Raw genomic sequence first — 44,249 nt, 5'->3', positions numbered from 1 at the left:
GGCGTGACTTTGGCGGGGTGGGCCGCTGGTTGCCTCGCCATAGGCGTGACTTTGGCAAGGCGGGAGCCACGGCGCGTCGCCTCTGCCCCCTGAGGACGGCCAGGCAGCGCGCGGTGCGTTGGCAGAGGGCGTGTGGCGAAAAGGGGTCGCTATGTCGGACAAAGTCGCCACGGGCGCCGGCGGGTGGAGCCGGAGGCGGCGGCTGGGCGGCTGGTGAGGGCTGAGTGGGCTAGAGGATGTAGCGGGTCTCCGTCTCGCGGAGGTCGGCGCACTCCGCCAGTGGGGCCCAGGCCTCGTAGACGCCACGGTCGACGCACTGGGCACCCAGGTTGGGGATCGTCTGGGCGTCGGGGCGGCACAGGCGTACGCGCAGCCAATCGCCCTCGGCGCGGACGACCGTGCACGCGGTGCCGCGCCAGACGGTCCGGCTGGTGCGGCGGGCGAGGGTTTCCATGCGGAAGTGGGGTGCGCGGCCGCGGGCCAGGACCCGGAACTCGTGCGGCGGGTCGGCCACGGCGTCGTAGAGCTCGCCCTGGTAACGGCCGACCAGGCGGGTGGTGGGGGCGGCCGGGTCCGTGGCCGTCGCGACGTACTCCTGGTCGGGTTGGACGCCGGGGATGCCGGCGAGCAGGCCGCGCCACTGCGGCCCGAACAGGCGCAGCCAGGCGCGCTGCTCGGGCAGGTAGGAGTAGAGAGGCACCTCGGTGCCCTCGGCGGTGTGCGCCACGATGGTGGCGTTCGCGGGCAGCGGCAGGTCGGCGAGGTCGGCGGTGACGAACTCGGGAACCAGGTGGTGGCGGCTCGGCGCGAAGCCGGTGCCCAGCACGGGCGGGCCGACGCGCTCGTGCGGCGGGATGGCGGCGAGACCCGGGTAGGCCGCGAGGTCGTCGACCGGCGTCGTGAACGGGATGTGGTAGTCGATCGGGTCGGTGGCGCGCCAGCGCAGCACGAAGACCACGTCGGTGGTGGTGCCGGGGGCCGGCTGGGTGCCGGTGAGCACGGTCAGCTCGGCGGCCGTACGCAGGTCGGCCAGGTCGGCCGACCGGTAGCAGAAGCCGGAGATGAGCCGTCCGGCGAGGTAGCCGGGCAGCTGCGCCGCCATGAAGATCTTTTTCATCCGGGTGCCGCGCTGCACCGCGGCCGTGCGGCGGACGCTGGTGATGAGGCGGTGGTCGGGATCGCCTCCGGCGACGTGGCGGGGCGCCTGGCTCAGCTCGTGGATGCGGTCCCAGCTCAGTTGACGGGTGACCGGCGCGAGGAGGGGCAGGTCCTCGGTGTTCTCGATGAGGTGCGCCATGCTGCCGTGCGGGGCTGCGGTGTCGCGCATCGTGACCACCATGGCAACGTACCGTCGGTTCGTGACGGCGCGGTTAACCGTTCGTGACGTGCGCGCCACTTCGCGCAACCGGTGGCGAGACCCCCATAAAAGCCACTCGGGGGGCCCGCCCGCGGCGCTCGGGCGAACCCCCCGACCCCTCGGAGGATGGTCTGTGGCTGCTTGCTGGCCAAAGTCTGGGAGCGTTCCCATGGAAGCGCTCCCAGACACGGTAGCACTAAGGAGGCATTGCGTAAACCGTCATCGACCTGCATAGACGCGAATGGTCGGTCCGGCGATGTAGGTTGCGTTGATGGTCCCCGAGTTCCCTGCCCTGGCCACTCGCATCGTGGACGAGGTCCTGGCCTACGACCCCGCGCTTGCCCACGAGGCCGGCGACCACCGGGTGGACGGCGAGTTGCCCGACTGGGGCGCTGAGGCGGTCGCGGCGCGGGTCGGCATGCTGCGCGACGCGGCCGACGCGCTCAGCTCGCTCGACGTCGACGCGCTCGATCTGCCTGAGCAGGTCGACCACGCGCAGCTCACCAACCTGATCGACCGCACCCTCTACGACCTGACCGAGGTGTGCGACCACGAGTGGGATCCGACGGCGCACAACCCCGGCGGGTTGCTGTACGCGCTGCTCACGCGCCCGTTCGCCCCGGCCGATGAGCGGCTGACCAGCCTCGCGTCGCGGCTGCGGCAGGTGCCCGACGCGTTGGCCACGGCCAAGGCCGTGCTCGCCGACTGCCCGCGCGTGCACCTGGAGACGGCCGTCGGCCAGTTCGAGGGGACGGCCGTCCTCGTCCGCGACGAGGTGCCCGGTTTGCTCGCGCAGGCGCCCGCCCTGGCCGCCACGGTCACCCCGGCGGCGCAGGCCGCGGAGGCGGCGCTGCGCGACTTCGCCGACTGGCTGCGCGCCCGCGTCGCCGCCGACACGGGCCGCGACCCGAGGCTCGGCCGGCGCATCTGGGAGGGCAAGCTCTGGCACGCGCTCGACACGGAGATCGGCGCGGCCGCGCTGCTGCGCCGGGCGTACGCCGAACTGGACTCGACCACCGCGGCGCTGAGGCAGGCCGCGGCGGCCTTCACCGGCGGCGACGAGTCCGACGCGACAGTGCGCGACGCCCTCGGCCGGCTCGCCGCCGAGCACCCCTCGGACGCGACGATCGTCGACCTGGCGCGCGACATGTTCGCGGACACCTCGGCGTTCGTGAGCCAGCACGAGCTTGTGTCCCTTGTGGACGACCCATGCGAGATCCTGGAGATGCCGGAGTTCTCGCGGGGCGTCTCGGTGGCCTACTGCGACGCGCCGGGTCCGCTGGAGAGCGCCGGGCTGCCCACGTTCTTCTGCATCGCGCCGACGCCCGCGTCGTGGCCGCCGGAGCGGGTTGCGTCGTTCTACCGCGAATACAACAACCACATGATCCGCAACCTGACGGTGCACGAGGCGATGCCCGGTCACTTCCTGCAGCTGGCGCACGCGCGGGCCTACCGGGGCAGCTCGCCCGTGCGCGCCGCCACGGCGTCCGGGCCGTTCGTGGAGGGCTGGGCCGTGTACGCGGAACAGATGATGGTCGAGTACGGCTATGGCGGCCTGCCCGTGCGGTTGCAGCAGCTCAAGATGCGGCTACGCATGATCATCAACGCGATCCTGGACCAGCTGACCCACTGCGAGGACTTCACCGAGGCCGACGCGATGGCGCTGATGACCGAGCGCGGCTTTCAGGAGGAGGGCGAGGCGGCCGGCAAGTGGCGCCGCGCGCTGCTCACGTCCGCGCAGCTCTCGACGTACTTCGTGGGTTACCTCGAGGTCTCGACGGCCGCGGCGGGGCGTCCGGCGGGCACAGCCGTGCGCGACTGGCACGACGCGATGCTCGCGCACGGCTCGCCGGCCCCGCGGCACCTGCCCGCGCTGCTCGCCAACCTCAGCGAAGCGAGTCGATGACCCGCCGCGCGATCGACTCTGCCGGCGGCAGCTCCCCGGGCAGCTCGTCGAGCGGGAAGAACCGGGCCGCGGAGATCTCCCGGCCGTCGACCGCCGGGGCCGCTTGCGGGTCCGCGCAGCGTGCGGTGAAAACCGTGAGGAGCACGCCCGGCGCGCGCGTGCCCCAGCCCTCGCTGCCGACATAGGTGATCTCGTCGACGTCGAGGCCGACCTCCTCGGCGACCTCTCGGCGCGCGGTGTCCTCCAGGTTCTCGGCCGGATCGAGGTACCCGCCCACGAGCGCCCAGAAGTCGCGGTGGCCGTACGTGTGACGGGCCAGCAGCAGCTCGCGGCGGCCGTCGGCGCCGGCGCGCCAGACGGCGACCAGGGCGACCGTGATCGGCGCCGGCCACTCGAACCGGCCGCAGGCCGGGCACGTGCGGGCCGGCTGGCCGGCCACGTCGACCATCCGGGTGGCGCAGACACCGCAGAACACCCGGCCGCGCCGGAAGTGGGCCACCTGCAGGGCGCGCGCGACGAGCTGGGTCACGGCCTGGTCAGGGTGGGTGGTGAAGTACGTCCACGGCCGGATCGTCATGGCCTGCGGGTCGGGCCGCTCGCCGGCCGCGCCGGTGAGATCGACCAGCCAGACCGGCCGCCCGTCCACGCTGCCCAGCGGGACCGGCTCGGCGCCGTCCGGCAGAGTCCCGAGTCGCGGGAGGCCGTCCGACGAGGGGCACTTCTCCGGACGGTCCGCGACAGCATCCGTCATGACGTCCGCACCGACCACGAACACGGCCAGGTCGTCGGGTTCCGGGGGACGGGGGGCGCGCACCGCCGGGATATAGCTGACCGTCACGAGATACCACCGTAGGGTAATGAGAAGGGGTCGGCGACCGGCATCGTAGCCCACGATCGTGTGCGGGGGTCGAGCCTCGCGCGACCGGTCCGTGACGGCCTCGATAGGCTGCCATGACGAAGACTTCGGCCTCAGCGGCGCGGCCATTGCCTATCGCCGCGCCCGCGGCGCGGCCCCACGACTCAGCCGCACCTTCGCACATGAGGAGTTATCGAACAGTGGCCACCATCGAGGGAATCATCGCCCGCGAGATCCTGGACTCGCGCGGCAACCCGACCGTCGAGGTCGAGATCGGTCTCGACGACGGCACCATCGCCCGGGCGGCCGTGCCGTCCGGCGCCTCCACCGGCGCGTTCGAGGCGCTCGAGCTTCGCGACGGGGACACCAAGCGCTACCTCGGCAAGGGTGTGCAGACCGCCGTCGAGAACATCACCGAGAAGATCGCGCCCGAGCTCGTCGGGTACGAGGCGTCCGACCAGCGCGCCATCGACCAGCGCATGCTGGACCTCGACGGTACGCCCGACAAGTCGAGCCTCGGCGCCAACGCCATCCTCGGCGTCTCCCTGGCCGTCGCGAAGGCCGCGGCCGACTCGTCCGAGCTGAGCCTCTTCCGGTACCTGGGCGGCCCGAACGCGCACCTGCTGCCCGTACCGATGATGAACATCCTCAACGGTGGGGCCCACGCGGACTCCAACGTGGACGTCCAGGAGTTCATGGTCGCCCCGATCGGCGCCCCGTCGTTCAAGGAGGCGCTGCGCTCGGGCGCCGAGGTCTACCACGCGCTCAAGAGCGTCCTCAAGAAGAAGGGCCTGGCCACCGGCCTGGGCGACGAGGGCGGCTTCGCCCCCAGCCTGCCGAGCAACGCCTCCGCCCTCGACCTGATCGCCGAGGCCGTGCAGGCCGCCGGCTACTCGCTCGGCACGGACATCGTGCTCGCGCTCGACGTGGCCGCCACCGAGTTCTACAAGGACGGCTCGTACGTCTTCGAGGGCGCGAACAAGTCGGCCGACGAGATGATCGCCTACTACGGCAAGCTCGCCACGGACTACCCGATCGTGTCGATCGAGGACCCGCTGTCCGAGGAGGACTGGTCGGGTTGGGCCGCGATGACGACGGCGCTCGGCGGCAAGATCCAGATCGTCGGCGACGACCTCTTCGTCACCAACCCGGAGCGCATCGCGCGCGGCATCGAGCTGTCCGCCGCCAACGCGGTGCTCGTCAAGGTGAACCAGATCGGCTCGCTCACGGAGACGTTCGATGCCGTGGAGCTGGCCCACCGCAACGGGTTCAAGACGATGATGAGCCACCGGTCCGGCGAGACCGAGGACACCACGATCGCCGACCTCGCGGTCGCCGTGGGCTCGGGCCAGATCAAGACCGGCGCCCCGGCCCGTTCGGAGCGCGTGGCCAAGTACAACCAGCTCCTGCGCATCGAGGACGAGCTGGACGACGCGGCGCGCTACGCCGGCAAGGCCGCCTTCCCGAGGTACGGTAAGGCCTAGTTGACGTCGCTGGCCTTCCAACGGGAGGCGTGCGATGGACCTCCGCGCTCAACGCCGGCCGTTCGTGCCGGTCACCCTCTCGCGATGGCGGTGGGTGGCCGGCACGCCGGTCGGCCCGCGCCGAGGTCTCCGGCCGGCCCGCGTTGAGGCCCACCGGGCACACGAAGAGAGCGGGGTGACGGGCGATGGCGCAGCGGCGGATGCCGGGTGGCCAGCGCCCGGGCGGTCACGCCCCGAGCGGTCGTCGTGGCGCCCGACGTGGCGGAATCGGCCCGGGAGGCGCCACACGCGGCCCCTCGGCCACCTCATCGCGGGTCGGCACCCCGGGGCGCGGCGGCGAGCGGGCACCCGCGCACAACCGGGCCCGGCGCGTCGTCAGCGACGGCATCCGGCGCATGGGCGTCCGGCCCCGCCGGCTGGGCGGGCGGGCCACCGTCCTCGCGCTGGTGCTCATCGCGCTCGCCCTCGCGTACGCGTACCCGGTGCGGGTCTACCTGGCCCAGCAGGCCGAGATCGAGCGCATGCAGCAGGCGCAGGAGGCCCAGCGCAAGCGCATCGCCGACCTTTCCGAGCAGCTCGCCAAGTGGGAGGACGACGAGTACGTCCGGACGCAGGCGCGCCGCCGGCTGCACTACGTGAAGCCGGGCGAGGTGGCGTACGTGATCGTCGAGGCGCCGCAGTCGGCGGTCGCCAACGACGAGGCGAAGGCGAAGGACTCGGGCCCCTGGTTCGACCAGCTGTGGTCCACGATCCAGGCGGCGGACGGTGCCCCGACCGGTTGAGGTGACAACCCGGGAGCGCGCGTTACCGGCGCCGGAGCGCAGCGGAGGTGACGGAATGAGCGACATCGCGGCGTTGGTGGGTCCCCCCACGCACGAGCCGGCGACCGAGGACGACCTGGCCGTGGTGGGCGCCCAGTTGGGGCGCACCCCGCGCGGCACGCGGGCCGTGGCCCACCGGTGCCCGTGCGGGCTGCCCGACGTGGTCGAGACGACGCCCCGCCTGCCCGACGGCACCCCGTTCCCCACGCTGTACTACCTGACGTGCCCGCGCGCCACGGCCGCGGTGAGCACCCTCGAATCGGCCGGCGTCATGAAGGAGATGGCCGCGCGGTTGGCGGAGGACCCGGCCCTGGCCGCCCGCTACCGGGAGGCGCACGAGCGCTACCTGGCCCGCCGCGAGGAGATCGGGCACGTCGAGGAGATCGCCGGGGTGTCGGCGGGTGGCATGCCCACCCGGGTGAAGTGCCTGCACGTGCACCTGGGTCACGCGCTGGCCGCCGGCCCGGGGGTGAACCCGCTCGGGGACGAGACGCTGGAACTGTGCGGACCGTGGTGGGCGGCCGGACCGTGCGTCGCGCCCCCGGGCGAATGAGCGCTCACCCCGTCGGTGTGGCGACCGTATCGACGATCCTGGCGCCCTTGGGCAGCTCGAACAGCTTCGGGTCGGCCTTCGTCGAGTAGCTCGTCATCTCGACCTTCGCCGCCTCCCCGTTCTGCAGCGTGCCCGCGAACGAGGCGAGCACCCCGTTGTCGGTGATGCAGACGGAGAAGTCGCGCAGGCCGTCGGTCGTACCGGCGTCCGCGGCCGCCTCCAGGCCGGTCACGTTCGCGCACAGGACGTCCTGTTCGGCGATCGTCTTCTCCGACTTCGACACGGTCACGCCCGGCACCACGCTCGCCGCCAGGACGAGCCCGAGCGCCAGTTCCGGGCTGACGAACGTGCCACCGGCCGCGCCCGCGAGCGCCGACCCGTCCGCACCGGCGGTGGCCGTGCTCGGCGACCGGGTGCAGGTCGTCCCGCCGTCCTTCACGTCGCAGACGTATGTGGCGTCGGCGAGTGACAGATACCTGCCCTCCTTGCCCAGAAAGACCGTGTTGGGCGGCTGCTGGGCCATGGTCAGGTGGGCGACGTCCTCGCCCTGCCCGGCAAGGTCGTACTTCGCGGTGTAGGTCAGGTTCTGTGCCTTGCCGAGGCGGTCGGCGAAGTCGCCCAGCGTGGCGACGTTGTCGACGAGGTCCTTGGCCTGGTTGATGACGCCGCAGCCCAGGGCGACGACGAGCGTCGCCGCGCCGGCGACCACGACGGGAAGGCGATGTGTCCGGGTCATGCCCGACGAATGTGTCGTCGATCAACCGTCGCGGCCACACTCTGTCGTGGCCCGGACAACGTCTAGGCTCGTCGGGTGTCCGTCACTGTTCGCCGCGCCCGCACCGCCGACGTCCGCGAGATCCGTCGCCTGATCGACGTCTACGCGGACGACCGACGCGTGCTCAGCAAGCCGACCGTGGCGCTCTACGAGGACGTCACGGACTTCTGGGTGGCCGAGCTCGACGGGAAGGTCGTCGGGTGTGGCGCGGTCCACGTGCTCTGGGAGGACCTCGCCGAGTTCCGCACGGTCGCGGTGGACCCCGACCGGCGCGGCCAGCGCATCGGCCACGAGATCATGGAGGCGTTGCTGGCCGAGGCCCGCGTCCTCGGCGTGCGCCGGGTGTTCGTCCTCACCTTCGAGACCCGGTTCTTCGGCTCGTTCGGGTTCCGGCCGATCGACGGCACCCCCGTCCCGCCCGACGTCTACGAACAACTTCTTCGCTCGTACGACGAGGGCGTCGCGGAGTTCCTGGGCCTGGAGCGGGTGAAGCCCAACACCCTGGGCAACACCCGCATGCTCCTGCACCTGTGAGCAGGGCGCTTCGGGCCTGGTGAGGGCGGAGTTAGGGTGAACGGCGTGACGAGGGTTGCGGCGATCGACTGTGGGACGAACTCCATCCGGCTGCTCGTGGCCGACCTGCCGGAGCGGGATGACGCGCCGCTGACCGACCTGGTGCGGCGGATGGAGATCGTGCGCCTCGGCCAGGGGGTCGACCGCACGGGGCGGCTCGCGCCCGCGGCGATCGAGCGGACCCGCGTCGTCCTCGCCGACTACACGGCCGTGATCCGCGACCTCGGGGCGACCCGCACGCGCATGGTCGCGACGAGCGCCACCCGCGACGCGGAGAACGCCGCCGAGTTCCGCGACATGGTCGTCGCCACCCTCGGGGTGGCGCCGGACGTGGCGACCGGCGAGGAGGAGGCGACGCTGTCGTACAGCGGCGCCGTGCGCGGGCTGCCGCGCTCCGCCGAGTCGCCGTACCTCGTCGTCGACATCGGGGGCGGGTCGACGGAGTTCATCGTCGGCGACGCGGCCGTGGACCGGGCGGTCAGCATCGACATCGGGTGTGTGCGGATGACCGAGCGCCATCTGCACGGCGATCCGCCGAGTGCCGCCGAGGTGGCCGCCGCCGAGACGGATATCGCCGCCACCGTGGCGGGGGCGCTTGACGCGGTCGGTGCCGCGCGTGCGCGTACCCTCGTGGGTGTCGCGGGCTCGGTCACGACGGTGGCCGCGCTGGCCCTCGGCCTGGACGGTTACCAGCCCGAACGCATCCACCACGCGCGGCTGTCCTACGACGAGGTGGCGAAGGTCTGCGCGGACCTGCTCGCGATGACGCGGGAGCAGCGGCTCGCGCTGCCGGGCATGCACCCGGGCCGGGCCGACGTCATCGGCGCGGGCGCGTTGGTGCTGCGGGTGCTCATGGAGCGCGCCGGGGCGGACGCCGTGATCGCCTCCGAGCACGACATCCTCGACGGCATCGCCTGGAGTTTGGCCAAGATCGTCTAATCGTGCCTGGCTGGGCTCGGTATCATGGTTCGCATGGTCACTACGGTCAATCTGCCCGACGGACTGCTTGAACGGCTCACCGATCTCGCGTCGCAGGAGCATCGGTCGGTAGACGCGGCCATCGTCGAAGCGATCGAGGAGTATGTCTCCGCACGCAGCCGCCGGTCCCGGGTGCGCGACCTCGCGGGGGAGGTCGCCGAACGGGACGCCGAGTTGCTGCGGCGATTGGCACAGTGATCAATTATCTCGAGGCCGACGACCTCATGTTGATCGCTGAGGTTGTTCTGGGTGAGGCGCCACAGATCCGTGATCCTGGTCTGCTCTCATCGGCCGCCGCACGTCCTGCGACCGTGGTCTTCGGTCAGGAGGCCTATCCCGAGCTTTGGCTCAAAGCCGCCGCGTTGCTCCACTCGGTATGCATGAACCACGCGCTGATTGATGGCAACAAGCGACTTGCCTGGGCGGCCACTCGTGTTTTTCTGGGCCTCAACGGGGTGCCGGTCCAGGACGTTGACGTGGACCAGGCCGAGGCCTTCGTGATGTCGGTGGCGAGCGGCACATTGACCGAGGTCTCCGACATGGCCAGGGAACTCCGCAAGCTGTACGTCTGACCGATCGGCGCCGTCTGTCGCAGGTGCCGGACGGCATCGCCTGGTCGCTCATGAGGTAGTCGTGTCAACTCATAGGTCCTCTGTGGATGTTCGCCGTTGACGGTACTTCGCATCGCAGAGTACTGTGCACAGCGTGGATACCACCCAGCTTCTCAAGGGCGTCCTAGATCTCGCGGTCCTCGCCGTGCTGCGCGACGAGGACGGCTACGGCTACGACATCCTCCGCCGCCTGCGCGGCAGCGGGCTGGAGGAGGTGGGCGACGCGTCCGTCTACGGCACGCTGCGCCGCCTCTTCCAGGCCGGCTACCTCACGACGTACGTGGTGCCCTCCGAGGAGGGTCCGCACCGCAAGTACTACGCGCTCAACGCCGCCGGCCGCACCCAGCTCGCCACCTCGGGCAAGGTCTGGCGGTCCTTCGCCACCACCATGGACACCATCCTCGCCGAACGGGGGGCCCGGGCATGAGCACCGTCACGAGTCCGGAGGTCAGCGGCTACCTCCAGCGCGTCCGCGCCGCCCTCGCGGACCTGCCCACCGAGACCCGCGAGGAGCTGCTCGAGGACGAGCCCGCGCACCTCGCGGAGGTGCTCGCCGAGAGCGGCGCCGACCTTGAGCACCGGCTCGGACCACCCGAGAGCTACGCGGCGGAACTGCGCGCCGCCGCCGGACTCCCGGCCGCCACGGGGGCGGCGCGTAAGCCGGCCACCGAAGTCATGCGCAACCTGCGGGCGTACGCGGAGCGCGCCGACCGGGCGGGCGGCCGGCTGCTCGGCTACCCACGCGTCGCCGACCTGTTCGACCTCCTGCGGCCCGGCTGGTGGGTGCTGCGCGGCTATCTGGTCGGGCTGCTGATCCTCGTGGCGGCCCGCGACGAGTACTTCGCGCGGCTGCTGCCGGTGAGCATGGACCCGGAGGACGCGCTGATCTGGCTGCTGCTCGTCGGGGTCTGCGTGATCGTGTCCGTGCGCCTCGGCAGGGCCACTCCCGGCCTGCCCCGCTGGGGCCGGTTCACCGTGCACGGCGCCGGGGTGCTCATCGTTGCGCTGGCGCTCGCCAACCTGGCCCCGCGCGCCTTCCAGTACGAGAACGGCGGGACGGTCTACTACGACCCGTTCAGCGGCGTCACCGACGTCTACCCGTACGACGTGAACAACAACCCGCTCGACGGCGTGCGGCTCTACGACCAGAACGGCAACCCGATCCAGATCGGTGACTACGACCGTTGTCACGACTACACGCAACCCATGGACGCGGACATGTACCGCTATCCGCTGTGCCCGCCGGTGCAGTGGCAGCCGGGCGGGGGCGCGACCGAAGCGCCCTCAGCCAGTCCGGGGCCCACCGCGACGCCGTAAGCCGCCGGCCGGATGGTGCGTGTCGCCCGCGCCCGCTAGCGTGAACGCGCTGCCGGACCGTGGGAAGGAACGCGCTCGTGTCCAACGACAACCCCGTCGACGAAGAGGTCGGCACCGCCGGCGAGGAGGGCACCGGCCCGGCCGAGAAGCCACGGTCAAAGCGCCTGTTGTGGCTGCTCGGCGGCGGTGCCGTGGTGGTCGTGCTCCTCGTCGGGTTGGCGTACGGGTGGCTCAGTTCCAAGGACGACGCCACCAACGCGGAGCCCGGCGACTGCCTGACGGCGCTGGGCGGCACGGAGGTGATCGACATCCGGGACACGAAGGTCGACTGCGGCGACTCCGCTGCCGCGTACAAGGTCCTGGGCATTGTCGAGAACGTGACGCTCGCCCAGGCCACCGGCACCACGTGCGCGCAGTGGACCGCGACGACCGTGCCGATCTGGATCTCCGGCGGCGAGGAGCGGAACGCACCCGGCAAGGTGGTTTGCCTCCAGGCGATCACCAGATAGACATGGACAGCTGAAGGGAGACGTGGTGTCGGAGCAGAGTCATGGCGGCCATGAGCAGCCAGGCGTCAGCGGCGTCGGTGGCGGTGGCAGCGACGGGTTCGGCGGCGGTGGTGACGCCGGCATCGGAGGGGCGGGCGGCGACACCAACGGCGCCAACCCGACCCCCGCGGCGTCCGGCCGGTCGGGCTGCGGGGCGACCGCGGTGATCGGTCTCGTGGGCCTCGGCGCGGCGGTGAGCGGCGCCGTCGCGGCAGCGGTGAACCTCTTCGCCTAAGACGCGCGTCACGGAGCCCGCGCCTACTTCACGCGGGCTCCGTGACATGGTTGGCTGGGCGCCATGGGTGACCTTGTCAGCTACGCCAGCAACGGCGGCACCAGCGAGGGCTATCTGGCCGAGCCGACCGCTCCGAACGGCCGCGCGGTGATCGTGATCCAGGAGTGGTGGGGCCTCGTCGGGCACATCACCAGCGTCGCCGACCGGTTCGCCGCGGCCGGCTTCGTGGCCCTCGCCCCGGACCTCTACCACGGCGTGAAGACGTCCGAGCCGGACGAGGCCGGCAAGCTCATGATGGGCCTGGCGATGGACCAGGCGGCCAAGGACATGGCCGGCGCGGCGGCGTACCTGGCCGCGCTGCCCGAGGTCACCGGCGGCGTGGGCACGGTCGGCTACTGCATGGGCGGCAGCCTCGCCCTCTGGTCGGCGACCCTCTCGCCGCACATCCGGGCCGCGGTCGGCTTCTACCCGGCCGTGCCGTGGGAGCGGATGAGTCCGGAGTGGACCAACTACGCGGGCAAGGCCGCGCAGTTCCACTGCTCCGAGGAGGACGGCACGTCCGCGGCGCCCGGCATCCAGCAGGCTGTCGCGGCGATCACGGCCGCCGGCGGCACGGTGGAGGTCTACGACTACCCGGGCACTGACCACGCGTTCTTCAACGACGAGCGGCCCGAGGTCCACGACGTGGCCGCGTCGACCGCGGCGTGGGAGCGCACCCTGGCCTTCCTCAACGCCAACCTCGGGTGAGCCCGCGCACCACCACCTCGGCCCAGGTCACGACCAACGCCCGCCGCGCCACGGACCTCGCCGCCCTCGACGCGGCCGTCAGCGACTGCTTCGCGTGCCCGCGCCTGGTCGCGTGGCGCACGGAGATCGCGCACACCCGCCGGGCGGCGTTCCGCGACCAGGAGTACTGGGGCCGGCCCGTGCCCGGGTTCGGGGCGGCCGACGCGCGCATCGCGATCCTGGGGCTCGCGCCGGCCGCGCACGGCGGCAACCGCACCGGCCGCATCTTCACCGGTGACCGCTCGGGCGACGTGCTGTTCGCCGCCCTGCACCGCGCCGGCCTGGCCAACCAGGCGCACAGCGTCAGCCGCGACGACGGCCTGACGCTCACGGACACGCGGATCTTCGCGGCCGTGCGCTGCGCCCCGCCGGACAACAAGCCCACGCCGACCGAGCGCGACACCTGCGCCCCGTGGCTGCGCCGCGAGGTCGAACTCATCAGACCCACCCTGCGGGTCGTGGTCGCCCTCGGTGGGTTCGCCTGGGCCGCGTGGTGGCCGGTCCTCACCCAGGTGTACGGGCTGCGCGCGCCCGTCCCGCGTCCCACGTTCGGTCACGGCGCCCGCGTCGAGATCCCTGGGGCGCCGATGCTGCTGGGCTGCTACCACGTGAGCCAGCAGAACACCTTCACCGGCCGGCTGACCCCCTCGATGCTGGACGACGTGTTCACCACGGCCAGGCGTGCGGCCGGGGCGCCCTGATCACGGGGCGATCGCCATCGCGGTCAGGGTCCAGTCGTCGTAGCGGGCGGTGACCATCGTGCCGATCTGGGCCACCTGGAGGACCACCGTGTGGGTGCCGGTCGACCGGGCTGTGGCGACGCGCTGCATGCTGTGCGACTCCCACGACTCGGCGGTCTCCCGGTTGATGTCCGTGCTGTCGAACGCGAAATCCGTGCCGACCGCCGGGATCGCCTCGGCGCCGTCGACGAGGACGCGCGCCGTGCACCAGCCGGTGGCGCCGTAGCAGGCGCTCTCGGCCGAGAAGGTGACCAGGATGGAGCTGCCCGCTCCGGCCGTGATGGAAAGGCTGCCCAGCTGCGCGTACGTCGCGCCGGTATGGGTGGACGCGGTGTCCTGGGTCAGGACGGCCGTGTGCGCCACGGTCGTGCCCGTACGCAGCGTTGTCGCCGCGACGGCGCCGCCCGCGGCGACGGCGAGTAGAGCGGTCGTCACGGCGAGTACGCCGAATCCGCGTCGGCTAAAGATCCTCATGATGTACCTCCATGCGTCGACGGCCGCCCCACCACCCAACGATCAGGCGCTGGACCGGCTACGACGCCCGCGATACCGGATCGAGGGGTCGCCGGGCCTGTGGCGTTCGCGCGGGGACGTTAACCTGCCCTGGTGAACCGCTCAGCGCTGCGCCGGTGGGGACCGCTCGCGGCGGTCGCCGCGCTGTTGGGCGCGATCATCGTGGCGTCGCTGGTGTCGCATCCCGAGGTGCGCTTCATCACGGAGCTGGTGGAGACGCAGGCGCCCGCCCAGGACCTCCCGACGCTGGAGCCGCCCAGCGGCAGCCCGACCGCGATGGCCAGCGGCCCGCCCGAGATACCGTGGCAGGTGCCGCCCTGGCTGACGAACCTGTTCGGGGCGCTGTGCGCGCTCTCGATCGTGGCCCTCGTGGCGTACCCCCTGTGGTTGATGCTCCGCGACAGGATCGCGCCGCGGCAGGTGGCGCCACCGGAGGCGGCGGACGCGCAACTGCCCGACGGACAGCGCATCGCGGCCGTGCGCAACGCCCTGGACGAGGGCCTCGTGGCGCTCGACGACGATGACGCCGACCCCCGCCGCGCGGTCATCGCGTGCTGGCTGCGGCTGGAGGAGGCCGCGACGGCCGCCGGCGCGGAGCGCGAGGTGGGCGACACGGCCACGGACGTGGTGCTGCGCCTGCTGCGTACGCACGACGTGAGCGTCGAGGCGCTGGACAACCTGGCGCACGTCTACCACCAGGCCCGCTACGCCCGGCACGAGGTCGACGCCGGGATGCGCGATGAGGCGCGCGCGGCGCTGGCCCAGCTGCGCCGGGAGCTGTCGGCCCGGCCGGCCGCCCCCCGCCCGCCCGCGCCCGAGCCGGCCGGCCCAAGCCCGGACGGCGGGCCCCGCCCGCCCGCGCCCGTGGAGCGTCAGCGATGAGCGCAGCTGAGGTGACCGCATGAGCGCCGATCGGGTGGTCGGGATCGACGATCTGCTCAGCCGCGAGGAGGACGACGCCCCGCCGCCCCGCAAACCGGAGCGCCCGCTGCGGCAGTTCGTCGTGCGTACGGCGATCATCGCGCCGCTCACCGCGGCCGTGCTCTACGCGGCGCTGCCGCTGCTCCAGGTGAAGCTCGCGTACCCGCTGCTGCTCGCGTTCACGCTGGCCGTGATCGTGATCCGGCGGGCGGTGCGCCTGGTCGTGGAGCCGGGCCGCCGGCTGACCCGCGATCTCGTGGCGCACCGGGTGGTGGCGTACGACCCGAGCCGCGACGATGGCTACATCGGGGCTGACGGCCTGTCGCGGGCGGTGCTGCGCTGGGAGATGCGCCTGGAGTGGTCCGGCGTCGAGCGGCAGCGCTTCATCAACCGGATGCCGCACTTCATCGGCGAGATCGTGGAGGAGCGGCTGCGCCAGCGCCACGGCCTGACGTTCGAGCACGACCGGGAGGCCGCCCGGCGGCTGTGCGGGCCCGAACTGTGGGCGTTCCTCACCGAGCCGATGACCAAGATCCCGACCCCGCGGCAGTTCGCGGTGATCGTGAAGCAGATGGAGGCACTGTGAACCCCTTGAAGCCTGCCGACGTCGGCGACCTGTCGGCACGGGTCCTCGACGCGGTCAACGGCGTGGTCGTCGGCAAGCGCGACGCGTTGACGCTCGTGTTCGCCGGCATTCTGGCCGGCGGGCACGTGCTGCTGGAGGACCTGCCGGGGCTGGGCAAGACCCTCACCGCGCGCAGCTTCGCGCTCGCGCTCGGGCTCGACTTCCGTCGCCTGCAGTTCACCCCGGACCTGCTGCCCGCCGACGTGACCGGCTCGTTCCTCTACGACCAGCGCACCCACGACTTCACCTTCCGCCCCGGGCCGATCTTCACGAACCTCCTGCTGGCGGACGAGATCAACCGGACCCCGCCGAAGACCCAGTCCGCGCTGCTGGAGGCCATGCAGGAGCGCCAGGTGTCCGTGGAGGGCACGACGTACCCGCTGCGGCCGCCGTTCCACGTGCTGGCCACCGCGAACCCCATCGAGTACGAGGGCACGTACCCGCTGCCCGAGGCCCAGCTGGACCGGTTCCTGCTGCGGGTGTCGTTCGGCTACCCGACCGCCGACGAGGAGTGGGACGTGCTGCGGCGGCGCATGTCGCGCCGCCGCGAGGAGATCTCCATCGACCCGGTGGTGGACGCGCCGACCCTGTCGGCCATGCAGGCAGCCCTGGAGTCGGTGACCGTGGAGGACTCGGTCGGGCGCTACATCGTGACGCTCACCGCGGCCACCCGCAGCCACCCGCAGGTCCTCGTCGGCGCCTCGCCGCGCGGCTCGCTCGCCCTGCTGCTCCTGGCCCGGGCCGTGGCCGCGATGTCCGGCCGGGACTACGTGATCCCCGAGGACGTCAAGGCGGTCGCCGTGCCGGCCCTTGGCCACCGGCTCACCCTGCGCCCGGAGGTCTGGCTGCGCCGCGTCAACGTCGACCAGGTGGTGCGCGAGGTGCTGGAGCAGACCCCGGCGCCCGCCAGCGGCGCGCTGCCCAGCTACGTCGCGCGGCCCGCGTACGACCGGGCCTGAGCCTCGTGGCAGAGCTGGATGGTCACGGCCCTTCCCGCGAGGAACACCACCTCGCCGGAGGGCTCGTGACGAACCCCTTCGCGGACAGGCGGACCTGGGTGCCCACCCGCGCCATGGGCCGGGCGGTCATGGTCACCGCGTTCCTCGCGGTCGTCGCGGTCGTGCTGGGCCGCTACGACCTGGTGGTCCTCGCGGCCCCGTTCGCCCTCGGCGCGGCGTGGGGGCTGCGTACCCGCCCGTCGCGGCTGCCGGAGCTGACCCTCACGTCGACCGAGGACCCGGTCGTCGAGGGGAACGAGATCGCCGCCCGGGTCATGGTCACCAACACCGACGCGTGCGCGTACGACGTGGTGGTCGTGCGCGCCGCGCCGAGTCGGTGGGTACGGCTGCGCCACAGTGACCGCCCGTACGTGGGGGAGCTGCCGGCCGGGGCGGCCACGGCGGTCGACCTCGCCGGGCCGGCGCTGCGCTGGGGCGAGCACTGGGTCGGCCCGGCGCAGGCGTTCGCGGTCGCCGGTGGCGGCCTGCTCATCTCGACGCCGACGTTCACCGACGTGGCGCCGATCAAGGTCTTCCCGGCGGTCGACGACTTCCGGGCCGACGACGCCATGCCGCACGCGGCCGGACTGGTCGGCGTGCACCGCTCGCGCCGGCCGGGGGAGGGCGGCGAGCTGGCCGGCATCCGGGCCTTCGCGCCGGGCGACCGGCTGCGCCGCATCGACTGGCGCACCACCCTGCGGGCGCAGCACCCGTACGTGGCGCAGACCCTGTCCGACCGCGATGCCGAGGTCGCGCTCGTGCTGGACGTGGTGCACGAGGCCGGCCGCTCAGGTGGCATCCACGGGGCCGCGTCGGCGCTGGACACGACCGTGCGCGCCGCGACCGCCATCGCGCAGCACTACCTGCACCGGGGCGACCGGGTCTCGCTCATCGAGTACTCGTACGAGATCCGGCGGCTGCGGGCCGGCAGCGGCCGGCGGCACTTCCACGCCGTCCTCGAATGGATCCTGCAGGTGCGCCCCTCCGACGGCGTGGAAACCCCGCCGCCGTACCTGTTCGACGGGCATCACCTGCCCACCCGCGGCCTCGTCGTGGTGCTGACGCCGCTGCTCAACGAGCACTCCGCCGAGATGGTGGCCCGGCTGGCCCGCTCCGGCCGGATGGTCGTCGCGATCGACACCCTGGACGCGTCGGCCGCGAAGCCGTACCAGCGCTCCGCCTGGGGTCCGCTCGCGCACCGGCTGTGGTGGATGGACCGGCAGAACGTCATCGGCCAGCTGCGCGAGGTCGGCGTACCGGTCGCCGAGTGGGCGGGCACGGGCAGCCTCGACCACGTGCTGCGCGACGTCACCCAGCTCGCCGCCGCGCCGCGGGTGGGTGTGCGATGAAGCTCCCGTACGCGGTCGACGAGGTGCTCGGCGGGCTGCGCCTGCGGTTGCGCCACACGGGCCGCGCCGTGCGTCGCACGGCGGCCGGCCCGGCGCTGGTGCGCGGCGTCACGGCCGGCTTCGCCGTCGTGGCGATGCTCCTGGCCCTGCCGCGGCCGGTGGCCGCCAGCCCGTGGGCGTGGGGCGTCGTGGTCGTGCTGGCCGCGGCGGTGGGGTTGGCCCCCCGCAGCCCGGTGGTCACCGTCGTGGTGCTGCTCATCGCCGTCGCGTGGCTGGCCGCGACCCTCGCGTACGGGGAGGAGCCCACCCTGTGGCGGCTGATCGCGGTCGCGGCCACCCTCTACCCCGTGCACACGGGTGCGGCGCTCGCCGCCGTCCTGCCGTACGACGCGGTCGTGGCTGCCGGGGTCCTGCGCCGGTGGGCGGTGCAGACCGCGGCGGTCCTCGGGGCCGGCGTGGCGTTCGCGGTCGGCGGGGTGCTGCTGGCCGCCCGGGTGGGCGGTTGGTCGGCGCTCGTCGCGCCGATCGTGGGCCTGCTGGCGGTCGCCGCCCTGGCGGTGATGCTGGCGTGGCTGGTGAGGCGCACGTAGTCGGCATCACACCTGAGAGCTGCGTGACATCGATACCGTTAACGCCGGTGGGCGAAACGCGGCGGGAGTAGCGTTCTGGGCGTGAAGCCCCAGAGGATTCTCATCGTCGGTGCCGGTCACGTCGGGCTCTACGCGGCCCTGCGGCTGAGCCGCAAGCTGAAGCGCGGCGAGGCCGAGGTCATGGTCGTCGACCCGCAACCCCACATGACGTACCAGCCGTTCCTGCCGGAAGCGGCGGCCGGCAACATCTCCCCGCGCCACAGCGTGGTGCCGCTGCGCCGCGAGCTCAAGAACTGCACGGTGCTGGCCGGCGCGGTGACCAGGGTCGAGCACGCGCGCAAGGTCGCGACCGTGCAGCCGATCATCGGGCCGGCCCGCGAGGTCGCCTACGACCAGATCATCGCCGTGCCGGGCTCGGTCTCCCGGACCCTGCCGATCCCCGGCCTGGCCGAGCACGCCGTCGGGTTCAAGACCATCGGCGAGGCCATCTACCTGCGCAACCACGTGCTCGAACAGCTCGACATCGCGGCCACCACGACCGACAAGGCCGTGCGAACCTGCGCCCTCACGTTCGTCTTCGTCGGCGGCGGGTACGCGGGCATCGAGGCCCTCGCCGAGATGGAGGACATGGCGCGTGACGCGCTGCGCTACTACCCGGAGCTGTCGGCCGAGGACATGCACTGGGTGCTCGTCGAGGCCACCCAGCGCATCCTGCCCGAGGTCTCCCCGGACATGGGCGCCTACACGGTCGAGCAGTTGCGCAAGCGCAACCTCGACATCCGGCTGGGCACCCGGTTGGAGTCCTGTGTGGACGGCAAGGTCGTCCTCTCCGACGGCGACAGCTTCAACGCCGACACGATCGTGTGGACCGCCGGCGTCAAGGCCCACCCGGTGCTCGAGGCGACCGACCTGCCCCGCGACGACCGCGGCCGGGTCACCTGCCTGCCGACCCTGCAGGTGGTCGACCCCTCGGGTGCGGTCGTCGAGGGCGCGTGGAGCGCCGGCGACTGCGCGGCCGTGCCCGACCTGACGGCCGCGACGCCGGGCACGATGTGCTCGCCCAGCGCGCAGCACGCCGTACGGCAGGCCAAGCGGATGGCCGACAACATCGTCGCCGTCCTGCGTGGCCGGCCCACGAAGGACTACGCCCACAAGTACGCCGGCTCCGTGGCGAGCCTGGGCCTGCACAAGGGCGTCGCCCAGGTGTACGGGTTCAAGCTCAAGGGCCTGCCCGCGTGGTTCATGCACCGCACGTACCACCTGAGCCGCATCCCGAGCGTCAACCGCAAGGTGCGGGTGACGATCGACTGGACCCTGGCGCTGTTCCTCAAGCGCGAGGTCGTCCCGCTCGGCCAGCTGCACCACCCGCTTGACGCGTTCAGCGAGGCGACGAAGGGCTGACGTCCCAGATCCACACGTCGTCGACCTTGCGGCCCGGGAACAGCAGGTCGTCGACCGTTTCCTTGAGCGCGGCGGCCCGCGGGCCCTCGGGAACGACGACGCAGTCGGCCCCCCAGAACCGCAGGTCCGCCTGCGCCTGCCGGCGGACCGCCGCGTTCACCTCGGGCACGGTGCCGGTCTTCGCCACCGCGGTGAGCAGCTTGGACGTCGGCTGCTTCCAGGTGCCGATCGACGACAGGCCGCGCGGGCCGTACGGCCCGATGAAGAAGCCCTCCGGCAGCGAGAACTGGGCGTTCGCGGCGGCCGCCCAGCGCATCGACTCGGTGTCGACAGCCGTGGGCAGCGGCACGGGCACGAGCACGCCGCCCTCCGGCACGCACTCGCGCCAGTGGCCGCTCGTGATGAACGTCGGCACGGGCTCGCGGTGTGTCGTGTCCATCGGCCGGGGGAGGATCGGCGCCAGCGCGAGCGCGACGGCGGCCGGCACGGCGTAGAACACCCACCGCTTGCGGTGCTTGAGCGCCTGCTGGATGCCCAGCGCGATCAGCGCGCCGAACAACGGCAACAACACCAGGGAGTACCGGGTGGGCAGCGCGCCCGTGATGACCGGGACGTTCTTGAGCGGGCTGTACAGGCTCGGCAGGCCGGTGCGGTGCCCGGCGAAGGTCACGTGCGGGCCGAACGACAGCAGCGTCATGACCAGGGCCGTGACGGCGATCGCGGTCGTGGCCGGGGCCTTGCGGCGCCACACGATGAGTGCGATGACGAGCAGCAGGAGCATCGGCCCGAAGTACGCGTTCATCTCGGTGGCGCTGGTGGCCAGCTTCTCGGCGCCGGGCGTCGTGCCGATCGACAGGGTCGAGATGGAGATGTAGCTCGCCACGTCGCCGTAGAACACGGCCGGGCTGAACGGGGCGTTCGGCGTGTGCTGCGGTCCGGCGAACTGGACCCACAACGGGTACGCCAGCGCGGCCGTGGCCACGGCCGTCGCGACGGACATGCCGATCAGGAACTTGCGGGCGACCGTACGCGCCCACGCGCGCCTGCGCAGCGCGTACACCGGAATGAAGATCAAAAGGGTGAGCGCGGCGAGGAACAGCACCTCCTCACCGAGGAAGGTCTGCGCCACGACCAGCAGGCCCAGCGCGACCCCTGTGATGATCGCCGCCTTCGTGCTCGTCACACGGGTGAGCCGGATCAGCAGGTACACGATCGGCGGCACCAGCCACTGCGCCGTGATGTGCAGGTGGCTGTTGGACTGCGACATCATGCCCGGCCCGAACGCGGCCAGCCACGCACCGACCGCCGCCCCGGCCCGGTGCATGCCCAGCGTCCGGACGAACAGCAGGTACCACCCGATCGCCGTCAGCGACAGGTTCAGCGCCACCAGCACCGCGAACGACACCGCCGCCCCGAACAGCACCGTGACGGGGGCGATGAGGATGCCGTGCAGGATGTGGGAGGCGTTACTCATGAGGTTGACGCCGTCGGGGGCGTTCAGCCGGTCGGTGACGAAGGTGAAATCGCCCGTCCAGACGAGCGTGCCGTGCGCCAGGAACCACTCGATGAGCACCTGGTCGTTCACGTTGTCCGCCAGGGCCCGCGTGTGCGGGTCCGGCCACAGCCCAGCGGTCAGTAACCCGCTGACGGCGACGTAGGCGAAGCAGACGAGGGCGTCCAGTGCGCCCTTGCCGCGTAGGGCGGTGCGCACGCGGGCCAGCCGGCCCGGCGCGGACGGCTGCTCGACGGCAGCTTCGGGGGAGATCGTCTCAGATACGGTGCCGGCCACGCGGGCAAACATATCGTCTGGACGCCCGGGCGACCGAGCCGGCAACATCGGGCGGCTAACCTATGCGGTGCGGCCCGGATGGTGGAATCGGCAGACACAGTCGCCTTAAAAGCGACGGCCTCACGGCGTGCGGGTTCGAACCCCGCTCCGGGCACCAGCAGCTCAGGATCCTCCTGTCCCCGTCGGCGCGACGCTACGCTGTGCGGTAGGTGACGTCGGCGGGAGGAGGCAGCCCCGTGCGGAGCTCCAATCCGGTGCTCAACCGGCTGACGCCTGTCGAGCCCGAGCGCGGCGGCTACGCGGCGCCGGGCGATCCGTCGCGCGTACCGTACCCGCAGCCCGCGTACCCGCCGGTGGTGCAGGCCGAGGACCGGATGACGATCGACGACGTCGTCGTGCGGACGGTGGGCCTGCTGGTCGTCCTGGGCATCGCCGGGGCGGCGGCGTGGGTGATGGTGCCCGACGAGCTGGTCGGGGTCGGCGTCACGGGGGCCGCCATCATCGGCCTCGTTGTCGGTCTGATCATCGCCATCGCCCGCGTCACCAACCCCGTGGTCGTCCTCGCGTACGCGGTCATTCAGGGCGTCTTCGTCGGCCTGATCAGCAAGATCTTCGAGACGGCGTACGCCGGGATCGTGGTGCAGGCCGTCGTGGGTACCTTCGGCGTGTTCCTGATCATGGCGGTGCTCTACAAGTTCCGCGTCATCCGGGCGACGCCGAGGTTCACCAAGGTCCTCATCGGCGCGATGTTCGGCATTCTCGCCGTCATGCTGGTCAACTGGATCCTGAGCCTGTTCGGCGTCTACACCGGCCTGCGCGGGGACGCCGAGGGCAACGCCGGCTGGGTCGCCATCGTGTTCAGTCTCGTGGTCATCGTCGTGGCGGCGCTGAGCTTCATCGTCGACTTCGACCAGATCGAGCAGGCCATCCGCGCCGGTGCCCCCGCCAAGACGGCCTGGACCTGCGCGTTCGGCCTGCTCGTCGGCCTGATCTGGGTGTACCTGGAGATCCTGCGCCTGCTCAGCTATCTTCGCCAACGGTGAGCGACGATCTGGACCGTGCGGCCGACCTGCTGCTGAACCGGGTGGCCCACTGGAGCGCGGCCCAGTGGGCGCAGCGGGACCGGGCTGACAAGGTCTTCGCCCTGGTCCAGCAGTTGGCCGACCTCGCGGCCGACGCCGAGTCCCGGGAGCCTCGCGCGGTGCCCCGCCTGGCGGACGTCGTGCTCCCCGACCAGTTGCGCGTCATGGTCCGCGACCTGCGACAGGCCCCGCAAGCGCAGCGCGCCCACGCGACGACCGCGATCGACACCCTCCGCGCCGCCCTGTAGCCGGCTACCGGCCGCCCAGGCCCGCCTCGCGGGCCCGGACTATCGCCTCGGCGCGGTCGGCCACCTGGAGCTTGGCGAAGATGTTGGAGACGTTGTTGCGGACCGTTTTGGGGGACAGGTAGAGGGCGGCCGCGATCGCCGCGTTGGAGCGGCCGGCGGCCAGCAGGGACAGGATCTCCCGCTCCCGCGCGGTGAGCTGCGGGAAGACGGCGCTCGGCGCGGGCGGGCCGGCGGCGAAGAAGTCGGCGATGCGCAGGGCGAGCGCCGCGCCGAACACGACGCCACCGCCGGCCACGGTGGTGATCGCGCGGACGATCTCGTCCTGTTCGGCGCCCTTGACCAGGTAACCCCGGGCCCCGGCCCGGACCGCCGCGAAGACCGTGCCGTCGTCCTCCGACATGGTCAGCACGACCACCCCGACCGAGGGCGCCTCGGTCGCCAGGCGGCGGGTCGCGTCCACGCCGTTGAGCCGCGGCATCTGCACGTCCATGACGACCACGTCGGGCAGTAACCGTACGGCCGCCTCGACCGCGTCGACGCCGTCGGCGGCGGTGCCGACGACCTCGATGCCGGGCACCGAGCCGAGCAGCACGGCGAGCCCGTCGCGGAACACCGGGTGGTCGTCGGCCACCAGGACCCGTACCGGTTCGTCGTCGTCAGGCACGTGCCACCTCCGGAACTACGGGCCCCAGCGGCAGCCGTGCCCGGACCACTGTGCCCCGTTCGTCGGGGCACTCTATCCGGCAGTCACCGCCGAGTTCGGCGGCCCGTTCGCGCAGCGAGAGCAGGCCGACGCCGGTCGGCGTGCCGGCCGCGATGCCGACCCCGTTGTCGGTCACCTCCACGACCAGGGCGCCGTCGTCGACCGACAGCCGTACCCGGCAGGCGGTGGCGCACGCGTGCCGGGCGACGTTGGTGAGCGCCTCGGACGCGATCCGGTACGCCGCCACCTCCACGGCGGCGGGCAGCTGGTCGAGGCCGGGTCCGCCCTCGATGTCGAGGGTCAGTCCGGCCGGTCGCAGCCGCTCGGCCTGCTGGCGGACGGCACCGAGCAGGCCGACGTCGTCGAGCGCGGGAGGCCGCAAATCGTGCACGAGGCGCCGGACGTCCGCCACGGCGGCGCCGACGTCCTCGCGGGCCTGGCGCAGCAGCCGGTCGCTCTCGTCGGGTGCGCTGGCCGCGAGGTTACGGGCCGCGTCGATGCGCAGCGCGACCGCGCCGAGGCTGGGGCCGAGACCGTCGTGCAGGTCGCGGCGCAGCCGCCGGCGCTCCTCCTCGCGGGCGGCCACGATCTGCTCCCGGCCGCGCTGCAGCTGGCTCGCGAGGTGGCTGGCCCGGGCGGTCACCGCCGCCTGCCGGACCACGTCGCCGAGCAGCCGCTCGTCGCGGGCCGACAGGGCGACCCGGAAGCCGCCGACGGGCAGGACGAGCCTGCCCACCATCTCGCCCCGGTACGTGATCGGCAGCGTCTGGGTCCGCGCCGGGGCGGTGCCGTGCTCGGCCACGAGGCGCGCCCCGCCGATGCGGTCCACCTCCACCGCCACGTACGGTGACCGGAACGCCTCGGCGACCGTACGCGCCACGGCGAGCAGTTGCTCGTCCGGCCCGTCGGAGAACTCCAGCTGCTCGGCCAGCCCGGTGACCACGCCGTACGGGTCGTCGCGGCGGCCCAGCGCGACCCGCCGGATCAGCCGCCACAACCGGTCGCGCAGCGGCCCGTACACAGCGGTCACCGTGAGCAGGACGATCACGGTCGCGTTGCGTTCGGCGAGGTGCCTGCCGAGCACCAGTCCCACGGTGCCGAGGACCAGCACGTCCACCACCACGACGGCCGCCGCGAGCGCCGCGTAGCGCACGGTACCGCCCAGCAGCTGGTCGATGTCGATCAGCTGAGGGCGGGCGACGCCGATCACGAGCGCGATCCCCGTCAGGGCCACGGCCACCGCGAGCCCCACGGAGGTCCAGCCCCGGGGCAGGACCAGTGTGGAGAGCATGACGAGCGCGTCCACCAGCGCGGCCCAGGCGAGCCACCGCATCCGCAGCCGCGCCTGCCCGGTCGACGACCGGTACCGCCGGATCACCACCGCCAACGGCACGATGAGGCTGACCGGCACCGCCGCGGACGCCACCGTGAGCAGCGGAACCCACACGGCCGCCGGCAGCGGCAGGGTGGTCAGGTCGAGGTCCAGTGCCTGGTACGGCTCGGGCAGCGGCCCGCCCGCCTGCGCCTGGGCGGCGTCGGTGGGGGCGAACACGAGCGTGACCGGCAGCAGGGCGGTTGCCGCGAGGCTGGCCAGCGACGCGATGCGCCACCGCCCCTCGGGCAGCCGACCGTCCGGGTAGAGCAGCAGGACCAGCGGCAACGACAGCAGCAGGAGCGCACCGACCCGTTCGTAGAACCAGTGCGCCAGCGGCGCGCCGGGCAGCGCCGGCTGGTGCGTTGTCGCGTAGGCGAGCCAGGACGCCGCAGCGCCGTCGACGATCCAGTGCAGACCGGTGAGGCACAGCAGCCAGGACATGGGGTGGGTGGGCAGTTGGCGCAGCAGGAGGGCGCCCGGCACGACGAGCGCCAGCCCGGGAATGCCGGCCGTCCAGCCCGGGTCCGTCACGATGGTCTCGCGGTGCGCCGCCGGTACGGCGGCGTCGAGCACGGCGGCGACGGTCGCGACGGCGACCCCGACGACCACCATCGCGACGGCGACCACCGTCGGCCACGTCCGCGCGGGACCGCCCGCGTCGCGGACGCCGGGTGCGGGGTCAAAAGTGCTGGTCGGGGTGACCGAGGGGTGGTGCATCGGACCATGGTGCCAGCGCACCTGTCCCGGTGTCCCGGGACACCGGTCCCGCTGCGCCCGGGGACAGAAAGCGGGACGGCGCGGGGGCGGCGGACCCTGCCCGCCCGGGTCGCGTCCCCCGGAGAGTTCTCGTCATCGAGGTGCGGCCCGCACCGAGGGACCCCCGAGAAGACGAGGAACCGCAGCCATGACAATCGTGACAACCCCCGCCGCCGCCCGTACCGACCTGACGATCCCGGCCGCCGGCCGGGAAGCCGCGAACGACGCGTTCGTCCGCCGGGCTGGCATCACCCTCGCGGCCGGCGCGCTGACCTGGGCGGCCAGCCTCGTCGCCGTGGGTGCCCAGCCGGATACGAGCCTGGGCGTGACCATCAGCGACCTGGCCGCCGTGCCGTTCCAGATCGGCCTGTTCGCTCTCGTGACCGCGCAGTTGCGCACCGGTGCCACCGGCCTCAGCCGGGTCGCCCGGGGCATGCTCAAGGTCGAGTACGTGCTGCTGGCGCTTGCGACACTGTGGAGCGTGCTGCACGGAGCCGTCCCGGCGTTCCGTGATGACACCTGGCTGGCGGTGCTCGACCTGTTCTGGCCCCTGTCGATGCTGGGCATGTTCGTCATCGCGATCAAGCTGGTCATCGCGGGCCGCTGGCGCGGCGTGGCACGGGGGTGGCCGCTGGTCGCCGAGAGCTGGGCGGTCGTGTCGGTCCCGGCGTACGGCGTTCTCGGCCCGTCGGTCGGGGACTTCGTGGCCGCCGGCCACCTGCTGGTGGGCTACCTGATGCTGGGCGTGATCCTGGCCCTGCGTCCGCAGCTCACCCGCGCCGAGGCGTGACCCGCACCCCCAGCAACGCAGTGCGCCGGGCGGCCCGACAGCCGCCCGGCGCACCGGCGTGTGCCCGTACTACGAGAGTCTCTCGATGATCATGGCCATGCCCTGGCCGCCGCCGACGCACATGGTCTCCAGGCCGATGGTCTTGTCGTGCCAGTCCAGGGAGTTGATGAGGGTGCCCAGGATGCGGGCGCCCGTCATGCCGAAGGGGTGGCCGACGGCGATCGCGCCGCCGTTGACGTTGAGCTTCTCCAGCGGGATGCCGAGGTCCTGGTACGACGGGATGACCTGCGCGGCGAACGCCTCGTTGATCTCGACCAGGTCGACGTCGTCGATCGTCATGCCGGCGCGGGCGAGGGCCTGCTTGGAGGCCTCCACCGGGCCGAGGCCCATGATCTCCGGGGACAGCGCGCTGACGCCGGTCGACACGATCTTCGCGAGCGGGGTCAGCCCCAGCGAACGGGCCCGGCCGGCGCTCATCACGATGACGGCGGCGGCGCCGTCGTTGAGCGGGCAGCAGTTGCCGGCCGTGATCCGCCCGTCCGGCCGGAAGACGGGCTTGAGGGCGGCCACGCCTTCCAGGGTCACGCCGGGCCGGGGCCCGTCATCGGTCGACATGACCGTCCCGTCCGGCAGCGTCACCGGGGTGATCTCGCGGGCCCAGAACCCGTCCGCGATGGCCTTCTCGGCGAGGTTCTGCGACCGTACGCCGAACTCGTCCATCTCCTCGCGGCTGATGTCGTAGAGCTGGGCGAGGTTCTCCGAGGTCTGGCCCATGGCCAGGTAGATGTCGGGCAGCTCGCCGTCGTCGCGCGGGTCGTGCCAGGTGGGCGCGTCGCCGAGGGAGCGGGTCGTCGACCGGGCGCGCGCGTCGGAGAACACCGGGTTCTCCCAGCCGCCGCCCACGATCTCGGCCGCCTCGGCGGGCAGCCGGTCGGAGTTGCCCCGGGCGTACCGGGAGACCATCTCGACGCCCGCCGAGATGAACACGTCGCCCTCGCCGGCCGCGATCGCGTGGAACGCCATCCGCGTGGTCTGCAGCGACGAGGAGCAGTACCGGTTGACGGTCGCGCCCGGCAGGAAGTCGTAGCCGAGCAGGACGGACACCACCCGGGCCATGTTGAAGCCCTGCTCGCCGCCGGGCATGCCGCACCCCAGATAAAGATCATCAATCGTACGGGGGTCGAGCGCGGGCACCTTGTCCAGTGCGGCGCGGACCACCGTGGCGGCGAGGTCGTCCGGGCGCAGGTCCTTCAGCGAGCCCTTGGCGGCCCGGCCGATGGGCGAGCGGGCGGTGGCGACGATGACCGCGTCGCGGTCGGAAGCGATGGGCATGGCGCCCATGTTACCGCTCGGTAGCCTCCGGTGTCATCGGGACGACGCGACATTCAGGGCCGCCGCCGCGTCCGGGAACAGGGCGTACGCGATCACCCGGTACCCGTCGGCGGACGGGTGGTACCCGTCGTAGCACAGCATTCCCGCGTCCGCCCGGAACACCGGCCCCACCTGGGCGGCCAGGTCCACCACCCGGGCGCCCGCCAGCAGCGCGGCGACCGCCTGCGCGCGGGCCACCCGGCGGCCGTACCAGCCCATGAGGTGACGCAGCGGCGGCGCGACCGCGCGGACCGCGCCCAGGTCCGGGCACGTGCCCACGACCACGGCCACGCCCGCGTCGCGGAGCCGGCGCACGGCCGCGCCCAGCGTCGCGGCGACCTCGCCGGGCCGGGCCAGCCGGGTCGCGTCGTTGGCGCCGATGAGAATTACCGCCAGATCAGGCCGGTCGCCCAGCAGGGACCGGGCCACCTGCGTCGGCAGGTCGGCGCTGCGGGCGCCCGCGACCGCCACGCTGGACAGCGCGATCGTCGCCCCCGCCTCGGCGAGCAGTTGCGCGAGCTGGCCGCCGACCGTCTCCGCCACGTCCGAGACGCCCACGCCGAGGGCGGTCGTGTCGCCGAGCAGCACGACCCGCAGTGGCGGGCGCTCGGGGTTGCCCACGGTCGTGCGCATGGCCATGCCCAGCTCGGGCCGCGCGTACCGGCGGGCGCGGGCCGCCACGGCCTCGGCCGCCAGCACGGTCGCGCCGCCGATCGCCCCGGCGACCAGCGCGACCGTCGCTCCGCGCGTCACCTGTCGTCTGATCCGTGCACTGTTCACGCCGACTCCACGGGTTCCGCCTGCTCTGCCACGGAGCGTACGGGCACACCGGCCTCCCGTGCAGCCGGTGGATGCAGCCGGACCCGCCGGCGCAGCTGTGCCCAGCGGCCCAGCGCCCCGCGCTGCTGCCCGTCGACCTCGGCTCCCGCGACCTCCGTGCCGGCCCGGGCCGCCGCGGCGGCCGCGGCCTGCGGCAGGGAACTCACCGGCGCGGCCACGGCCGGGCCGGTCGGCGAGGGCACGCCCAGCGCGGCCAGCGTGGTCGGCAGGACGGCGGCCACGGCCGCGCGGTACCCCTCCGCCGACGGGTGGAACCGGTCCGCGCCGAACATCAGGGCCGGGGCCGCCGCGAACTCGGGGCCCAGCAGGTCGCCGAGCGAGACCGTACGGCCACCGGCCTCCACGGTGGCGACCGTCTGCGCGGCGGCGAGCTGACGGCTCCAACGCCGGGCCAGCCAGCGCAGCGGCGGCCGGATCGGCTGGATCGTGCCCAGGTCCGGGCACGTCGCCACGACCACCTGGGCGCCGGCCCCGCGCAGCGCCACCACGGCGTCGAACAGGTGGTGCGCCGCCGAGGCGGTGGACGCGTTGCTCGTCACGTCGTTCGCGCCGATCATGATCACGGCGAGGTCCACGCCGCGCTCCACGGTCGCCTCCACCTGCGGTGCCAGCATCGCCGAGGTCGAGCCGACCACGGCCGGGCAGTAGAGCCGCACCGGGCGCCGGGCGGCGGCCGCCACGCCGCTCGCGAGCAGCGCGCCGGTCGTCTCCGCCCGGGTGGCCACGCCGTAGCCGGCGGCGGTCGAATCCCCCAGCACGGCCAGGCGCAGCGGCGCGCCGGGTTGGCCCTCGCCGTACTCGCCGTCGGAGCGCGGCGGTGGCGCCTCCGCCCCCGGGATGGTGATCCGGGCCAGGAACGCCTGCCCGATCAGCACGCCGGCCGTGACAACGCCGCTCGCCGCGATCGCCCCGCCGGTGTACGCCGCGACGGTGGCGACCCGGCGCACCGGGTGTTTGGCCCGCGGCGGGCTGGGCACGATCTCGTCGGCCATCTGCAAACCTCCCGCTGTCAGACTGCGTCAATGGTGCCTCGCCCGGGCCACAATCGTCGGGTGGGCGACCCGTTCGGCGGTGTTTGCGGGTGGAATCCGGCGGTTATCTTTTACCTATGCCACCGACCCTGCGCCGGCAGGCCGCCTACGCGGCGTTGCTGCGCGTCTTCAAGCCGGGCACGCCCGGCATGGGCAAGCGCCTCGCGGCCATTCCGCGCATGATCCGCGCCTCGCTGAAGGGCGACTACGACGGCGGCGCGCGGCTGCTCGCCATGGCGGCGGCGGGCCTCTACGTCGTCTCCCCGATCGACCTGGTTCCCGAGGCGCTGCTGCTGGTCGTCGGCCTCGTGGACGACGCCGTGGTGGCGACCTGGCTGGCCGGCGCCCTGTTCGCCGAGACCGAGCGGTTCCTGGAGTGGGAGCGCCGCAGGGACACCGTGATTCCCGGCAAGGTGGTCCGGTAATACGCTGCTGACGTGCGTTATTACGAGAACGTCGTCGAGCTGATCGGGGACACCCCCCTGGTCCGCCTGCGCTCCGTCGCCGCTGGCCTACCGGCCACCGTGCTGGCCAAAGTGGAGTACTTCAACCCGGGCGGCAGCGTCAAGGACCGCATCGCCGTGCGGATGGTCGACGCCGCCGAGAAGGAGGGGCTGCTGCGGCCCGGCGGCACGATCGTGGAGCCGACCAGCGGCAACACGGGCGTCGGGCTGGCCCTCGTGGCGCAGCTGCGCGGGTACAAGTGTGTTTTCGTCTGTCCCGACAAGGTCAGCGAGGACAAGCAGAACGTGCTGCGGGCCTACGGGGCCGAGGTCGTCGTCTGTCCCACGGCCGTCGCGCCCGAGGACCCGCGGTCGTACTACTCGGTGTCCGACCGCCTGGTCCGCGAGATCGACGGCGCGTGGAAGCCCGACCAGTACGCGAACCCGAACAACCCCCGCTCGCATTACGAGACGACCGGTCCCGAGCTGTGGGCGCAGACGGAGGGCCGGATCACCCACTTCGTCGCCGGCGTCGGCACGGGCGGCACGATCTCCGGCACGGGCCGCTACCTCAAGGAGGTCTCCGAGGGGCGCGTCCGCGTGATCGGCGCCGACCCGGAGGGCTCCGTCTACTCGGGCGGCACCGGGCGGCCCTACCTGGTCGAGGGCGTCGGCGAGGACTTCTGGCCGGACTGCTACGACCGCGAGGTCGCCGATGAGATCATCGAGGTGTCGGACAAGGACTCGTTCGCGCTGACCCGCCGGCTGGCCCGCGAGGAGGGCCTGCTGGTCGGTGGCTCGTGCGGGATGGCCGTCGTGGCCGCCCTCGACGTGGCCCGCCGCGCGGGACCGGATGACGTCGTGGTGGTGCTGCTCCCGGACGGCGGTCGCGGGTACCTCTCGAAGATCTTCAACGACGACTGGATGGCCCGCTACGGCTTCCTGGACACGAGCGGGCCCGCGGGCGCGACCGTGGGCGAGGTGCTGGCCGGCAAGGCCGTCGCGATGCCGCACCTGGTGCACGTGCACCCGACGGAGACGATCCGCGACGCGATCGACCTCATGCGCGAGTACGGGGTGTCGCAGTTGCCCGTCCTGAAGGCGGAGCCGCCCGTGGTGACCGGCGAGATCGCCGGGTCGCTGGCCGAGAAGTCGCTGATGGACGCCCTGTTCACGGGCGAGGCGCACCTGCACGACAAGATCGAGCGGCACATGGAGCCGCCGCTGCCGATGATCGGCGGCGGTCAGCCGGTCGGGGAGGCGGTCGCGCTGCTGGAGAGCGCCGACGCGGCGCTGGTCCTCATCGACGGCAAGCCGGCGGGCGTGCTCACCCGGCAGGACCTGCTCGCCTACCTGGGCCGCTAGTCCAGGGGGGTCGGGACCGCGACCACGTCGACGAGCGCGTCGCGCCGCAGCACCGTGATCGGCAGCCGGCTGCCGATCGCCTTGCCGAGCATGAGCTTCTGCACGTCCTGGGTGGTCTGTACCGGCCGGCCACCCGCGGAGATCAGCACGTCGCCGACGTAGAGCCCGGCCTCCCCGGCCGGGCTCCCCGGCACCACCTCGATCAGGCGCAGGCCGCGCCGCTGCCCGAAGCGTTGCGCCAGGTTGGCGCTCAGCGGCACCGGCACCCCGGCCACACCGAGCCACGCGCGGCGCACCCGCCCGGTCGAGATCAGCTCGCTGATGATCGTCCGGGTGGTGGCGTTGACGGGCACGGCCAGCCCGAGGCCGATCCCGGCCACCGCCGTGTTGACGCCGACCACCCGCGCGGCCGCGTCGGCCAGCGCGCCGCCCGAGTTGCCCGGGTTGAGTGCCGCGTCGGTCTGGATCACGTCGTCGATGAGGCGGGTACGCCGCCCGTCGCGTACCGGCAGCGACCGCCCCCAGCGCGCTGACCACGCCGGCGGTCACCGACCCGGCCAGCCCCATCGGGTTGCCGACCGCGACCACGAGCTGCCCGATGCGCAGCGAGTCCGCGTCGCCCAGCGTCGCCGGCCGCCCCGCGCCGGTGTCAGCGACCCGGATGACGGCGAGGTCGGCCAGCGGGTCCGCGCCCACGACCTCGAACCTCGTCTCGGAACCGTCCGTGAACTCGGCGGTGCCGCCCGCGCCGCCACTGACCACATGGGAGCTGGTCAGCATGAACCCGTCCGCGGTGAACAGCACGCCCGAGCCCGCGCCCTGCCCCCGCGCCGTGCGCACGGTCAGGCTGGCCACCGTGGGCAGGACGCTCGCGGCAACGGTCGTAACCACCTGGGAGTACGCGTCGAGCGCCGGCTCGCCCGGGGGAATGTCATCGGCCATGCCGCCCACAACGCCCGGCCTCGTCGGATCGATGCCCGTTGTCGTTCCGCTCTGGGCGAACCCGTGGTCCACCACGATGGCCGTCAATCGCACATCGGGTCCGTTGAGCGAGGTGCGCCGCGCCGTAGCGTCACCGTGTCAGCACAATCCGGCACGCTGAGGGGGAGGAACATGACCACGTTCCAGGTAGTCGAAAGCGAATGCCCGGCTGGCGTCGTCGACCGGATGCTCTGGCGCGACGCCGAGCACATCCTGCGTCGCCACCACGGCCACACGGCCGACAACATGTGCGTCTGGTGCGGCCGCGAATGGCCGTGCGGCCCACGCCGGCTGGCGGAGCGCGCCCAGGCGGCCGCGTACCGCCCGGTGACCGCCCCGTGGGGGGTCTTCGAGGAGGTCACCCGCGGGATCCGGCCAGCCTTCAACGAGCGGCCCGTCCGCGCGTCGTACCCCGGCGGATACCCGCGGTCGGAGGGGCGTCACCACCTCAACCGGCGCTCGTACGACGCGTTCTGAGCCTTCCTGCGCGGTGCCGGTCCGGTTCCGGCGAGCACCGGACCAGCGCCGCACCAGGGCGGGGGCACGCGGTTCACCTTCCCCGCGCACACATCAGGCCGCGTGCCCCCGTCCTGGACTTCTCCGCAGCTGTGACCTCTCTGCCGCTGTGAACCGGATTGGCACCTGTGGGTACCGGTGCGGTTCACGGCTCTAGAGTTGGTTCATGGCCGAATTGCTCCCCGAAGAGGCGGTCACCGCAGCGCTGGCGACACTGGACGGCTGGATCTGGGCGGGTGGCTCCAGCGGCCTGGCGCGCACGGTCAAGCTGCCGAGCTTCCCGGCCGCCATCGCGGTCGTCGACCGGGTCGCGGTGGTCGCCGAGCGGATGGACCACCATCCCGACATCGACATCCGCTGGCGCACGCTGACGTTCACCTGCGTCACGCACTCCGCGGGCGGCGTTACAGACCTGGACCTCCGCCTGGCCACCCAGATCAACGAGATCATCGCGGCGGTCTGACGCGTCCGGCCGGTCGGTCGAGTCGCAAGACCACGCGTATGGCCTCGTCGACGTCTGTCATCTCGCGCTTGGTGAGATGCCCAACGAGTGGGCCGAGCCGTTCCGGGTCGACGGCGGCGACCTGCTCTGCCATGTGGACTTGCCGTTGATCTCGACTTCAGGGAGAAGGACGTGGGCTATGGGTGCGAGGGGGTGAGCCGGCCGGCTTTTCGGCGGTGAGTCAACGCGACCGGTACGCGTCCGCGCGGTATTCGATCGCCGTAACGGTCACGATGCGCTTGTTTTTGTCGATCTCGTAGAGGACGCGGTACGTGCCCCGTCGCGCCGACCAGGTGCCTTCGAAGGGTGGCAGAAGAAGGCGTTTGCCGACCCGATGCGGGTCGTCGAGCAGGGCGGTGGTGATGAACTCGTAGACGGCCGCTGCGATCTTCTCCGGCAGTCTTCCGGCCAAGGCGCGGGCGGCAGGGCCGGTGACCTGGAGTCGGTAGCGGCCGGCATTCGGGTCGGTCATCGTGACCGCTTCGACCGCTTCGCCATCAGAGCGGCAAGCTCGCCGGCGTCGAGGACATCCCCCGCTTCGACGGCTGCCCTGGACTCGGCGAGTTGCCGCATGGCTTCGGCGCTGGACAGGACCTCCAGGGTCTCCTCCAGGGCCGCGAGATCGTCAGCAGAGATGAGGACCGCGGCGGTGTGGCCGTGCCTGGTGATCTCTATCCGCTCGTGTGTCGAGGCCACCTCGTCGATGAGTTCCGATAGGCGGTTGCGGGCATCGGTGAACGGCACTGAAGTCACGCTCGAAGTATAGGCAGTTTCTGGCGTGAAGTATGTACAGATTTCCGGGCAGCGCCGTGGAAAGCCGCCAGCGCTCGAAGAGTTCGCACGGGTGGCGCACCGGAAAGTGGCCGCCGCGCAGTTGCGGCGGCCACAGATTCGGGTTCAGGCGGTCTTGGCTACACCAACCGGGCAGGTCAGGCCGTTGGGGCCGTGGTTGCAGTAGCCGTTCGGGTTCTTGGCGTCCGACAGGTACTGCTGGTGGTAGTCCTCGGCGTAGTAGAACTCGCCCGCCTCCGCGATCTCCGTGGTGATGTCGCCCGCCCCGGCGTCCCGCACCAGGGGGTTGAACGCCTCCCGGGACGCCCGCGCCTCGGCGAGCTGCTCGGAGGTCGTGGCGTAGATCGCCGAACGGTACTGGGTGCCGACGTCGTTGCCCTGGCGGTAGCCCTGGGTGGGGTCGTGGTTCTCCCAGAAGACCTTGAGCAGGTCCGCGTACTGGATCTCGGCGGGGTCGTAGACGACCTGGACGGCCTCGGTGTGGCCGGTCAGGCCGGTGCAGGTCTCCTCGTAGGTGGGGTTGGGCGTGTAGCCGCCCTGGTAGCCCACCGAGGTGGAGTAGACGCCGGGCAGCCGCCAGAAGAGGCGCTCGGCGCCCCAGAAACAGCCCATGCCGAAGTACGCGACCTCCAGGTTCGCCGGCCACGGGCCGCGCAGCGGCGTACCGAGCACGGTGTGGCGGTCGGCGACCGGTAGGGGTGTCGCCCGGCCGGGCAGCGCCTTGTCGGGGGCGACCATCTCGGGCTGGTTGAACCTCAGGAACATCCGCTTACCTCGCAGTCGAAGAGGAGCCACCCGGCACAACCACGAACGGCGGCCAGGCGTTCCCAAGATCATTCGGGCAGTGCGGCGGCGATCTTCGCGGCGTACTCCAAAGATTCTGTCTCCGACGCGTATTTCGTGCGCGGCCAGAAGAATCCGCGCAGTCCGTCGCCCTTTGTCCGGGGCACGACGTGTACGTGCAGGTGAGGCACGCTCTGGCTGACCTTGTTGTTCATGGCCACGAAGGTGCCGCCGGCGCCGAGGCCGGCCTCGACCGCGATGGCGATTCGTTGCACAAACGCGAAGAAATCTCCTAAATCGCCGACGGCCAGGTCGGCGAGTGTCGGGACGTGCGAACGCGGCGCCACGAGCACATGACCTTTGAAGACCGGGCGATAGTCGAGGATCGCCACGCCGGACGGGTCGTCGGCGACCCGTGTCACATCCGTCGTCCCGGCGACCACTCCGCAGAACAGGCAACCCTCCACGGCATCGACCCTAGCGGGCGCTAGCCTCAACCAATGACCGAGCGGCAGGGCAGAGGCGCGCTGGCGCGGGAGCGTAGCGGAGGTGACAGCGTGCCTGCGGGCTTCGAGACGCTGGCGATCCACGCAGGGCAGGAGCCCGATCCCCGCACGGGCGCCGTGGTGCCACCGATCTACCAGACCTCCACGTACGCGCAGGACGCCGTCGGCGCGCCGCGACTCGGCTACGAGTACTCGCGCACCGCCAACCCGACTCGCGACGCCCTGCAGGAGTGCCTCGCGGCGCTGGAGGACGGCCGGCACGGGCTGGCGTTCGCCAGCGGCCTGGCCGCCGAGGACACGCTGCTGCGCGCGCTCTGCCGCCCCGGCGACCACGTGGTGATCCCGGACGACGCGTACGGCGGCACGTTCCGGCTCTTCGCGAAGGTCGCGGCGAACTGGGGCCTGGACTTCACCCCGGCCCACCTGTCCGATCTGGACGCCGCGCGGGCGGCCGTGACGCCGAACACCAAGATCATCTGGGTGGAGACGCCGACGAACCCGCTGCTCGGCATCGCCGACATCGTCGGCCTCGCCGCGCTCGCCCGCGAGAGCGGCGCGCTGCTCGTGGTCGACAACACGTTTGCCTCGCCCTACCTGCAACAGCCGCTCGCGCTCGGCGCCGACGTGGTGGTCCACTCCACCACCAAGTACATCGGCGGGCACTCCGATGTGGTCGGTGGGGCACTCGTCGTCCGCGACGGCGAACTCGCCGCGCGGCTCGCCTTCCACCAGAACGCCATGGGCGCCGTCTGCGGTCCCTTCGACGCGTGGCTCACCCTGCGTGGCGTCAAGACCCTCGGGGTACGGATGGACCGCCACTGCGACAACGCGGAGCGGATCGCGGAGTACCTGGTCGGGCACGCCGCCGTGGCCAGCGTGCTCTACCCGGGCCTGCCCGAGCACCCCGGGCACGAGACGGCCGCCAAGCAGATGCGCCGCTTCGGCGGCATGGTGAGCTTCCGCCTCTCCAGCGAGGCGGCGGCCATCGAGGTCTGCAACCGCGCCAAGCTGTTCGTCCTCGGCGAGTCGCTCGGCGGCGTCGAGTCGCTCATCGAGCACCCCGGCCGGATGACCCACGCGTCGGTCGCGGGCTCCGCGCTGGAGGTGCCCGGCGACCTGGTCAGGCTCTCGGTCGGCATCGAGTCGGTCGACGACCTCCTGGCCGACCTGGAACAGGCGTTGCGCTGACTCGTTAGCACATCGCAGGCTTAATTGTCGGCTGGCGACAGGGGAGAACGCCGTGCTCGAGCAGCATTCCACCTGGGTGGGCGCCACCGCGCGGCAGATCGCGCGCGCCGTGCGTCGCGGCGACGCGCGCGCCACGGAGGTGCTCGCCGACCATATCGAGCACGCCCGGGTCGCCGACCCCGAGGTCAACGCGATCCGGGTGCTGCGCGCCGGCGAGGCCCTGGCCGAGGCCGAGCAGGTCGACGCCGAGCCGGACCTCGCCGACCTGGCGTTGGCCGGGGTGCCCGTCCTCGTCAAGGAGAACACCGCGGTCGCGGGGCTGCCGACGTGGCACGGGTCGGTCGCCGCCCGCACGGCGGTCGCCGACAACGACCATGAAGTCGTACGCCGGCTGCGCGGCGCGGGCGCGGTCGTGCTCGGTGTGAGCCGCATGCCCGAACTGGGCCTGTGGGGCACGACCGACGACGAGACCGCGGTGACCCGCAATCCGTGGCGGCTCGACCGTACGCCGGGCGGTTCGTCAGGCGGCTCGGCCGCCGCGGTCGCGGCCGGCATCGTGCCGATGGCGCACGGCAACGACGGGCTCGGGTCGATCCGCATCCCGGCCGCGTGCTGCGGTCTCGTCGGGTTCAAGCCGGGGCGCGGCATCATCCCGTACGACATCGGGATCACGAGCTGGCTCGGGCTGGCCGAGCACGGCATCCTCGGCACGACGGTCGCGGACGTGTCGGTCGGCTTCGCCGTGCTCGCCGGTCGCACCCCGACCCCGCTCGTGGAGCCCGACGAGCTGCGCATCGCGGTGTCCGTGCGCAGCCCGGTCGCGGGTGTCTCCCCGGACCGCGACACCCGCGAGGCCGTGGCCGCGGCCGCCCGGGTGCTCGTCTCGCTCGGGCACCGGACCGTGTCGAGCGACCCCACGTACCCGACCAAGCTGGGACTGCTCGGCATCGCCACGTGGTGCGCCATCGCCCACCGGGAGTCCGCCGGGCTGTGGCTGCCCGACCTGCAACCGCGTACCCGCCGGCACATCTCGCTCGGCGCGCACGCGGACAAGCGCGGCGTCGTGCGCGACAGCGACCGTGACGCCTGGCGCGCGCGGTGCGAGGCCTGGTTCGTCGACGGCGGGTTCGACCTGCTGGTGCAGCCCGTCCTCGCCGGGCCGCCGCCGGCCGCCGAGCCGTGGTCGGGGCGCACCTGGCGGGCCAACATGGCGGCGAACCTGCGCTACGCCCCGTACGCCGCCCCGTGGAACATCGCCGGGTTCCCCGCGATCTCCGTGCCGGCCGGCGTACGCGGCGACGGGCTGCCGGCCGCCGTACAGATCGTCGGCCCGCCCGGCAGCGAGCTGCTGGTGCTCGCGGTCGCGGCCCAGATGGAGCTGGCCGCGCCGTGGCGCCCGCACGCGCCGGGCTGGCCCCGCCTCGGCGCTCAGGCGCGCACGTAGGACCAGTCGACCATCCGGCCCGCGTGAAACGGCATCCAGCCGTGGAAACTGCGCGGGTCGTCGTCGAAGACCATCGGTAGGAAGAGGTGGTCGCTGTCCCACATGGGCAGCGATTCCAGGTCCGCGATCTTCACCCAGTGCAGCGTGCCCTCGTCATTGCCCGGGTACGCCTCGCCGCGCCACTCGTCGATGCGGAAGATGAAGCCGAACCAGTCCTCCCCGGCCCTGCCGAAGCCGGGCCACGAGATCGTGCCGCGCAGCGTGACCGCGTCGGCGACGAGCCCGGACTCCTCGTAGATCTCGCGGCGGATGCCCGACACGACGTCCTCATCGGACTCCAGCTTGCCGCCCAGCCCGTTGTAGTGGCCGAAATGCAGGTCCGTCGGACGCTTGTTGCGGTGGACCATCAGGACCCGGTCGCGCTCCGGCGACACGACGTAACCCAGCGTGGCGAGGATCGGTCGATGCACGGCAGGCATTGTGCCAGCCTCCCGCACGGGGCCACGGCGGGAGTGCGACGATCGGGTGATGAGCGACGACCCGCCCCTTGCCGTGTCCGTCCCGGTGGGCGACCCGATGCCGCCGGCGGACTGGACCCCGCCGACCGAGGAGGTCACTCTCGCCGACATCGAGGCGGCCGAGCTCGGGCTGGCCGGCGTGGCGCGGATGACGCCGCTGGAGCCGTGCCGTCCGCTGTCCGCCCGCGTCGGCGGCCCTGCCTGGCTCAAGTGCGAGAACCTGCAGCGGGCCGGGTCGTACAAGGTGCGGGGGGCGTACACCCGGATCTCCCGGCTCACCGACGCCGAGCGCGCCAACGGGGTGGTGGCCGCGAGCGCGGGCAACCACGCCCAGGGTGTGGCCGTGGCGGCCAGCCTGATCGGCACGCCGGCGACCGTCTTCATGCCGGTCGGCGCACCGCTTCCCAAGATCGCGGCGACCCGGGGGTATGGCGCGGACATCCACCTCATCGGGGAGACGGTCGACGAGGCGCTCGTCGAGGCGGAGAACTTCGCCCGGCGTACCGGAGCGGTGTTGATCCATCCGTTCGACCACCCGGACGTGATCGCGGGCCAGGGGACGGTGGGCCTGGAGATCCTGGAGCAGTGTCCCGATGTGGCGACCGTCGTCGTCGGCGTGGGCGGTGGTGGGTTGATCTCCGGCCTGGGGGTGGCGCTGAAGGCTCTCAGACCGGACATCCGGCTGATCGGCGTGCAGGCCGTCGGGGCCGCGGCCGTGCCGGCCTCGCTGGCCGCCGGCCGGCCCGTGCGGCTGGCGGCCATGTCGACCATCGCGGACGGCATCGCGGTGGGGCGTCCCGGCGAGCTGACCTTCGCCCACCTCAGCAGGACGGTCGACGAGGTCGTCACGGTCACCGAGGAGGACATCTCCCGGGCGCTGCTCATGCTGCTGGAACGCAGCAAGCTCGTGGTGGAGCCGGCCGGTGCCGTCGGCGTGGCCGCCCTGATGGCCGGCGTCGTGGACGTCAAGCCGCCCGTGGTCGTCCTGCTCACGGGCGGCAACATCGACCCGCTGCTCATGGTCCGGGTGATCGAGCACGGCCTCGCCGCCGCCGGTCGGTACCTGCGCATCCGGGTCCGCTGCGGCGACCGCCCCGGGCAGCTCGCCGCGCTGCTCGCCGAGATCGCCCAGCAGGGGGCGAACGTCGTCGACGTCGAGCACCAGCGGCACGACCAGCGCCTGCGGCTTGGCGAGGTCGAGGTCGGCCTGGCCGTGGAGACGCGTGGGTCGGAGCACTCCGACCACCTGGTCACGGCCCTGCGCGAGAGCGGCTACACGGTCACTCCCGACCGCGCTCTGGACTAGCCCGCGCAGGGCCGCTCGACGGTAGACCTGAAGCGACCGTAGACCTGAAGCGACCGTGGACCTGATCAGGTGTTGATGGTCAGCCGGCGAAGGGCTCGATGGCGACCACGGTGACGCTGATCGTGGCGCCCGTGGGCGCCGTGTACGAGACCGTGTCGCCGCGCTTGGCGCCGTTGATGGCCTGGCCCAGCGCCGAGGCGGGGCTGTAGACGGTCAGTTCCGTGGTGGCCGCGATCTCGCGGGAGCCCAGCAGGAACGTCTCCGTGTCGTCCGGGTCGTCGTCGAAGTGGATCGTCACGACCGTGCCGGGGGCGACCGCGTCCGTGGTGGGCGCCTCGCCGACGTGGGCCGTACGCAGGAACTCCTGCAGGTAGCGGATGCGGTGCTCGGCCTTGCCCTGCTCCTCGCGGGCGGCGTGGTAGCCGCCGTTCTCCTTGAGATCGCCCTCCTCGCGCCTCGCGTTGATCTCGGCGGCGACGGCCGGGCGCTGCGCGATCAACTCGGCGAGCTCGGCCTGGAGTCGGTCGTACGCGTCCTGGGACAGCCAGGTCGCGTGCGTTTCGCGATCGGTCGTGGACACGGGGAACTCCTCGGGCGGATAGGGGGCTTAACCTGGGGTTCTGGCCAGCGGAAGGACTCCTCCCGGCTGAGCCAGATCCTCCAGCGTACCAAAGGCGCGCCCCACCCGAGTAACTCAACGAGCGGGGCCGCACCCCGGCACGTCGGAATAGAAGGGCTGGTCAGTGGCGGTCAGGACGACGCTGCCGAAAAGCGTGCGCGCCTGTGGGCCGGCGGCGGGAAGATCCACCACGGCGCGGCCGACCTCGACCCCCGCCCGGTTGCGGGTCCGGACGGTGCACCGCGCGCCCTGGCCCTCGGGTACCCGTACCTCGAAAGAGATCTTCACCGATGTGGCGGTGACGTCCGTCACCGCGACGGCACCGACCTGGTACGGCGGAACGCCGTACTGTCGGTAGAGTTTGACCGTCACCGCCAGCCCAGCAGCGATGATCAAAAGGCCCGCGACGACCGGCACCCACCGCCGCCGTTTCGGGTCACGACGGCGTCCGTACCGGCCCGGGGGAAACTCGACCGGGGTGGCCCGCACATCTGTCACGCGCACCATCGTCGCAGGTCCGGCTATCCGGCGGCGACGGGACCCACGACACGTGAGAACAGGAGCACCCGTGGCCGAGCAGCTGCGCCTCATGGCCGTGCACGCCCACCCCGACGACGAGTCCAGCAAGGGCGCGGCGAGCGCGGCCCGGTACGTGGCCGAAGGCGTCGATGTCCTCGTGGTGACCTGTACGGGCGGCGAGCGTGGCAGCGTGCTCAACCCGAAGATGGACCGGCCCGAGGTGCTCGCCAACATCGCGGAGATCCGCCGGGCGGAGATGGACGCCGCCCGGGAGATCCTCGGCATTCGCCAGGAGTGGCTCGGTTTCGTCGACTCGGGCCTGCCCGAGGGGGACCCGCTGCCGCCGTTGCCGGAGGGCTGCTTCGCGCTGGTGGACCTGGAGGTCGCCACGGAGCGGCTGGTCCGGCTGATCCGCCAGCACCGCCCGCACGTCATGACGACGTACGACGAGGAGGGCGGCTACCCGCACCCGGATCACATCCGCACCCACGAGGTGAGCGTGGCCGCGTTCGAGGCGGCCGGCGACCCCGACCGGTTCCCGGAGGCCGGCGCGCCGTGGCAGCCGTTGAAGCTCTACTACCACATGAACTTCTCGAAGCGGAAGTTCGTCGCGCTCTACGAGGCCATGGTCGCGGCCGGCATCCCGGCCGCGGCGGAGTACGCCAAGCGGATCGAGGAGTGGGGCGACGACTGGGACAAGTCGGGGCGAATCACCACCCTGGTGCCGTGCGGCGACTACCTGCACCTCCGCGATGACGCCCTCCGGGCCCACGCCACCCAGGTCGACCCGGACGGCCCGTGGTTCCACGTGCCTCTGGAGCTGCAGAAGGTCGCCTGGCCCACCGAGGAGTTCGAGCTGGCCCGCTCCCTGGTCGACACCACGATTCCCGAAAATGATCTTTTCGCAGGCGTCCGGGAGACGCTCTGCTGCGCGGAGGAGCCCGCCCGAAGCTGAGCCCGCCGGGCGGGGGCGTACCGTTAGGGGTGTGGAGAGAGGACCCCACCGATGATTGAGCTGCTCGCCGATAACAATTTCGGCGACACCCGCGACGGCGGCCTTGCTGGGCCGACGGGCCTGTTGATCATCGTGCTGCTTGTCATCGGCACCGTCCTGCTGATCCGCAACATGAACTCCCGGCTGCGCAAGCTGCCCGACAGCTTCGAGCCCTCCGACGTGCCGGTGTCCCCGGCGATCCCGCCGGTGACCCCGCCCGGCCAGGACAAGCCCCAGCCGTAGGAAATTGGGCGACCCGGCCGGTCGCCGTTGCCGAGCCGGCCGCCTGTGGGCGTGCTCCGGGTGGGTGAGCCGCGCGCCGCCTCCGACATCAAGCGCGGCTGGCACAACATCTGACGCCCGGCGGCGCGGCTCACGATTCGGTGCACAGCCGCGCCGTTGCCAGCCGGCGGGCGAGCCGGCCGACGCCGCGCGCCCCCAGGATCCGCAGCGCGTTCGGCGCGCCGAAGTAGCGGGCCGGTGACTCCATCCCGGCGAACATCCCCAGGAACCGGCTCACCTCCGCCGGCCGGTCGGCGATCGCCGCGAGCAGTTGCCGCTGCCCCAGGCTGGGCGGCGCGAACCGGGCCAAGCTGACGGTGAGGTCGTACATCGCCCGCAGTCCCCGGTCGCGCTCCCGTTGGCGCCGGGCGAGCGCGGCGTCCAGCCGCCCCCGTGTGAGTCCGTCCACGATGGAGTGCGCGAGCAGCTCCGCGTCGACGAGCGCGTTCGTGATGCCCTGTGCGGTGACCGAGTCCATGACCGCGCCGGCGTCGCCGACGAGCGCCCAGCCCGGCCCGTGCGCCGCCCGGAACCCGTTCGGCTGGTCCGGGGTCGTGCGCAGCCGTTCCACGCGCGTCCCGGCGCGTACCCGTTCGCCCAGGTCGCCGCAGCGGTCCAGGGTGGCCAGGTAGTGGCCCTCCAGGTCGGCGCGCGCGCCAGCGAACGACGGCAGGGGCGCGGCGACGTACACCATGGTGAGATCGCCGTTCGTGGGGAAGACGGCCACAGCGCGGCCGGGCCGCTGGTACATCTCGCCGACCGTGACGGGAACCCCCGACCAGTACGAGTACGACGCGAAGGCGAGCGCCGGCCGCTGCCGGTAACGGGCGGCGCCCACAGCGTCGGCGACGGTGGAGTGCTTGCCGTCTGCGCCGACGACGAGGCGCGCACTGTAGGTAAGCAGAGCCGTACCACCCCGGGCCCGGCCGCGCACCCCCGTCACGCGCCCGCCCTCGGCGGTCAGCTCCTCGACCCGGAACCCGTCGATCACCTCGGCGCCGGCCGCGCGCGCCGCGTCGACGAGCAGCGCGTCGAGCACCGTCCGGCGTGGACTGTAGAGCGCGTCGACCCCGTCGTACGCGGGGAACGAGCCGCGCAGCACGGTGCCGTCGCCGTCGAAGCGGACCTCTCTGGTGGCCGGTGTGCCGGCGCGCACCAGGGCGTCGAGCAGGCCCCACCGGGCGAGCCGGGCGATGCCGGGCACCTGGACCTGGTGTGAGGAGATCGTGTCGCTGCCGGCCGGCGCGCGGTCGACCACCAGCACCTTCAGCCCGCTCCTGGCCAGCAGCAGCGCGGTCGCCGCACCGGCCACCCGGGCCCCCACCACGATGACGTCGTACCCCATGAACGCCTCCATACGCATCCGTATGGTCAACCGTACGGTAGCGTACGGTCGTGGCGCAACGGCAGCGACTGAGCAAAGAGGACTGGGTCGAGGCGGCCCTCGCCGCGATCGCGGAGGGCGGCGTGCCGGCAGTGGCCGTGGAGCCCCTCGCGGCCCGCCTGGGCGCCACGAAGGGCAGCTTCTACTGGCACTTCGCCAACCGCGACGCGCTCCTCGACGCCGCC

General features: G+C 72.5%; 53 protein-coding genes, 1 tRNA gene and 1 pseudogene (1 of these 55 only partly in view). 34 read left to right on the top strand and 21 right to left on the bottom strand.

Annotated features, from left to right (window positions below; translation table 11 throughout):
• Positions 1 to 229 precede the first annotated feature (229 nt).
• Positions 230 to 1,327 carry a hypothetical protein gene (locus ABD191_RS08430; protein WP_344078661.1) on the bottom strand — a complete coding sequence of 366 codons (1,098 nt, stop codon included), beginning with the start codon at positions 1,325 to 1,327 and terminating at the stop codon, positions 230 to 232.
• A 301-nt stretch (positions 1,328 to 1,628) separates the two neighbouring features.
• Between ABD191_RS08430 and ABD191_RS08425 the strand changes: the two genes are divergently transcribed.
• Positions 1,629 to 3,263, top strand: a complete 1,635-nt coding sequence (locus ABD191_RS08425) for a DUF885 domain-containing protein (protein WP_344078659.1) — start codon at positions 1,629 to 1,631, stop codon at positions 3,261 to 3,263.
• Here ABD191_RS08425 and ABD191_RS08420 read toward each other — a convergent pair.
• Positions 3,244 to 4,101 carry an NUDIX domain-containing protein gene (locus tag ABD191_RS08420; protein WP_344078658.1) on the bottom strand — a complete coding sequence of 286 codons (858 nt, stop codon included), beginning with the start codon at positions 4,099 to 4,101 and terminating at the stop codon, positions 3,244 to 3,246. The two genes, ABD191_RS08425 and ABD191_RS08420, sit on opposite strands and share 20 nt — an antisense overlap.
• A gap of 218 nt (positions 4,102 to 4,319) precedes the next feature.
• On the opposite strand from ABD191_RS08420, the gene eno reads away from it, so the two are divergent.
• The 3 genes from eno to ABD191_RS08405 all read left to right on the top strand — a co-directional run bounded on the left by eno (position 4,320) and on the right by ABD191_RS08405 (position 6,977).
• On the top strand, positions 4,320 to 5,603 hold the full coding sequence (gene eno, locus ABD191_RS08415; protein ID WP_344078656.1) for a phosphopyruvate hydratase: 1,284 nt from the start codon (positions 4,320 to 4,322) through the stop codon (positions 5,601 to 5,603).
• A gap of 185 nt (positions 5,604 to 5,788) precedes the next feature.
• Positions 5,789 to 6,385 carry an FtsB family cell division protein gene (locus tag ABD191_RS08410; protein WP_344078654.1) on the top strand — a complete coding sequence of 199 codons (597 nt, stop codon included), beginning with the start codon at positions 5,789 to 5,791 and terminating at the stop codon, positions 6,383 to 6,385.
• Between the two features lie 55 nt (positions 6,386 to 6,440).
• Positions 6,441 to 6,977, top strand: coding sequence for a DUF501 domain-containing protein (locus ABD191_RS08405; RefSeq protein ID WP_344078652.1), 537 nt, complete (start codon positions 6,441 to 6,443; stop codon positions 6,975 to 6,977).
• Positions 6,978 to 6,981: 4 nt separating this feature from the next.
• On the opposite strand, the gene ABD191_RS08400 is transcribed toward ABD191_RS08405, so the two are convergent.
• Positions 6,982 to 7,713, bottom strand: a complete 732-nt coding sequence (locus ABD191_RS08400) for a hypothetical protein (protein ID WP_344078650.1) — start codon at positions 7,711 to 7,713, stop codon at positions 6,982 to 6,984.
• A 75-nt stretch (positions 7,714 to 7,788) separates the two neighbouring features.
• Here ABD191_RS08400 and ABD191_RS08395 point away from each other — a divergent pair, with 75 nt between their 5' ends.
• From ABD191_RS08395 to ABD191_RS08350, 10 genes are all read left to right on the top strand, one after another.
• Entirely contained in the window at positions 7,789 to 8,286 is a 498-nt protein-coding gene (locus ABD191_RS08395) for an amino-acid N-acetyltransferase (protein WP_344078648.1), read from the top strand.
• A 45-nt stretch (positions 8,287 to 8,331) separates the two neighbouring features.
• Positions 8,332 to 9,264, top strand: a complete 933-nt coding sequence (locus ABD191_RS08390) for a Ppx/GppA phosphatase family protein (protein ID WP_344078645.1) — start codon at positions 8,332 to 8,334, stop codon at positions 9,262 to 9,264.
• 33 nt (positions 9,265 to 9,297) lie between these two features.
• Entirely contained in the window at positions 9,298 to 9,501 is a 204-nt protein-coding gene (locus ABD191_RS08385) for an Arc family DNA-binding protein (RefSeq protein WP_344078644.1), read from the top strand.
• A complete protein-coding gene (locus ABD191_RS08380) occupies positions 9,498 to 9,875 on the top strand; it encodes a type II toxin-antitoxin system death-on-curing family toxin (protein ID WP_344078642.1) in 378 nt (125 codons plus the stop codon). Before ABD191_RS08385 ends, ABD191_RS08380 begins: the two co-directional genes overlap by 4 nt.
• Before the next feature lie 133 nt (positions 9,876 to 10,008).
• Positions 10,009 to 10,341, top strand: a complete 333-nt coding sequence (locus tag ABD191_RS08375; protein WP_344078640.1) for a PadR family transcriptional regulator — start codon at positions 10,009 to 10,011, stop codon at positions 10,339 to 10,341.
• Positions 10,338 to 11,231: an HAAS signaling domain-containing protein gene (locus ABD191_RS08370; RefSeq protein WP_344078638.1), complete on the top strand. Its 894-nt coding sequence runs from the start codon at positions 10,338 to 10,340 to the stop codon at positions 11,229 to 11,231. Before ABD191_RS08375 ends, ABD191_RS08370 begins: the two co-directional genes overlap by 4 nt.
• A 77-nt stretch (positions 11,232 to 11,308) precedes the next feature.
• Complete coding sequence (locus ABD191_RS08365) at positions 11,309 to 11,740, top strand: LppU/SCO3897 family protein (protein ID WP_344078636.1); 432 nt, start codon at positions 11,309 to 11,311, stop codon at positions 11,738 to 11,740.
• A 25-nt stretch (positions 11,741 to 11,765) separates the two neighbouring features.
• Complete coding sequence (locus ABD191_RS08360) at positions 11,766 to 12,014, top strand: hypothetical protein (RefSeq protein WP_344078634.1); 249 nt, start codon at positions 11,766 to 11,768, stop codon at positions 12,012 to 12,014.
• Positions 12,015 to 12,077: 63 nt separating this feature from the next.
• A complete protein-coding gene (locus ABD191_RS08355; RefSeq protein WP_344078633.1) occupies positions 12,078 to 12,761 on the top strand; it encodes a dienelactone hydrolase family protein in 684 nt (227 codons plus the stop codon).
• Positions 12,758 to 13,501: a uracil-DNA glycosylase gene (locus ABD191_RS08350; protein WP_344078631.1), complete on the top strand. Its 744-nt coding sequence runs from the start codon at positions 12,758 to 12,760 to the stop codon at positions 13,499 to 13,501. Before ABD191_RS08355 ends, ABD191_RS08350 begins: the two co-directional genes overlap by 4 nt.
• Here ABD191_RS08350 and ABD191_RS08345 read toward each other — a convergent pair whose 3' ends face one another.
• The gene (locus ABD191_RS08345; protein ID WP_344078629.1) at positions 13,502 to 14,014 is read right to left on the bottom strand and encodes a hypothetical protein; all 513 of its coding nucleotides are present in this window, start codon (positions 14,012 to 14,014) and stop codon (positions 13,502 to 13,504) included.
• A gap of 132 nt (positions 14,015 to 14,146) precedes the next feature.
• Here ABD191_RS08345 and ABD191_RS08340 point away from each other — a divergent pair, with 132 nt between their 5' ends.
• The 6 genes from ABD191_RS08340 (at position 14,147) to ABD191_RS08315 (ending at position 19,937) form a co-directional block, all read left to right on the top strand.
• Positions 14,147 to 14,935 (top strand): DUF4129 domain-containing protein, encoded by a 789-nt coding sequence (locus ABD191_RS08340; protein ID WP_344078627.1) that lies wholly within the window; start codon positions 14,147 to 14,149, stop codon positions 14,933 to 14,935.
• A gap of 19 nt (positions 14,936 to 14,954) precedes the next feature.
• Positions 14,955 to 15,560: a hypothetical protein gene (locus ABD191_RS08335; protein ID WP_344078625.1), complete on the top strand. Its 606-nt coding sequence runs from the start codon at positions 14,955 to 14,957 to the stop codon at positions 15,558 to 15,560.
• Positions 15,557 to 16,558 carry an AAA family ATPase gene (locus tag ABD191_RS08330; RefSeq protein ID WP_344078623.1) on the top strand — a complete coding sequence of 334 codons (1,002 nt, stop codon included), beginning with the start codon at positions 15,557 to 15,559 and terminating at the stop codon, positions 16,556 to 16,558. Before ABD191_RS08335 ends, ABD191_RS08330 begins: the two co-directional genes overlap by 4 nt.
• A gap of 65 nt (positions 16,559 to 16,623) precedes the next feature.
• Positions 16,624 to 17,946: a DUF58 domain-containing protein gene (locus tag ABD191_RS08325; protein ID WP_425560683.1), complete on the top strand. Its 1,323-nt coding sequence runs from the start codon at positions 16,624 to 16,626 to the stop codon at positions 17,944 to 17,946.
• A complete protein-coding gene (locus ABD191_RS08320) occupies positions 17,943 to 18,536 on the top strand; it encodes a hypothetical protein (RefSeq protein ID WP_344078621.1) in 594 nt (197 codons plus the stop codon). The genes ABD191_RS08325 and ABD191_RS08320 overlap by 4 nt, the downstream gene beginning before the upstream one ends.
• A gap of 81 nt (positions 18,537 to 18,617) precedes the next feature.
• Positions 18,618 to 19,937, top strand: a complete 1,320-nt coding sequence (locus ABD191_RS08315; RefSeq protein WP_344078620.1) for an NAD(P)/FAD-dependent oxidoreductase — start codon at positions 18,618 to 18,620, stop codon at positions 19,935 to 19,937.
• Here the strand turns inward: ABD191_RS08315 and ABD191_RS08310 are convergent.
• Complete coding sequence (locus ABD191_RS08310; RefSeq protein WP_344078618.1) at positions 19,915 to 21,726, bottom strand: hypothetical protein; 1,812 nt, start codon at positions 21,724 to 21,726, stop codon at positions 19,915 to 19,917. The two genes, ABD191_RS08315 and ABD191_RS08310, sit on opposite strands and share 23 nt — an antisense overlap.
• 72 nt (positions 21,727 to 21,798) lie before the next feature.
• Between ABD191_RS08310 and ABD191_RS08305 the strand changes: the two genes are divergently transcribed.
• From ABD191_RS08305 to ABD191_RS08295, 3 genes are all read left to right on the top strand, one after another.
• Positions 21,799 to 21,883, top strand: a tRNA-Leu gene (locus tag ABD191_RS08305).
• A gap of 79 nt (positions 21,884 to 21,962) precedes the next feature.
• Positions 21,963 to 22,769 carry a Bax inhibitor-1/YccA family protein gene (locus ABD191_RS08300; protein WP_344078616.1) on the top strand — a complete coding sequence of 269 codons (807 nt, stop codon included), beginning with the start codon at positions 21,963 to 21,965 and terminating at the stop codon, positions 22,767 to 22,769.
• Entirely contained in the window at positions 22,766 to 23,056 is a 291-nt protein-coding gene (locus ABD191_RS08295; RefSeq protein WP_344078614.1) for a hypothetical protein, read from the top strand. Before ABD191_RS08300 ends, ABD191_RS08295 begins: the two co-directional genes overlap by 4 nt.
• A gap of 4 nt (positions 23,057 to 23,060) precedes the next feature.
• Here the strand turns inward: ABD191_RS08295 and ABD191_RS08290 are convergent, their stop codons facing one another.
• Together ABD191_RS08290 and ABD191_RS08285 are read right to left on the bottom strand one after the other, a co-directional pair.
• A complete protein-coding gene (locus tag ABD191_RS08290; protein ID WP_344078613.1) occupies positions 23,061 to 23,720 on the bottom strand; it encodes a response regulator in 660 nt (219 codons plus the stop codon).
• Positions 23,713 to 25,851, bottom strand: a complete 2,139-nt coding sequence (locus tag ABD191_RS08285; protein WP_344078611.1) for a sensor histidine kinase — start codon at positions 25,849 to 25,851, stop codon at positions 23,713 to 23,715. The genes ABD191_RS08290 and ABD191_RS08285 overlap by 8 nt, the downstream gene beginning before the upstream one ends.
• A gap of 187 nt (positions 25,852 to 26,038) precedes the next feature.
• On the opposite strand from ABD191_RS08285, the gene ABD191_RS08280 reads away from it, so the two are divergent.
• Complete coding sequence (locus tag ABD191_RS08280; RefSeq protein WP_344078609.1) at positions 26,039 to 26,680, top strand: hypothetical protein; 642 nt, start codon at positions 26,039 to 26,041, stop codon at positions 26,678 to 26,680.
• Positions 26,681 to 26,749: 69 nt separating this feature from the next.
• On the opposite strand, the gene ABD191_RS08275 is transcribed toward ABD191_RS08280, so the two are convergent.
• From ABD191_RS08275 to ABD191_RS08265, 3 genes are read right to left on the bottom strand one after another with little or no spacing between them, the layout of a single operon-like run.
• A complete protein-coding gene (locus ABD191_RS08275; RefSeq protein ID WP_344078607.1) occupies positions 26,750 to 28,012 on the bottom strand; it encodes an acetyl-CoA C-acetyltransferase in 1,263 nt (420 codons plus the stop codon).
• Between the two features lie 33 nt (positions 28,013 to 28,045).
• Positions 28,046 to 28,804 (bottom strand): SGNH/GDSL hydrolase family protein, encoded by a 759-nt coding sequence (locus tag ABD191_RS08270; RefSeq protein ID WP_344078605.1) that lies wholly within the window; start codon positions 28,802 to 28,804, stop codon positions 28,046 to 28,048.
• Between the two features lie 23 nt (positions 28,805 to 28,827).
• Entirely contained in the window at positions 28,828 to 29,889 is a 1,062-nt protein-coding gene (locus ABD191_RS08265) for an SGNH/GDSL hydrolase family protein (protein ID WP_344078603.1), read from the bottom strand.
• Positions 29,890 to 29,999: 110 nt separating this feature from the next.
• On the opposite strand from ABD191_RS08265, the gene ABD191_RS08260 reads away from it, so the two are divergent.
• Both ABD191_RS08260 and ABD191_RS08255 read left to right on the top strand, forming a co-directional pair.
• Entirely contained in the window at positions 30,000 to 30,347 is a 348-nt protein-coding gene (locus tag ABD191_RS08260) for a YkvA family protein (RefSeq protein ID WP_344078601.1), read from the top strand.
• Between the two features lie 12 nt (positions 30,348 to 30,359).
• Entirely contained in the window at positions 30,360 to 31,730 is a 1,371-nt protein-coding gene (locus tag ABD191_RS08255; protein WP_344078599.1) for a cystathionine beta-synthase, read from the top strand.
• Here ABD191_RS08255 and ABD191_RS08250 read toward each other — a convergent pair.
• Positions 31,727 to 32,200, bottom strand: coding sequence for a S1C family serine protease (locus ABD191_RS08250; RefSeq protein WP_344078597.1), 474 nt, complete (start codon positions 32,198 to 32,200; stop codon positions 31,727 to 31,729). The genes ABD191_RS08255 and ABD191_RS08250 overlap by 4 nt on opposite strands.
• Positions 32,201 to 32,306: 106 nt before the next feature.
• Positions 32,307 to 32,510, bottom strand: a pseudogene (locus ABD191_RS08245) (trypsin-like peptidase domain-containing protein); the annotation flags it as partial.
• A 333-nt stretch (positions 32,511 to 32,843) separates the two neighbouring features.
• Between ABD191_RS08245 and ABD191_RS08240 the strand changes: the two are divergent.
• Entirely contained in the window at positions 32,844 to 33,188 is a 345-nt protein-coding gene (locus ABD191_RS08240; protein ID WP_344078595.1) for a hypothetical protein, read from the top strand.
• A 205-nt stretch (positions 33,189 to 33,393) separates the two neighbouring features.
• Positions 33,394 to 33,690: a 4a-hydroxytetrahydrobiopterin dehydratase gene (locus ABD191_RS08235; RefSeq protein ID WP_344078593.1), complete on the top strand. Its 297-nt coding sequence runs from the start codon at positions 33,394 to 33,396 to the stop codon at positions 33,688 to 33,690.
• Here ABD191_RS08235 and ABD191_RS29215 read toward each other — a convergent pair.
• From ABD191_RS29215 to ABD191_RS08215, 5 genes are all read right to left on the bottom strand, one after another.
• Positions 33,674 to 33,823: a type II toxin-antitoxin system PemK/MazF family toxin gene (locus ABD191_RS29215; protein ID WP_425560682.1), complete on the bottom strand. Its 150-nt coding sequence runs from the start codon at positions 33,821 to 33,823 to the stop codon at positions 33,674 to 33,676. The two genes, ABD191_RS08235 and ABD191_RS29215, sit on opposite strands and share 17 nt — an antisense overlap.
• 87 nt (positions 33,824 to 33,910) lie before the next feature.
• On the bottom strand, positions 33,911 to 34,201 hold the full coding sequence (locus ABD191_RS08230; protein WP_344078591.1) for a type II toxin-antitoxin system RelE family toxin: 291 nt from the start codon (positions 34,199 to 34,201) through the stop codon (positions 33,911 to 33,913).
• Positions 34,198 to 34,482: a type II toxin-antitoxin system Phd/YefM family antitoxin gene (locus tag ABD191_RS08225; RefSeq protein ID WP_344078589.1), complete on the bottom strand. Its 285-nt coding sequence runs from the start codon at positions 34,480 to 34,482 to the stop codon at positions 34,198 to 34,200. Before ABD191_RS08225 ends, ABD191_RS08230 begins: the two co-directional genes overlap by 4 nt.
• Positions 34,483 to 34,626: 144 nt before the next feature.
• Complete coding sequence (msrA, locus tag ABD191_RS08220) at positions 34,627 to 35,286, bottom strand: peptide-methionine (S)-S-oxide reductase MsrA (protein ID WP_344078588.1); 660 nt, start codon at positions 35,284 to 35,286, stop codon at positions 34,627 to 34,629.
• Positions 35,287 to 35,354: 68 nt separating this feature from the next.
• Positions 35,355 to 35,771, bottom strand: coding sequence for an HIT family protein (locus tag ABD191_RS08215; RefSeq protein ID WP_344078587.1), 417 nt, complete (start codon positions 35,769 to 35,771; stop codon positions 35,355 to 35,357).
• A 90-nt stretch (positions 35,772 to 35,861) separates the two neighbouring features.
• Here ABD191_RS08215 and ABD191_RS08210 point away from each other — a divergent pair, with 90 nt between their 5' ends.
• Positions 35,862 to 36,998: a cystathionine gamma-synthase gene (locus ABD191_RS08210; RefSeq protein WP_344078585.1), complete on the top strand. Its 1,137-nt coding sequence runs from the start codon at positions 35,862 to 35,864 to the stop codon at positions 36,996 to 36,998.
• Between the two features lie 52 nt (positions 36,999 to 37,050).
• On the top strand, positions 37,051 to 38,442 hold the full coding sequence (locus ABD191_RS08205; RefSeq protein ID WP_344078583.1) for an amidase: 1,392 nt from the start codon (positions 37,051 to 37,053) through the stop codon (positions 38,440 to 38,442).
• Here ABD191_RS08205 and ABD191_RS08200 read toward each other — a convergent pair.
• On the bottom strand, positions 38,427 to 38,912 hold the full coding sequence (locus tag ABD191_RS08200) for an NUDIX hydrolase (protein WP_425560681.1): 486 nt from the start codon (positions 38,910 to 38,912) through the stop codon (positions 38,427 to 38,429). The two genes, ABD191_RS08205 and ABD191_RS08200, sit on opposite strands and share 16 nt — an antisense overlap.
• Before the next feature lie 106 nt (positions 38,913 to 39,018).
• Between ABD191_RS08200 and ilvA the strand changes: the two genes are divergently transcribed.
• Positions 39,019 to 40,266: a threonine ammonia-lyase gene (gene ilvA, locus ABD191_RS08195; RefSeq protein ID WP_344078814.1), complete on the top strand. Its 1,248-nt coding sequence runs from the start codon at positions 39,019 to 39,021 to the stop codon at positions 40,264 to 40,266.
• 79 nt (positions 40,267 to 40,345) lie between these two features.
• Here the strand turns inward: ilvA and greA are convergent, their stop codons facing one another.
• Together greA and ABD191_RS08185 are read right to left on the bottom strand one after the other, a co-directional pair.
• Entirely contained in the window at positions 40,346 to 40,846 is a 501-nt protein-coding gene (gene greA / locus ABD191_RS08190) for a transcription elongation factor GreA (RefSeq protein WP_344078580.1), read from the bottom strand.
• 114 nt (positions 40,847 to 40,960) lie between these two features.
• Positions 40,961 to 41,383, bottom strand: coding sequence for a DUF4307 domain-containing protein (locus ABD191_RS08185; protein WP_344078578.1), 423 nt, complete (start codon positions 41,381 to 41,383; stop codon positions 40,961 to 40,963).
• 70 nt (positions 41,384 to 41,453) lie between these two features.
• On the opposite strand from ABD191_RS08185, the gene mca reads away from it, so the two are divergent.
• Together mca and ABD191_RS08175 are read left to right on the top strand one after the other, a co-directional pair.
• Positions 41,454 to 42,359 carry a mycothiol conjugate amidase Mca gene (gene mca, locus ABD191_RS08180; RefSeq protein ID WP_344078576.1) on the top strand — a complete coding sequence of 302 codons (906 nt, stop codon included), beginning with the start codon at positions 41,454 to 41,456 and terminating at the stop codon, positions 42,357 to 42,359.
• A 51-nt stretch (positions 42,360 to 42,410) separates the two neighbouring features.
• Positions 42,411 to 42,641 (top strand): hypothetical protein, encoded by a 231-nt coding sequence (locus tag ABD191_RS08175; protein ID WP_344078574.1) that lies wholly within the window; start codon positions 42,411 to 42,413, stop codon positions 42,639 to 42,641.
• Positions 42,642 to 42,771: 130 nt separating this feature from the next.
• On the opposite strand, the gene ABD191_RS08170 is transcribed toward ABD191_RS08175, so the two are convergent.
• Positions 42,772 to 44,025, bottom strand: coding sequence for an NAD(P)/FAD-dependent oxidoreductase (locus tag ABD191_RS08170; RefSeq protein WP_344078572.1), 1,254 nt, complete (start codon positions 44,023 to 44,025; stop codon positions 42,772 to 42,774).
• A gap of 50 nt (positions 44,026 to 44,075) precedes the next feature.
• Here ABD191_RS08170 and ABD191_RS08165 point away from each other — a divergent pair, with 50 nt between their 5' ends.
• On the top strand, positions 44,076 to 44,249 hold the 5' end (the start) of the coding sequence (locus ABD191_RS08165) for a TetR/AcrR family transcriptional regulator (RefSeq protein WP_344078570.1). Its footprint extends 396 nt past the window's final position; 174 of the gene's 570 nt are visible here — the first part of the coding sequence; the start codon lies at positions 44,076 to 44,078; its stop codon lies beyond the right edge, outside the window.

It is taken from the genome of Luedemannella helvata (genome assembly GCF_039528415.1).
In the GTDB taxonomy this organism is placed as follows: Bacteria; Actinomycetota; Actinomycetes; order Mycobacteriales; family Micromonosporaceae; genus Luedemannella; species Luedemannella helvata.
The sequence above is the reverse complement of the archived record's forward strand: the minus strand, read 5'-3'. Positions and strand labels throughout refer to the sequence as shown.

Excerpts from the sequence above, each read along its gene's own strand:
- ABD191_RS08430 (WP_344078661.1), bottom strand. The coding sequence starts at position 1,327 with ATGCGCGACACCGCAGCCCCGCACGGCAGCATGGCGCACCTCATCGAG.
- ABD191_RS08425 (WP_344078659.1), top strand. The coding sequence starts at position 1,629 with ATGGTCCCCGAGTTCCCTGCCCTGGCCACTCGCATCGTGGACGAGGTC.
- ABD191_RS08410 (WP_344078654.1), top strand. The coding sequence starts at position 5,789 with ATGGCGCAGCGGCGGATGCCGGGTGGCCAGCGCCCGGGCGGTCACGCC.
- ABD191_RS08405 (WP_344078652.1), top strand. The coding sequence starts at position 6,441 with ATGAGCGACATCGCGGCGTTGGTGGGTCCCCCCACGCACGAGCCGGCG.
- ABD191_RS08400 (WP_344078650.1), bottom strand. The coding sequence starts at position 7,713 with ATGACCCGGACACATCGCCTTCCCGTCGTGGTCGCCGGCGCGGCGACG.
- ABD191_RS08385 (WP_344078644.1), top strand. The coding sequence starts at position 9,298 with ATGGTCACTACGGTCAATCTGCCCGACGGACTGCTTGAACGGCTCACC.
- ABD191_RS08370 (WP_344078638.1), top strand. The coding sequence starts at position 10,338 with ATGAGCACCGTCACGAGTCCGGAGGTCAGCGGCTACCTCCAGCGCGTC.
- ABD191_RS08355 (WP_344078633.1), top strand. The coding sequence starts at position 12,078 with ATGGGTGACCTTGTCAGCTACGCCAGCAACGGCGGCACCAGCGAGGGC.
- ABD191_RS08345 (WP_344078629.1), bottom strand. The coding sequence starts at position 14,014 with ATGAGGATCTTTAGCCGACGCGGATTCGGCGTACTCGCCGTGACGACC.
- ABD191_RS08335 (WP_344078625.1), top strand. The coding sequence starts at position 14,955 with ATGAGCGCCGATCGGGTGGTCGGGATCGACGATCTGCTCAGCCGCGAG.
- ABD191_RS08320 (WP_344078621.1), top strand. The coding sequence starts at position 17,943 with ATGAAGCTCCCGTACGCGGTCGACGAGGTGCTCGGCGGGCTGCGCCTG.
- ABD191_RS08285 (WP_344078611.1), bottom strand. The coding sequence starts at position 25,851 with ATGCACCACCCCTCGGTCACCCCGACCAGCACTTTTGACCCCGCACCC.
- ABD191_RS08280 (WP_344078609.1), top strand. The coding sequence starts at position 26,039 with ATGACAATCGTGACAACCCCCGCCGCCGCCCGTACCGACCTGACGATC.
- ABD191_RS08275 (WP_344078607.1), bottom strand. The coding sequence starts at position 28,012 with ATGCCCATCGCTTCCGACCGCGACGCGGTCATCGTCGCCACCGCCCGC.
- ABD191_RS08260 (WP_344078601.1), top strand. The coding sequence starts at position 30,000 with ATGCCACCGACCCTGCGCCGGCAGGCCGCCTACGCGGCGTTGCTGCGC.
- ABD191_RS08240 (WP_344078595.1), top strand. The coding sequence starts at position 32,844 with ATGACCACGTTCCAGGTAGTCGAAAGCGAATGCCCGGCTGGCGTCGTC.
- ABD191_RS08235 (WP_344078593.1), top strand. The coding sequence starts at position 33,394 with ATGGCCGAATTGCTCCCCGAAGAGGCGGTCACCGCAGCGCTGGCGACA.
- ABD191_RS29215 (WP_425560682.1), bottom strand. The coding sequence starts at position 33,823 with ATGGCAGAGCAGGTCGCCGCCGTCGACCCGGAACGGCTCGGCCCACTC.
- ABD191_RS08230 (WP_344078591.1), bottom strand. The coding sequence starts at position 34,201 with ATGACCGACCCGAATGCCGGCCGCTACCGACTCCAGGTCACCGGCCCT.
- msrA (WP_344078588.1), bottom strand. The coding sequence starts at position 35,286 with ATGTTCCTGAGGTTCAACCAGCCCGAGATGGTCGCCCCCGACAAGGCG.
- ilvA (WP_344078814.1), top strand. The coding sequence starts at position 39,019 with ATGCCGCCGGCGGACTGGACCCCGCCGACCGAGGAGGTCACTCTCGCC.
- ABD191_RS08175 (WP_344078574.1), top strand. The coding sequence starts at position 42,411 with ATGATTGAGCTGCTCGCCGATAACAATTTCGGCGACACCCGCGACGGC.
- ABD191_RS08170 (WP_344078572.1), bottom strand. The coding sequence starts at position 44,025 with ATGGGGTACGACGTCATCGTGGTGGGGGCCCGGGTGGCCGGTGCGGCG.